General features: G+C 71.7%; 43 protein-coding genes. 36 read left to right on the top strand and 7 right to left on the bottom strand.

Features of this window, described 5'->3' with window-relative positions; all coding sequences use genetic code 11:
* Positions 1–20: 20 nt before the first annotated feature.
* The 3 genes from ABD52_RS14230 to ABD52_RS14240 form a co-directional block, all read right to left on the bottom strand.
* Positions 21–779 carry a VOC family protein gene (locus tag ABD52_RS14230; RefSeq protein ID WP_047892123.1) on the bottom strand — a complete coding sequence of 253 codons (759 nt, stop codon included), beginning with the start codon at positions 777–779 and terminating at the stop codon, positions 21–23.
* A gap of 93 nt (positions 780–872) precedes the next feature.
* The gene (locus tag ABD52_RS14235; RefSeq protein ID WP_013283575.1) at positions 873–1610 is read right to left on the bottom strand and encodes an ABC transporter permease; all 738 of its coding nucleotides are present in this window, start codon (positions 1608–1610) and stop codon (positions 873–875) included.
* 9 nt (positions 1611–1619) lie between these two features.
* Positions 1620–2507 (bottom strand): ABC transporter ATP-binding protein, encoded by an 888-nt coding sequence (locus ABD52_RS14240; protein ID WP_047892124.1) that lies wholly within the window; start codon positions 2505–2507, stop codon positions 1620–1622.
* 149 nt (positions 2508–2656) lie between these two features.
* Here ABD52_RS14240 and ABD52_RS14245 point away from each other — a divergent pair, with 149 nt between their 5' ends.
* Genes ABD52_RS14245 through ABD52_RS14260 form a run of 4 tightly spaced genes read left to right on the top strand, consistent with a single transcriptional unit; the run spans position 2657 to position 4880 of the window.
* Positions 2657–2977: a type VII secretion target gene (locus ABD52_RS14245; protein ID WP_013283577.1), complete on the top strand. Its 321-nt coding sequence runs from the start codon at positions 2657–2659 to the stop codon at positions 2975–2977.
* A gap of 9 nt (positions 2978–2986) precedes the next feature.
* Positions 2987–3913, top strand: coding sequence for a WXG100 family type VII secretion target (locus ABD52_RS14250; protein ID WP_013283578.1), 927 nt, complete (start codon positions 2987–2989; stop codon positions 3911–3913).
* Positions 3914–3922: 9 nt separating this feature from the next.
* On the top strand, positions 3923–4276 hold the full coding sequence (locus tag ABD52_RS14255) for a YbaB/EbfC family nucleoid-associated protein (protein ID WP_013283579.1): 354 nt from the start codon (positions 3923–3925) through the stop codon (positions 4274–4276).
* Positions 4277–4280: 4 nt separating this feature from the next.
* Complete coding sequence (locus ABD52_RS14260; RefSeq protein ID WP_047892125.1) at positions 4281–4880, top strand: hypothetical protein; 600 nt, start codon at positions 4281–4283, stop codon at positions 4878–4880.
* Between the two features lie 81 nt (positions 4881–4961).
* On the opposite strand, the gene ABD52_RS14265 is transcribed toward ABD52_RS14260, so the two are convergent.
* Positions 4962–7007, bottom strand: coding sequence for an AAA family ATPase (locus ABD52_RS14265; RefSeq protein WP_047892126.1), 2046 nt, complete (start codon positions 7005–7007; stop codon positions 4962–4964).
* Positions 7008–7229: 222 nt separating this feature from the next.
* On the opposite strand from ABD52_RS14265, the gene ABD52_RS14270 reads away from it, so the two are divergent.
* The 5 genes from ABD52_RS14270 (at position 7230) to ABD52_RS14290 (ending at position 10841) form a co-directional block, all read left to right on the top strand.
* Complete coding sequence (locus ABD52_RS14270) at positions 7230–7601, top strand: type II toxin-antitoxin system RelE/ParE family toxin (RefSeq protein WP_013473543.1); 372 nt, start codon at positions 7230–7232, stop codon at positions 7599–7601.
* Positions 7598–7918, top strand: a complete 321-nt coding sequence (locus tag ABD52_RS14275) for a helix-turn-helix transcriptional regulator (protein WP_030273570.1) — start codon at positions 7598–7600, stop codon at positions 7916–7918. Before ABD52_RS14270 ends, ABD52_RS14275 begins: the two co-directional genes overlap by 4 nt.
* A 55-nt stretch (positions 7919–7973) precedes the next feature.
* Entirely contained in the window at positions 7974–8555 is a 582-nt protein-coding gene (locus ABD52_RS14280; protein ID WP_013283582.1) for a helix-turn-helix transcriptional regulator, read from the top strand.
* Positions 8556–8596: 41 nt separating this feature from the next.
* Positions 8597–9853, top strand: a complete 1257-nt coding sequence (locus tag ABD52_RS14285; protein ID WP_047892127.1) for an MFS transporter — start codon at positions 8597–8599, stop codon at positions 9851–9853.
* Between the two features lie 136 nt (positions 9854–9989).
* A complete protein-coding gene (locus tag ABD52_RS14290; protein WP_013283584.1) occupies positions 9990–10841 on the top strand; it encodes a menaquinone biosynthetic enzyme MqnA/MqnD family protein in 852 nt (283 codons plus the stop codon).
* Positions 10842–10908: 67 nt separating this feature from the next.
* On the opposite strand, the gene ABD52_RS14295 is transcribed toward ABD52_RS14290, so the two are convergent.
* Positions 10909–11844: a hypothetical protein gene (locus ABD52_RS14295; RefSeq protein ID WP_047892128.1), complete on the bottom strand. Its 936-nt coding sequence runs from the start codon at positions 11842–11844 to the stop codon at positions 10909–10911.
* Positions 11844–12824 carry a hypothetical protein gene (locus ABD52_RS14300; RefSeq protein WP_047892129.1) on the bottom strand — a complete coding sequence of 327 codons (981 nt, stop codon included), beginning with the start codon at positions 12822–12824 and terminating at the stop codon, positions 11844–11846. Before ABD52_RS14300 ends, ABD52_RS14295 begins: the two co-directional genes overlap by 1 nt.
* Positions 12825–13183: 359 nt before the next feature.
* Between ABD52_RS14300 and paaA the strand changes: the two genes are divergently transcribed.
* Genes paaA through paaE form a run of 5 tightly spaced genes read left to right on the top strand, consistent with a single transcriptional unit; the run spans position 13184 to position 16952 of the window.
* Positions 13184–14251: a 1,2-phenylacetyl-CoA epoxidase subunit PaaA gene (paaA, locus tag ABD52_RS14305; protein ID WP_047892130.1), complete on the top strand. Its 1068-nt coding sequence runs from the start codon at positions 13184–13186 to the stop codon at positions 14249–14251.
* 53 nt (positions 14252–14304) lie between these two features.
* Positions 14305–14592, top strand: coding sequence for a 1,2-phenylacetyl-CoA epoxidase subunit PaaB (gene paaB, locus ABD52_RS14310; RefSeq protein ID WP_013283588.1), 288 nt, complete (start codon positions 14305–14307; stop codon positions 14590–14592).
* Complete coding sequence (paaC, locus tag ABD52_RS14315; RefSeq protein ID WP_013283589.1) at positions 14589–15311, top strand: 1,2-phenylacetyl-CoA epoxidase subunit PaaC; 723 nt, start codon at positions 14589–14591, stop codon at positions 15309–15311. Before paaB ends, paaC begins: the two co-directional genes overlap by 4 nt.
* 55 nt (positions 15312–15366) lie before the next feature.
* The gene (paaD, locus tag ABD52_RS14320) at positions 15367–15843 is read left to right on the top strand and encodes a 1,2-phenylacetyl-CoA epoxidase subunit PaaD (protein ID WP_013283590.1); all 477 of its coding nucleotides are present in this window, start codon (positions 15367–15369) and stop codon (positions 15841–15843) included.
* The gene (gene paaE, locus ABD52_RS14325) at positions 15840–16952 is read left to right on the top strand and encodes a 1,2-phenylacetyl-CoA epoxidase subunit PaaE (protein ID WP_047892132.1); all 1113 of its coding nucleotides are present in this window, start codon (positions 15840–15842) and stop codon (positions 16950–16952) included. Before paaD ends, paaE begins: the two co-directional genes overlap by 4 nt.
* A gap of 12 nt (positions 16953–16964) precedes the next feature.
* Here paaE and ABD52_RS14330 read toward each other — a convergent pair whose 3' ends face one another.
* Positions 16965–17615, bottom strand: coding sequence for a hypothetical protein (locus ABD52_RS14330; protein ID WP_235437464.1), 651 nt, complete (start codon positions 17613–17615; stop codon positions 16965–16967).
* A 104-nt stretch (positions 17616–17719) separates the two neighbouring features.
* Between ABD52_RS14330 and ABD52_RS14335 the strand changes: the two genes are divergently transcribed.
* The 22 genes from ABD52_RS14335 (at position 17720) to ABD52_RS14440 (ending at position 41327) form a co-directional block, all read left to right on the top strand.
* Positions 17720–17998 (top strand): type II toxin-antitoxin system Phd/YefM family antitoxin, encoded by a 279-nt coding sequence (locus ABD52_RS14335; RefSeq protein ID WP_013283593.1) that lies wholly within the window; start codon positions 17720–17722, stop codon positions 17996–17998.
* Entirely contained in the window at positions 17995–18405 is a 411-nt protein-coding gene (locus ABD52_RS14340) for a type II toxin-antitoxin system VapC family toxin (RefSeq protein ID WP_030273584.1), read from the top strand. The genes ABD52_RS14335 and ABD52_RS14340 overlap by 4 nt, the downstream gene beginning before the upstream one ends.
* Positions 18406–18478: 73 nt before the next feature.
* Complete coding sequence (mqnC, locus tag ABD52_RS14345) at positions 18479–19669, top strand: cyclic dehypoxanthinyl futalosine synthase (protein ID WP_013283595.1); 1191 nt, start codon at positions 18479–18481, stop codon at positions 19667–19669.
* Positions 19670–20101: 432 nt separating this feature from the next.
* Positions 20102–21361, top strand: coding sequence for a hypothetical protein (locus ABD52_RS14350; RefSeq protein WP_047892133.1), 1260 nt, complete (start codon positions 20102–20104; stop codon positions 21359–21361).
* Between the two features lie 99 nt (positions 21362–21460).
* The gene (locus ABD52_RS14355) at positions 21461–22171 is read left to right on the top strand and encodes a demethylmenaquinone methyltransferase (protein ID WP_013283598.1); all 711 of its coding nucleotides are present in this window, start codon (positions 21461–21463) and stop codon (positions 22169–22171) included.
* Positions 22172–22245: 74 nt separating this feature from the next.
* Complete coding sequence (locus tag ABD52_RS14360) at positions 22246–22464, top strand: hypothetical protein (RefSeq protein ID WP_030273586.1); 219 nt, start codon at positions 22246–22248, stop codon at positions 22462–22464.
* A 134-nt stretch (positions 22465–22598) separates the two neighbouring features.
* On the top strand, positions 22599–23873 hold the full coding sequence (locus ABD52_RS14365) for a geranylgeranyl reductase family protein (RefSeq protein WP_030273587.1): 1275 nt from the start codon (positions 22599–22601) through the stop codon (positions 23871–23873).
* A gap of 134 nt (positions 23874–24007) precedes the next feature.
* Positions 24008–24373 (top strand): NADH-quinone oxidoreductase subunit A, encoded by a 366-nt coding sequence (locus tag ABD52_RS14370; RefSeq protein WP_013283601.1) that lies wholly within the window; start codon positions 24008–24010, stop codon positions 24371–24373.
* A gap of 11 nt (positions 24374–24384) precedes the next feature.
* The gene (locus tag ABD52_RS14375) at positions 24385–25065 is read left to right on the top strand and encodes an NADH-quinone oxidoreductase subunit B family protein (RefSeq protein ID WP_013283602.1); all 681 of its coding nucleotides are present in this window, start codon (positions 24385–24387) and stop codon (positions 25063–25065) included.
* Positions 25062–25793, top strand: coding sequence for an NADH-quinone oxidoreductase subunit C (locus ABD52_RS14380; protein ID WP_013473555.1), 732 nt, complete (start codon positions 25062–25064; stop codon positions 25791–25793). The genes ABD52_RS14375 and ABD52_RS14380 overlap by 4 nt, the downstream gene beginning before the upstream one ends.
* Positions 25790–27115 carry an NADH-quinone oxidoreductase subunit D gene (locus ABD52_RS14385; protein WP_013283604.1) on the top strand — a complete coding sequence of 442 codons (1326 nt, stop codon included), beginning with the start codon at positions 25790–25792 and terminating at the stop codon, positions 27113–27115. Before ABD52_RS14380 ends, ABD52_RS14385 begins: the two co-directional genes overlap by 4 nt.
* A complete protein-coding gene (gene nuoE, locus ABD52_RS14390; protein ID WP_013283605.1) occupies positions 27112–28206 on the top strand; it encodes an NADH-quinone oxidoreductase subunit NuoE in 1095 nt (364 codons plus the stop codon). The genes ABD52_RS14385 and nuoE overlap by 4 nt, the downstream gene beginning before the upstream one ends.
* Positions 28203–29519 (top strand): NADH-quinone oxidoreductase subunit NuoF, encoded by a 1317-nt coding sequence (gene nuoF / locus ABD52_RS14395; RefSeq protein WP_047892134.1) that lies wholly within the window; start codon positions 28203–28205, stop codon positions 29517–29519. The genes nuoE and nuoF overlap by 4 nt, the downstream gene beginning before the upstream one ends.
* The gene (locus ABD52_RS14400; protein WP_047892135.1) at positions 29519–31960 is read left to right on the top strand and encodes an NADH-quinone oxidoreductase subunit G; all 2442 of its coding nucleotides are present in this window, start codon (positions 29519–29521) and stop codon (positions 31958–31960) included. The genes nuoF and ABD52_RS14400 overlap by 1 nt, the downstream gene beginning before the upstream one ends.
* Positions 31957–33312 carry an NADH-quinone oxidoreductase subunit NuoH gene (gene nuoH / locus ABD52_RS14405; RefSeq protein ID WP_013283608.1) on the top strand — a complete coding sequence of 452 codons (1356 nt, stop codon included), beginning with the start codon at positions 31957–31959 and terminating at the stop codon, positions 33310–33312. The genes ABD52_RS14400 and nuoH overlap by 4 nt, the downstream gene beginning before the upstream one ends.
* 1 nt (position 33313) lies before the next feature.
* Positions 33314–33961: an NADH-quinone oxidoreductase subunit NuoI gene (nuoI, locus tag ABD52_RS14410; protein WP_013283609.1), complete on the top strand. Its 648-nt coding sequence runs from the start codon at positions 33314–33316 to the stop codon at positions 33959–33961.
* Complete coding sequence (locus ABD52_RS14415) at positions 33958–34728, top strand: NADH-quinone oxidoreductase subunit J (RefSeq protein ID WP_013283610.1); 771 nt, start codon at positions 33958–33960, stop codon at positions 34726–34728. The genes nuoI and ABD52_RS14415 overlap by 4 nt, the downstream gene beginning before the upstream one ends.
* 55 nt (positions 34729–34783) lie before the next feature.
* Positions 34784–35083 carry an NADH-quinone oxidoreductase subunit NuoK gene (gene nuoK / locus ABD52_RS14420; protein ID WP_013283611.1) on the top strand — a complete coding sequence of 100 codons (300 nt, stop codon included), beginning with the start codon at positions 34784–34786 and terminating at the stop codon, positions 35081–35083.
* Positions 35084–35162: 79 nt separating this feature from the next.
* A complete protein-coding gene (gene nuoL / locus ABD52_RS14425; protein WP_225319621.1) occupies positions 35163–37052 on the top strand; it encodes an NADH-quinone oxidoreductase subunit L in 1890 nt (629 codons plus the stop codon).
* Positions 37053–37116: 64 nt separating this feature from the next.
* Complete coding sequence (locus ABD52_RS14430; protein WP_013473559.1) at positions 37117–38649, top strand: NADH-quinone oxidoreductase subunit M; 1533 nt, start codon at positions 37117–37119, stop codon at positions 38647–38649.
* Positions 38646–40199, top strand: a complete 1554-nt coding sequence (gene nuoN / locus ABD52_RS14435; RefSeq protein WP_013283614.1) for an NADH-quinone oxidoreductase subunit NuoN — start codon at positions 38646–38648, stop codon at positions 40197–40199. The genes ABD52_RS14430 and nuoN overlap by 4 nt, the downstream gene beginning before the upstream one ends.
* A gap of 87 nt (positions 40200–40286) precedes the next feature.
* Positions 40287–41327 (top strand): polyprenyl synthetase family protein, encoded by a 1041-nt coding sequence (locus ABD52_RS14440; protein WP_013473560.1) that lies wholly within the window; start codon positions 40287–40289, stop codon positions 41325–41327.
* Positions 41328–41486 lie beyond the last annotated feature (159 nt).

Consider the following 41486-nt stretch of genomic DNA (forward strand, 5'->3'; position numbering starts at 1 on the left):
GTGCGGGCGCGGGGGTGGGGTCAGCGCAGGGTGGAGACGGAGAACAGGGCGCCGTCGGGGTCGCGCAGGGCGGCGCTGCGTCCGGCCGGGTTGTCGCGCGGCGGGACGAGGATGGTGCCGCCCAGCTCGGCGGCCCGGGCGGCGGTGGCGTCGGCGTCCTCCACCGCGAAGTACACCGCCCAGTACGCGGGCAGGTCCTCCGGCATCGGCTCGGCCCGGGGCAGCATCCCGGCGACGATCCGGGCGCCGCAGCGCCACCCGGTGTACGCGACCGGTCCGGCCGGGCGCTCCTCCGGATGCCAGCCGAAGACCAGCGCGTAGAACTCCTTCGCACCCTCCGGGTCGGGGGTGACCAGATCGTTCCAGCACATCGCGCCCGGCGCGTTGTACAGCTCGGCCCCGCGCATCGCCATCGGCTGCCACACGCTGAACACCGCGCCGGCCGGGTCGGCGAGCACCGCCATGCGGCCCTGCTGCGCGACGTCGAACGGGGATACGACCACCTGCCCGCCGGCCGCCTCCACCCGGGTCGCGACCAGATCGGCGTCGTCGGTCGCCACGTACGTGGACCAGACCGGCACCTGGTCCGGCGTACCGGGTGGCCCGGCCCCGGCGACCGCCTTGCCGTCCTTGCGGAAGACGGTGTAGCCGCCGGCCTCCGGTTCGGGGGAGATCTCTCCGGTCCAGCCGAACAGCTCGGGGTAGAACCGTCGGGCGTCGTCCAGACCGGGCGTGGCCAGGTCCGTCCAGCAGGGCGTGCCGGGCTCGACGCCGTTCACGGTGACCCCTCTCGCCGGGGGCGGCCCGCTCGCCCGCCCTGTCGGCATCGTGGCACCGCCGGGTCGGCCACCGGGCCGGAACCGGACAAAAGGTCAGCTGAAGCGGCGTCCCTCGTCCCGCCGGTACGCCCAGCCGGCGAGCGCGGCGAGCACCAGCACCCAGACCACGAGCATCACCAGCGCCCGGGTGTCCGGCCGGAAGTCGGTGACCGCCGCCCAGATCAGTTCCACGGCGCCCCGGGTCGGCAGGTAGGGCGCGATCGCCTTGATGAAGCCGGGCGCGTCGTCCGGCCCGGAGAGCAGGCCACCGCCGAACGCGAGCGGGAAGAAGATCACCTGCGCCACCACGATCGCGGCCTTGCTCGGCAGCGAGTAGCCGATCGCCAGGCCGAGCAGCGTGAACGGCACCGAGACCACGGCGACCGCGCCCAGGCCGAGCAGGAACTGCACCGCGCTGACCCGGGCGTCGGTGGCGACCGCCGCGATCACCACCACCGGGATCATCGAGACGTAGGTCAGGACCACCCCGGCCAGGATCCGCCCGGCCAGCCGCGGCGCCGGTCCGGTCGGCAGGGTCCGGGTGTACGGGTTCCAGGGCTGGTCGCGGTCCTCGGAGACGCCTACGCCGTACTGGAAGATGTTGGCGGTCATCACCGCGAAGGTCACCATGGCGGCGGTGGCGTAGGTGGCGCCGACCGGGTCGTCGCCGGCGAACGGCACCACGAAGAAGAGCATCGAGGCGGCGGGGAAGAACGCGCTGCCCACCACCGCCACCGGCACCCGGATGATCTCCAACAGGTGGTAGCGGGCGTGGATCAGGGCGAGCGGCACGGCGGTCTCCTAGGCAGGGGTGGGCGCGGGCCGGTCGTCGGCCGTGATGGCGAGGAACGCCTCCTCCAGCGAGGTGGGCCGGACCTCCAGATCGTGGAACGGCACCCCGGAGGTGACCAGGCCGCGGACGAGCTGGTCGGCGTCGGTGGTGAGCAGGTGCACCCGCCCGTCGGCGCGTTCGGTGGTGACCACGCCCGGCAGCGCCGGCAGGTCGTCGGCGACCAGGCTGACCCGGCGTACACCGACGATCCCGCGGATCGCCGCCACCGAGTCGTCGGCGAGCACCCGCCCGTGGCCGATCACCACCACCCGCTGCGCGAGCGCCTCCACCTCCTCCAGGTAGTGGCTGCTCAGCAGCACGGTGCCGCCGTCGGCGTGGAAGCCGCGGATCGCGTCCCAGAGCGCGTGCCGTGCCTCCACGTCGAGGCCGGTGGTCGGCTCGTCGAGCACCACCAGCCGGGGACGGCCGACGAACGCCAGCGCCACGGCGAGCCGGCGACGCTGCCCGCCGGAGAGGCCGCCGGTCTGCCGGCGGACCTGGTCGGCGAGGCCGAACCGGTCGAGCAGCTCGCCTCGCGGCACCGGGTCGGGGAAGTGCGCGGAGACGAAGTCGACCACCTCGCCGACCCGCAGCGTGCCGGGCAGGCCGGTCTCCTGCGGGGTGACCCCGAGCTGCCGCCGGCTCGCCGGGTCGCGCGGGTCGCCGCCGCACAGCTCGACCCGGCCGGCGGTGGGGCGGCGCAGCCCGACCAGCAGGTTGATCAGCGTGCTCTTGCCGGCGCCGTTCGGCCCGAGCAGGCCGACCAGCTCGCCGGCCCGGACGGTCAGGTCGACCCGGTCCAGCGCCAGCACGTCGCCGTAGCGGCGGCTGACCTGTTCGGCCTGGGCCAGGATCATCGGCGATCTCCTCGGGCGGAAGGGCTGTGCCTCCCCTGTCTACCGTGCGCCCGCCAGCCGCGCTGTCCCCTGACCGGGTGCTCGCATCCCCTAGTCTGGTGGCGCCGTCGACGACGGTGGAAGTTCCGACCGGACACTGGGGAGGGTCCGTGACCAGTCCGAGCAGGAATCTCGACGTCCAGCCGGAGGCGCTGAGGTCGTTCGCCGCCGCCTCCCGGGACCGGGCCGGCCGGTTCCGTGAGCTGGAGCGGGCGTTCCGCGACGGCCACGTGGCCCGGCACTCCTTCGGCGTCATGCCCGCGTCGTTCAGCCTCGCCGCCGCGTACGAGCAGCAGTTCGAGGCGTGCCTGGAAGGGCTGGCGGACGGCGCCGAGGTGATGGCCGACATCGCCGAAGGGCTCGACGACACCGCAGAGGCCTACACCGGCACGGACGTGGCGAACACCGACATGTTCAAGCCGGGCGTGTGAGGGGGCGGGATGAGCACCGAGGCGCTGCAGCGCAACAAGACCTACTTCGAGCAGATCGTGTCGGGCACGCCCGACCCGTTCAAGCCGCTGTCGAACGCGGTGCTGTGGCCGTTCGAGCAGCTCCTGGAACTGGTCGCCGGTGAGCCGGACGATCTGATGCGGGCGGCCCAGCTCGCGCTGACAACCGGGGAGGCGGTTCGGCGGATCGCCGGGGACCAGGTCGCCGACCGGGCCCGGCTGCGCGGCGCCTGGGACGGCGACGCGGCGGACAAGTTCCACGCCTCGATGGAGTCGGTCGAGGAGGCGATCGAGGAGCTGGCGAAAGGGCTGGACGGCACCAAGGAGGTGCTGGTCGACGCGGCGAACGCCGCTGTGGACGCCTTCAACCTGCTGGTCGAGCTGATTCTGGAGTTCCTGCTCTGGTTCCTGACCGAGGTCATCATCGCCGCCGTGGCGGCCGTGCTGAGCGCCGGTGTGACACTGGCGGCCACTGTGGTGCGCGTGCTGGCCCGGCTGGCCACCACCGTCGGCCGCATGGTCAAGATCGTGGCCCGGTTCGCGGAGATCCTCACCAAGCTGGTCACCAAGCTGGAGAAGGTCGCCGAGCTTCTCATGCGCTACCGCCGGGTGGTGCTGGAGCTGCGGCAGGCCAAGAAGGCGTACCGGGCGTGGAACAAGTCCGGCTACACCAGGGAGGCGTTCGCGTTCAAGATCAAACGCGCTGCGATCCTCTTCCCCGGCAAGTTCGCCATCAACCAGGCGTCCCCGGTGAACATCCCGGGCATCGGTGGTGCCCTGCTCGACACCGGGATGGGCCTGCACGACGTCTCCGACGGGCGCAAGGACCGCAACTACCTGGTGGACGGCACGTACCGCGAGGATCTCGGCCCGTACACCAACGGCGTGCAGAACGTGTTCGACTCGATCGTGAACTGAGAGGCAGCAATGACGTTCCCGGCCCTGGACCGGATCGAGGCGCTGGCCCGCAACCTGGACGGGTGGCAGCGCGAACTCGGCGCGCGGATGGCCGAGCTGGAGCAGAGCAGCGCCGAGGGGGTGAGCGACTCCGGCCTGGTCACTGTCGTGGCCGCGGCCGACGGCAAGATCCTCTCTACCGACATCAACGCGCGGGCCATGCGCTTCGACTCGTACACGCTCGCCGAGGAGATCACCTCGGCGGCGAACCGGGCGCAGGAGGCCGCCGCCGCCCGCGTACGCGAGATCGTCGGCGAGGTGATGGGCAACGCGCCGGGTGCGGAGCGCCCCGCCGACGACGGCTACGGCCACGACCGATACTGAGCCGATGGACGAGACCAGATACCGCGACCGGATCGGCCTGCTCGTCGAGCCGGGCGAGCGTGTCCTGGCCCACGCCAAGGCCGACGTCGGCCAGGGGCTCGCTCCGGCGCCGCCGCCCGAGCCGGAGTCCACTGCCGAGCCGAGCCGGCGGACGATCGGCTCGGTGCTGCTCAACGTGCTGCTGCCACTGGCCACCTGGGACCGCGGCGACCGCCTGGTCGACGCGATCGGCTGGGGGATCGCCGGACGCGGCGCCCCCGGCACCGCCGCCTCCCGCCTACATCGCGCGCTCCGCCCGCCCCGGCCCGACCTCCAGGTCCGGGAGACGCTGCTCGCGGTCACCGAGCGGCGTTTGCTGGTCTGCCGCACCGGCGGGGTCAAGCTGCTCGCCGGGCGCGAGGCCGAGGAACGCGCTCTGACCGAGACCGCCGTGGCGTGGTCGGCCGCGCGCGGCGAGATCGCCTCCGCGCGGGTGGGCTGGCACCGGCTCAACCCGAAGCGGCTGCGGATCGACTTCACCGACGGCTCCTGGTTGTCGTTCACCGTGCCGATCGCCGAGTCCGGCCGCCCGCTGCGCGAGGTCGCCGCCGCGCTGTCCGCCTGACCGGACCCGCCCCGCCGGGCCTGCGGCGGGCCGTCGAGGACCGCGGTCGGCCGTCCACGTCCGCGCGGCCGGGCCTCCTCGTCAGGCCGTCAGCGGCGCGGGCAGCGGCTCGCGGTGCAGCACGGCCAGGCGGGAGACCGCCCGGGTCAGCACCACGTAGAGGCGGTGCAGCCCACGCGGCTCGGCGGCCACGATCGCCGCCGGCTCGACGACCACCACGTGGTCGTACTCCAGGCCCTTGACCAGCGTCGCCGGGACCACAGTGACGCGCGCCGCGGCCTCGACGTCGTCGGCGGTTGCGGTCTCGACGCCCGCGTCGGCGAGCGCCGCGCGGAGCCGGTCGACCGCGTCGTCGGCGGCGATCACACCGACCGAGCCGTCGTGCGCGAGCGCCGCCCGCACCTCGGCCACCGTCGCGGCCGTCAGGTCCTCGGCGGTACGCACATCGAGCGCGCCGTCGTTGCGCAGCGACCGGGCCGGGGGTACGTCGACGGCGAGCGCCGGCAGCAGCCGGTTCGCGAACGCCACCACGGCGGCGGGCACCCGGAAGCCCACGCTCAGCGGCACCACTGCCGCGTCCGGCTTGCCCAGGTGGGCCAGGGAGTCCCGCCAGTCGGTGGCCGCCCACGGCGCGGTGCCCTGGGCCAGGTCGCCGAGCAGCGTGATCGAGCCGTGCTCGCTGCGCCGGGCGATGGCCCGGCACTGCATCGGGGAGAGGTCCTGCGCCTCGTCGACCACCACGTGCCCGAAGCCGGCGGGCCGTTCTAGCAGCCCGGCCACCTCGTCGATGAGTACCGCGTCGGCGGCGGTCCACCGGGTCGCCTTCGCGGTGCGGCTGATCTTGCCGGAGCGGAACAGCTCCTGCTCCTCGGGCGTGAGCAGGCCGTCCGCAGCGGCGGCGAGCGCGTCGGCGTCGGTGCGCAGCCGGTGCACCAGCCCGTCCGGGGTGAGCGCCGGCCAGACCGCGTCGAGCAGGTCGGTGACCGGCTTGATCCGGCTCATCCGGCGCAGCCAGGCGTCGCTCGGTGACTCCGCCCGGCGCGCCTCCGCCTGGCGTTGCAGCAGCCCCACCACCCGCGCCCGGACCCGCTCCCGGCCGGTGGCGTAGGGCAGCCCTTCCCCGCGGGTCTCGGTGACCAGCCGGTGCAGCGGGTCCAGCCCGATCCGCCACCGGTACGAGCCGTCCGACACCATGATCGGCTCGGTCGGCGTACCGATGTGGGCCTCGACGGCCCGGCGCAGCACCTCGGCCATCCGGACGTCGTGCTTGAGCGCGGCGGCGGCCGGGTCGTCGACCGCGCGGACCGGCACCCGCGCGACCAGGTCCTCCACTGTGGCCTGCTCGACCTCGACCTCACCGAGCGCGGGCAGCACCGCAGCGATGTACGACAGGAACGCCCGGTTCGGCCCGACGATCAGCACACCCGAGCGGCGCAGCCGTTCCCGGTGCAGATAGAGCAGGTACGCGGCGCGGTGCAGCCCGACCGCCGTCTTCCCGGTGCCCGGTGCGCCCTGCACGCAGATCGAGTCGGCCAGGTCAGCCCGGACCAGCTCGTCCTGCTCCGGCTGGATGGTGGCGACGATGTCGCGCATCGGGCCGACGCGGGGACGCTCGATCTCGGCGGTGAGGATGCGGCTGGCGGTGCCGAGTTCCTCGCCCCGGTCCAGGTGCTCGTCCTCGAAGCTGGTCAGCGTCCCGGCGCTGAACCCGAACCGGCGGCGTACGGCGACACCCTGCGGGTCGCGCGCGCTCGCCCGGTAGAAGGACCGGGAGACCGGGGCCCGCCAGTCCAGCACCAGCGGTTCGCCCAGCTCGTCGGTGACGTGCCGCCGCCCGACGTGGTACTCCCGCCCGGCGTGGTCCGGGTCGTCGCCGCCGAAGTCCAGGCGGCCGAAGAACAGCGGGGTGGTCGGGTCGTCGGCCAGCTCCTTGACCCGCCGGGCCATGTGCCGGCCGAGCTGCTCGGCTGTGTACGAGTCTCCGGCCACCTTGTCGCCGGTGGAGAAGAGCGCCTCGGCGCGTTCCCGCATCCGGGTCAGCGCGGCGCGGGAGGCGTCGAGGTGGGCACGCTCGGCGGCCAGTTCGGCGTCGAGGCTCGGTGTGGCGTCAAGGTCGGTTGCGGGCACGATGAACTCCGATGGCTCAACTGAGGCTCGCTCGCGTGTCCGGGGCGGTTGGCCTGCTCCCGGCGCGGGGACGTCCGCTGCGGTGCATGCTCACCGCGGCCGTCAGGCGGTCCTCCACGCTACGGGAGCACCGGCCGGTCACGCCAACGATTTTCGGGATGGCTGGCGTTTCGCTCGACCCGGCCTCCACCTTAATAATATTATTAAGTCCGGAGGTGGGGGATGGAGTGGGAGATCCTGATGACAGGGCAGGTGGAGGAGTTCCTCGATCAGCTCTACGTCCTCGACCGCGACTCCCATCGCCTCGTCAACCAGGCCATCCTGGTGCTGGAACGCAACGGGCCCGCCGAGGGGCGACCTCTCGTCGACAGCATCACCGCCTCGCGTCTGAGCAACCTCAAGGAGCTGCGACCGCCGTCGGCGGGGCGCACCGAGATCAGGATCCTGTTCGTCTTCGATCCATGGCGCTCAGCGGTGCTGCTGGTCGCCGGCGACAAGTCCGGGCAGTGGACACGGTGGTACCGCGAAGCCATACCGGAGGCGGAGCAGCTGTACGACACGTACCTGAAGGAACGGCAGGAGGAGAACCGATGAGCGGCGTCAAGCGCTGGCGTGACACCACCCACCTGGACCGGGCGATCGACACTGCCGGCGGCCCGCGCGCGTTCGAGGCCGAGGTCGGGGAGATGCTCGATCAGGCGCGTGGGTGGCGGCTCGCCGAGCTGCGCAAGCGGCGGGAGATGACGCAGGAGCAGGTGGCGTCGAGGATGGGTGTCTCGGTCGCCCGGGTCTCGCAGATCGAGGCGGGCAACGTCGCGACCCAGGAGGTGCTCGCGCGCTACATCGGTGCGCTCGGCGGCACCCTCAAGTTGATCGCCGACTTCGGCGACGAGCAGCTCAAGGTCGCCTGAATCCGATGGTTCCACCGCTGGATCCCGGCGTCCGCCGACGCGGGATCATTGAGGCATGACCGAGGCGCTTCCCGGCCGGAGCCGGGTGACGATCAGTGATCCGCAGGTGATGCGGGCACTCGCTCACCCGGCCCGCATGGCGATCATGGAACATCTCGGCACGCTGGAGGGCGGTGCGACGGCCACCGAGTGCGCCGAGATCGCCGGCCTCTCGCCGAGCGCCACCAGCTATCACCTGCGCGAGCTGGCGAAGTTCGGGCTGGTCCAGCAGGCACCCGGGCGGGGTGACGCCCGGGAGCGGCTCTGGCAGGCGGTGAATCCGTCGTACCACGTCGAGGTGGGGCCGGACGCCGACCCGGAGGCGCGTGCCGCCGAGGCGGCCCTGGTCGAGGCGCACATGGTCCGCGACGCCCAGCGGGTACGGGACTGGTTGCGCCGCGCGCCGGACGAGTCGCCGGAGTGGTACGCGGCGACCTGGTTCAGCGACAGCATGCTGCTCATGACCGCCGAGGAGCTGACCGAGCTGAACCAGGCGATCCAGGCGCTGATGGAGCCGTACCGGCGGCGGACCCGGACCGATCCGCCGGCCGGGGCCCGGCCGGTGGCGACGCAGTACCGGGCGATGCCCGTCGACTGAGGGGGTTGCGCGCGTCAGTTGTGAAGGATTACTTTCGAAGTATGTCCTTCACAACTGACGAGTCGCGCTGGCCGGACGTCTGGCTCGCGGCCACCGCGCGCGGCATCTCCAGTTGCGGGGACTTCCTCGCCGCCGCCACGCTCACGCTCGCCCTCCAGTCCGCCGGCGCCGGCGGACTCGCCGTCTCCGGGCTGCTGCTCGCCGCGACGTTGCCGCTCGTGGTGCTCGCGCCGCTGACCGGCCGGCTCGCCGACCGGGTGGACAGCCGGCTGCTGCTCGTCGCCGCCGGTCTCGCGCAGGCCGCGGTCTGCCTGGCCCTCGCGTACGCGCGGGATCCGGTGCTGGTGATCGCACTCGTGGCGCTGCTCGCGACCGGGCTCGCGGTCACCCAGCCGGCGATCGCCGCGCTGGTGCCGGTGATGGTCCGGCCCGAGGACCTGCCCCGGGCGGGCGCGCTCAACCAGACCGCCGGGACGCTCGGCGCGCTCGCCGGTCCGGCGCTGGCCGGGCTGCTCGTCGGGCAGTTCGGCACCCGGGTGCCGCTGCTCGTCGACGCGTTCAGCTACCTCGCGCTGGTGGCGGCCGGGCTGCTCATCCGTACCCGCAGGGGAGGGCGCCGGACGCCGGCCGCGGTCGCCGCGGCGGTCGCGCCCGCGTGGCGGCTGCGCCGCGACCCGCTGCTGACGGTGATGGTCGGCAGCGTGGCCGCCGTGATTGGCGCGGTCGGCGCGGTGAACGTGATCGAGGTCTTCTTCATCCGGGAGACGCTCGGCAGCAGCACCACCGTGTACGGCCTGGTCACCGGCTCCTGGACGCTCGGCATCGTGCTCGGCGCGTGGCTGTTCGCCCGGGTCGCCCGCCGGCTCGCCGACGACGGCGCGCTGCTCGGGGCCGGGCTGGTGCTGCTCGGCGGCTGCTGCCTGGCGGTGCTCGTCTCGGCCGCGGTGCCCTCGGCCTGGCTGCTCGTGCCCATCTGGCTGGCGGGCGGCGTGGCAAACGGTGGCAACAACGTCTTCGACCAGTTGCTGCTGGCACGGCGGGTGCCCGAGGCGTCCCGGGGCCGGGCGTTCGCGGTCTTCGGAGCGGCGGCGCAGGGGGCGGCGATGGGCGGCTACCTGGTCGGGGGCCTGCTGCTGGAGGTGGCCGGCCCGCGCGTCCTGATCGCCGGCTGCGGCGTGGCCGGCCTGCTGGTCGTGGTGGCGCTGCTCGGGCCGGTCCGCCGCGCGGTACGCGCCGAGCGCGCCGCCGCCCGTACGGCCACGCCTGCCGCCGTCTCCGTGGCGGCGAAGTCCGTCTGACCGCTGGTGTTAAGAAGGGGCCCTTCCTCTACCGGAGGCGTTAACAAGGGGCCCTTCCTTCCCGCCGGGTGCGGAGTTCACCACTCGATCGGATCCCCCGGCGGCGCGGCGGAAGCCACGGCGATACGGTCGGGTCATGGCCGACCGCATCGCCCGCCCCCGGGTGGGGCACATCCAGTTCCTCAACTGCCTGCCCATCTACTGGGGGCTGATGCGGTCCGGCGCGCTGATCGACGTCGACCTGCACAAGGACTCGCCGGACCGGCTGAGCGCCGACCTGGTGGCCGGTGACCTGGACATCGGCCCGATCACGCTGGTGGAGTTCCTCAAGCACGCCGACGACCTGCTGCTCCTGCCCGACCTGGCGGTCGGCAGCGACGGGCCGGTGCTCTCGGTGAACGTGGTGTCCACCCGCCCGCTGGGCGAGCTGGACGGCGCCCGGGTGGCGCTCGGCTCCACCTCGCGTACCGGGGTGCTGCTGGCCCAGCTGCTGCTCGCCGAGCGGCACGGCGTGCGCCCGGAGTACTTCCGCTGCCCGCCGGACCTGACCCAGATGCTGCTGGAGGCCGACGCCGGAGTGCTCATCGGCGACGTGGCGCTGCGCGCGCTCTACGAGGCGCCGGCCAAGGGTCTCGAGGTGACCGACCTGGGGCAGGCGTGGCACGACTGGACCGGCCTGCCGATGGTGTTCGCCGTCTGGGCGGTACGCCGCGAGTTCGCCGCCGCCCACCCGGGCCTGGTCAAGGAGGTGCACGAGGCGTTCCTGCGCTCGCGCGACCTGTGCCTGGCCGAGCTGGACCAGGTGGCGGAGGCGGCGGCCCGCTGGGAGACGTTCGACGCGGCCACGCTCGCCACGTACTTCCGGGCGCTCGACTTCTCGCTGGGCGAGCGGCAGGTGGCCGGGCTGCGCGAGTTCGCCCGCCGGGCGGCCGCGCACGGGGAGGTGCCGGCGCTGCCGGCCGGCGGCCCGGAGTTCTTCCAGGGCTGACCGCGAGGGCTGACCGCGCGGGCCGCGCGAGGGCCGGCCGCGCGGAGTCAGGCCGGGCGTGCCTGGGTCAGGTCGCCGGGCGCAGCAGCGCCTTGGTGATCCGTTCGCAGGCGTCCATGCCGTACTCCCAGCCGCCTTCGACGCCGAACGGGGTGCGCAGCATCACGCCCATCGTCCAGGTGTCGCCGATGGCCAGGCAGTTGACGTGGTACTCCTCTTCCTTGTCCCGGTCGATCCACCCGTTCTTGATGGCGATCTTCTTCTGCTGGGCCGCCGGGAACGCCTTGCGGATGCCGAAGTCGCCGGGAGCGCGTACCTGGCGCATCTCGTTGAGCAGCCACTTGGTCCACTTCGGCCCGGCCGCCCGGCCGTCGTCGATGCAGAGACCGAGGCGCGCGGTGTCCCGAGGGGACAGCTCGGTGCGGCTCCAGCCGCCGTCGGAGGCGACCTCGCTGTCGGTCAGCCTGCAGATCGAGATCAGCCGCTCGATCGAGTCCGAGCCGCCGACGTTCTCGTAGAACTCCTGCGCCCGGGTGTTGTCGCTGTCCCGGATGATCTTCGTGGCGTCGGCCAGCTTCGCGTCGCTCGGCGTCCGGCCTTCCGCGGCGCTCAGGCGCAGGTAGTCGGCCACCACCCAGGACTTGATCAGGGACGCGGTGGTGCTCGTCTCGCCCATGTTCGCCGAGCCGATGATCTTCCCGGTGCGCTTGTCCAGGACGGACCAGGCGTACCAGCCCTTGATCTTGAGGCTGTCCAGGTTCTTCGCCTGGAACGGCAGCGGGGCGATCGACGGTGAGGGGGCGACACGCGGCGCGTTGCGGTCGACGGACTGCTGCGTGGACCGTTCGCTCGTCGGCTCGGGATGCGAGTTCGCGGTGGCCTCCAGCGGGGAGCCGGGGATCACACGCAGGGAGAGGCCGAGCAGGCCGACGAGGGCCGCAGCCAGGGCGCCGAACGCGAGCGGGCGCCGGTAGCTGCCGGGCCGACGCCGGGCACCGGCCATCAGAGCTTCCCGACCGGCTGTTGCGGCACCTTGAGCGCGGCGCCGGGCTGCGGCGCCACGAGCTGGGTGGCGACGGCGGCGCACACCTTCGCACCGTACGGCAGACCGGAGCTGCCCGGGTACCGCATCATCACGGAGAGACTCCACTTGTCGGTGAACGCCAGGCAGCTGACGTGCCAGTTGCCGTCGTAGGCGAGCTGCGTCCAGCCGTTCTTCATGTGCACCGGGCCCTGCGACTTGATCGTCGCCGGCAGGCCGTCGATGATGCCCCACCGGCCGCCGCCGGACCGCGCGCCCTGCTTGCTGACGCTGCCGGCCACCTTGGTCATCTCGCTGAGCAGCCACTTGGTCCACTTGGGGCCGGCGGCGCGGCCGTCGGCGATGCAGTCGCCGAGGCGGGCCGCGTCCCGGGGGGACATCTCGGTGAAGCTCCACCAGCCCTTGTAGTCGGGCACGCTACCGGGCCTGGTGTCGGTCAGGCCGCAGATCTGGATCGCCCGCGCGATGACCGGGTCGGGCCGGCCGCCCGGCTGGGGCTTGTAGGAACCGCCCGCCGCCCGGTACACCGCGTTCGCGCCGTCGTCGTCGCTGTCCCGGATCGCCAGGATCGCCGCCTTCTTGAGCCCGGCGCTCGGCTGCTTGTCGCCGAGCTGGCGAAGGTAGTCCGCGATGATCCAGGCCTTGAGCATCGACTCGGTGGAGCTGGTCTGGTTCATGTTCTTCGCGCCGGTGACAGTGCCGGTCTCGCGGTCCATCAGGGCCCAGGAGAAGAACTCACCCTTGAAGTTCACCGACACCGGGGCGTCGGCGAGCGTCGGGGGCGCCGGCGCGGTCGGTGCCGGCGCCGGGACCTGCTCGCCGCCGCCGAGGCCGCCCGCGCCGTCTCCGCCGGAGAGCTTCGCGTACGCGGCCGGCACCAGCATGACGCCGCCGATGAGGACCGCCACGATGGCGAGCACCAAGGTCACGCGAGGTCGCATGAGTGGTGAGCTCCAGATGTCTGGCCGGGGGGACCGGCGCTTCCGCATGGGTTCGGCCCGGTCGCCACTAGGCCGGGGGACGGTGGCCTGAACGGTGACGATCATGAAGCCGAACGGTTTGCCGGTCGGAAGTCTACTTCCGGACAGCGCGGATGCCAGGTCTCGACACCCGTGACTTTGCCGGGTGGGCGGGATATTGAGCTGCTTTGCCGCTCTTGGGGGATTTCTGCGATTCACAGTGATCGACATCACAGCTACCAGGGCCGATGGCGGCGTGCGCATGTCCGGTGACGCGAGGTGGCCCTCGAAACCTGTTACACCCTCTGGTGTCATTCGTGGCGAGCTGTAACACTGGCTGCATGTATGGCAACGACTTCGCCCCGCCGGAGGACGCTCCGGGCGGCGGCCTGCTCGGCGAGGTGGAGGCGGCGGAGGCGGCGCTGCGCGAGGCGGCGGCGCGCGCCCGGCGCGGAGGTCCGGCCCCGGACGAGGACGTCGAGGCGTACTTCGCCGACGTCATCAACGCGGACCAGAAGATCGAACCCCGCGACTGGATGCCCGAGGCGTACCGCAGGACGCTGATCCGGCAGATCGCCCAGCACGCCCACTCCGAGATCATCGGTATGCAGCCGGAGGGCAACTGGATCAGCCGGGCGCCCTCGCTCAAGCGCAAGGCGATCCTGCTGGCCAAGGTGCAGGACGAGGCCGGTCACGGCCTCTACCTCTACGCGGCCGCCGAGACGCTCGGGATCAGCCGCGACGAGCTGGTGGATCTGCTGCTCGACGGCCGGCAGAAGTACAGCTCGATCTTCAACTACCCGACCCTGACCTGGGCCGACGTGGGTGCGATCGGCTGGCTCGTGGACGGCGCGGCGATCGTCAACCAGGTGCCGCTGTGCCGCTGCTCCTACGGCCCGTACGCCCGGGCGATGATCCGGGTCTGCAAGGAGGAGTCGTTCCACCAGCGGCAGGGCTACGAGATCCTGCACACGCTGGCGCACGGCACCCCGGCGCAGAAGGCGATGGCCCAGGACGCGGTGGACCGCTGGTGGTACCCGTCACTTGCGATGTTCGGCCCGCCGGACGGCGACTCGACGCACAGCGCCCAGTCCATGGCCTGGAAGATCAAGCGTTTCTCCAACGACGAGCTGCGCCAGCGCTTCGTCGACATGTGCGTCGGCCAGGCGGAGGTGCTCGGCCTCACCCTCCCCGACCCGGACCTGCGCTGGAACGACGAGCGGCAGGCGTACGACTACACCCAGCCCGACTACGACGAGCTGATGCGGGTGATCAAGGGCAACGGGCCGTGCAACCGGGAGCGAATGGCGCACCGGCGCAAGGCGCACGCCGACGGCGCGTGGGTACGGGAGGCCGCCGCGGCGTACGCCGCGAAGCGGACGGCAAGAAAGGAACCGGTGGCGGCATGAGCGAACGCACCGAGCGGAGCGAGGGCCGTGAGGGCATGCCCAGCCAGCACGGCATGAACAGCGCGTCCTCTCCCCTGTGGGAGGTCTTCGTGCGGGCCCGCCGTGGCCTGTCGCACACCCACGTCGGCAGCCTGCACGCCCCCGACGCCGAGCTGGCCCTGCGCAACGCCCGGGATCTCTACACCCGCCGCCAGGAGGGCGTCTCCATCTGGGTGGTGCCGGCGAGCGCGATCACCGCGTCCAGCCCGGACGAGAAGGACGCGTTCTTCGACCCGGCCGCCGACAAGGTCTACCGCCACCCGACGTTCTACGAGGTCCCCGAAGGGGCTGCGCACCTATGAGCCTGTTCGACTTCACGCTGGCCGTCGGCGACGACGCGCTCATCGCTGCGCAGCGCCTCGGTGAGTGGACCTCCCGCGCGCCCGAGATGGAGGAGGACATCGCCCTCGCCAACATCGCCCTGGACCAGCTCGGCGCGGCGCGGCTGCTGCTCACGTACGCGGGCGAGCTGGAGGGCGCGGGCCGCGACGAGGACGACCTGGCCTACCTGCGCGACGACCGCGAGTTCCGCAACTGCCTGCTGGTCGAGCTGCCGAACGGCGACTTCGGTGTGACCATGGCGAAGCTGTTCTTCCTGGCCGCGTACCAGTCGCCGCTCTACACGGCGCTGGCCGGCTGCGCTGACGAGCGGCTGGCCGCGGTCGGGGCGAAGGCGCGCAAGGAGTCGGCGTACCACCTGGACCACGCCTCGCTGTGGGTGAAGCGGCTCGGCGACGGCACCGAGGAGTCGCACCGGCGCATGCAGGACGCGGTCGACCAGGTGTGGCCGTACGTCCACGAGCTGTTCGCCCCGGACCCGGCGGCGCCGGTCGACCCGTCCACCCTTCGGGCCGACTTCGACGCCACCGTGTCCGCCGTGCTGGACGAGGCCACGCTGATCCGGCCGGAGACGGGCTGGGCGCCCGGTGGCGGCCGGGACGGCCTGCACACCGAGCACCTCTCCTACCTGCTCGCCGAGATGCAGGTGCTGCACCGCGCCCACCCCGGAGCGAGCTGGTGAGCGCGAGGAGTGCAGCGGAGCGGAGCCCCGCAGTCGCGAACGGAGGGTGGCGCTGGTGACCGACGCCAGGGCGGCCGCGGCGGCGGTGGTGGACCCGGAGATCCGCGTCATCACCATCGACGAGCTGGGCATCCTGCGCGCGGTCGACGAGGAACCGGACACCGGCCGGGTCGTCGTCACCATCACCCCCACCTACACCGGCTGCCCGGCCATGGACGTGATCCGGGAGGACATCCGCCGGGCGCTGGCCGCCGCCGGGCACCCGGACGCCGAGGTCCGCACCGTCTACCACCCGGCGTGGAGCACCGACTGGATCTCCGAGGCCGGCCGGGCCAAGCTCGCCGCCGCCGGCATCGCCCCGCCCGCGCCGCGCGGCGACGACACGGTGGTGCCGCTGACCCTCGCCGTACGCTGTCCGCGCTGCGGGTCGCCGGAGACCACCCAGATCAGCCGCTTCGGCTCCACCGCGTGCAAGGCGCTGTGGCGCTGCCGCTCCTGTTCCGAACCCTTCGACCACCTGAAGGCGCTGTGACTGTCACCATCACCCGGCCGGTGCGCCGCCGGCCGGTCTTCCATCCGCTGCCCGTCGCCGCCGTGGACCGGCTCACCGACGACTCGGTGTCGATCACGTTCGCGGTACCGGAGGAGCTGCGCGAGACCTTCGCGTTCTCCGCCGGGCAGCACCTCACCGTCCGCCGCCCGGCCGACGGCGACGGCGAGGAGGTGCGGCGGTCGTACTCGATCTGCTCCACCCCCGACGAGCTGGCCCGGCACGGCCGGTTGCGGGTCGGGGTGCGTGAGGTTCCGGGTGGGGCGTTCTCCGCGTACGCCTGCGGCGCGCTGCGCGGCGGCGACACCGTCGAGGTGCTGCCGCCGCTGGGCCACTTCACCTCCGCGTTCACCCCGGACCGGGCCCGCCGGTACGGCGCGGTGGTCGCCGGTTCCGGCATCACCCCGGTCCTCGGGCTGGCCGCGACCGCGCTGGCGACCGAGCCGCGCAGCACGTTCACGCTCGTGTACGGCAACCGCACGGCGAACTCGGTGATGTTCGCCGAGGAGCTGGCCGACCTGAAGGACCGCTACCCGACCCGGCTGCACCTGGTGCACGTGCTGTCCCGGGAGATGGGCGAGTCGGCGCTGCTGTCCGGGCGGATCGACGCCGACCGGCTGACCCGGCTGCTCGACACCGTCGTACCCGGTGACGAGATCGAGGAGTGGTTCCTCTGCGGCCCGTACGGCATGGTGGTGGACGCCAAGGCGGTGCTCGCGGGTCGCGGCGTGCCGGACGCGGCGGTGCACACCGAGCTGTTCCACGTCGCCGCTCCGCCCGAGCCGGTGCGGCGCGAGACCGACCGGCCCGGGACCGGCACCGAGGTGACGATCCTGCTGGACGGGCGCTCGTCCAGTTTCACGATGGGCCGGGACGAGCGGGTGCTCGACGCGGCCCTGCGGGTGCGCGGCGAGTTGCCGTACGCCTGCAAGGGCGGGGTGTGCTCGACCTGCCGGGCCAAGGTGACGTCCGGTGAGGTGACGATGGCGCGCAACTACGCGCTGGAGCCCGACGAGGTGGCAGCCGGTTACGTGCTGACCTGCCAGTCCAGCCCGGTCACCGACGAACTCACTGTCGACTACGACGCCTAGCGGCGCCGCCGGTCAGAACACCACGGGCGGTGCCGTGGCGGCGCGGCCACGGGCCCGGCTGACGTGCCCGCGCCACCCGCCGACCAGCGCGAGCAGGGTCCATCCCGCCGCGCCGAGCACGAGCATGCCCCGCTTACCGGCCGGGTCCACGTCCCGCGCGTCGGCCAGTTCCACCTCGCCCCGCGGGTCGACGAGCACTGTCAGTCGCTGGCCGACCCGATAGCCGGGGGAACTGCCCCGGTAGACCAGTGGCTCGTCGAGCCGGCCGGTGTCGCCCTGGAGGACGAACTCGTGCCGCTTGCCGACGGTCTGCACGTCGGTGATGGTCACCTGCTGGGCGACGCCACGCTCCCGAAGCACCGACTCCGGGGCGAGCTGCACGGTGCCCACCAGCACGAACAGCGCAGGCAGCACCGACAGGAGGGTCAGCCACCAGCCCCGGTGCAGCAGGCGCAGGCCGACCGCGAAGGCGAGGCACCCGACCAGGGCGACGGAGATCGGCACCGCGATCGGCAGTCCCACGGTGAGGTGGGCGACCACCGCGCTGACCGCGATCACGGCGAGGCCGAGGCCGACGAGCACGGCGGTCATGGTGAGGGACCAGAGGGCGGAGCGGGCGCCGGCCACGCGTACGGGGGTGGGCGGCGGCGATACGACTGGCACGCCGAGAGCGTAGGCGGGCGGCGCCAGCGCTCCGCTTCCCGCAGTGGCGTTGCGGGTCGACCGCCGTCCGTGACGCGTAGAACGTTACGTCCTACACTTGCCTCATGGAGCAGATCGCCGTCCGGGAGCTGAATCAGCACACCAGCCGGGTGCTGGCGCGGGTGCGCGCCGGTGAGACGGTCGAGGTGACCGATCGGGGTGAGCCGATCGCCCGCCTCGTCCCGGTGCTGGCCGGTGACGCGCTTCTCGGCCGGTTGGTGGCCGAGGGCCGGGCCACGGCCCCGACCACGACCGGCCCGGTCCCGATGCCGCCGGTGCTCGGGGATCCCACGGTGGACGCGGCGGCCGCGCTGGTCGAGGCGCGCGACGAGGAGCGCTGGTGATCTACCTCGACTCGGCGGCGGTCATCAAGATGCTGCGGCGGGAGGCGGAGACGGCGGATCTGCTCGGCTGGCTGAACGAGCGCGCCGGCACCGCCTTGGTGTCGTCGGCCCTGGTCGAGGTGGAGGTGCCACGGGCGTTGCGTCGCGCCGCTCCACAGGCGCTGGTGGGTGTGCCCTCGGTGCTGGGACGTCTCTACCGGGTCGAGATCGACGCCACGGTCCGGGCGACAGCGGGCGCGTATCCGGAGCCGATGCTGCGCAGCCTGGACGCCGTTCACCTCGCCACCGCCGAGATCCTGGCCCGGCAGGCGGCGGCCGAGTTCGTCGCGTTCGTCACGTACGACAAGCGGCTGCTGGAGGCGGCCAAGGCGATCGGGCTGCCAGTGGCCAGTCCGGGCATGCCCTGACCGGGTGGGTCTCTCGTCACCGGGTGAGGAGTGGCGTTTCCCGCCGTCGGGCCCGCGACGTACGCTCGGGGATGTGACGGCGAACCGGGAGATCGACGACATCCTGCAACGCGGCGCGGACGGCGGGCGGATCACGCCCGAGGAGGCGCTGCTGCTCTACACCGACGCGCCCTTCCACGCGCTGGGCGAGGCGGCCGACGCGGTACGGCGGCGCCGCTACCCGGACAACATCGTCACGTACCTGATCGACCGCAACATCAACTACACGAACGTCTGCGTGACGGCGTGCAAGTTCTGCGCGTTCTACCGGGCACCCAAGCACAAGGAGGGGTGGACCCACCCGACCGAGGAGATCCTGCGCCGCTGCGGCGAGGCGGTCGAGCTGGGCGCCACCCAGGTCATGCTCCAGGGCGGGCACCACCCGGACTACGGCGTCGAGTACTACGAGGAGTTGTTCTCCTCGGTCAAGAAGGCGTACCCGCAGCTCGCCATCCACTCGATCGGCCCGAGCGAGATCCTGCACATGGCGAAGGTCTCCGGCGTGAGCCTGGACGAGGCCATCGCCCGGATCAAGACCGCCGGCCTGGACTCGATCGCCGGCGCCGGCGCCGAGATGCTGCCGGACCGGCCGCGTAAGGCGATCGCGCCGCTGAAGGAGTCCGGCGCGCGCTGGCTGGAGGTCATGGAGCTGGCGCACCGGCAGGGCCTGGAGTCGACGGCCACCATGATGATGGGCACCGGCGAGACGAACGCCGAGCGCATCGAGCACCTGCGGATGATCCGCGACGTGCAGGACCGTACCGGTGGTTTCCGGGCCTTCATCCCGTGGACGTACCAGCCGGAGAACAACCACCTGAAAGGCCGCACCCAGGCGACCACGCTGGAATATCTGCGCCTGGTCGCGGTGGCCCGCCTGTTCTTCGAGACGGTGCCGCACCTCCAGGCGTCCTGGCTGACCACCGGCAAGGACGTCGGGCAGCTCGCGTTGCACATGGGCGTGGACGACCTCGGCTCGATCATGCTGGAGGAGAACGTCATCTCCTCGGCCGGCGCCCGGCACCGGTCCAACCTGCACGAGCTGATCGGCATGATCCGGTCGGCCGACCGGATCCCGGCCCAGCGGGACACGCTCTACAACCGGCTCGCGGTGCACCACACGCCCGCCGACGACCCGAGCGACGACCGCGTCGTCTCGCACTTCTCGTCGATCGCCCTGCCCGGCGGCGGTGCCGGGAAGTCGCTGCCGCTGGTCGAGGTCAACTGACCCGGTCCCGCCGTTCCGCCGTTCGGCCGGTCGGTGTCCGTCGTGCGGCCGGAGCTCCGCCCGTTTCCGGTGAAGCTTCGGCCGGGGGTCTTCACCTGCGTGATCACCGGCGGCTAGCCTGCCCGCGCGACACCACCGATCCGGGCCGCGAGCAGGCAGGTAACAGGTCGGCGGCGACCCGGGTGAGCACGGCCCGGTGAGCCGACGACGCCATTACGCTGGCGGCGTCCGTCGGACCGTCGTCCTCCATCGGCCCATGAGGGCCGTTCACATAACGCACCGCGGCAGGGGCGGGATGGGTGACCATCCCGCCCCTGCTGTCTGCCGGGATCGATGGAATTCCCGCCGTCGGACGGTGGCGTGACGACGCGTCGCTCCGGTACCGTCCGTTCGTTCGGTACGTGATCACGTGTCCCTACCCCCGGGGGAACAATGACCTTCCGCTACCGGTCCACGCTGGCCCGCGCCGGCGTCGTGGCCCTGCTCTCCACCGCCGGTCTCGGCGCCGCCGCCGGCCCGGCACAGGCCGCCGACAAGGCCGACCTCCAGCTCATCCCGCTCAGCTACCAGCTCGCCAAGGGCGTCAGCGAGGCGAAGGCCAAGCCGTTCAAGTTCCAGGTGAACAACACCCTGGGGACCGTCGACGCGAAGGACGTCCGGGTCACCGTCGAGACGAAGGGCCTCAAGAACGCCAAGGTCGGCGTGCTGGTCCCGGCCGGCTGCGACATCCGTGGCACCACCTTCTCCTGCCTGCTCGGTGACCTGCCCGCCGGCACCACTGAGGACTTCGGTCTCCCGCTGTTCTCCACCGGCGGCAAGGGCGCGGCCGGCACGCTCACGGTCTCGATCAGCGCGGCGAACGGCGCCGGAGTGCTGGACACCATCGACCACGACATCACCGTCACCGAGCCGGGCTACGACCTCACGACCTGGGTGCAGGACGTGTACGCCGACGTGCGCGTGGACGGCGACGACGCCGACGAGTCCGGCCTGCGCCCGGTCCGGCCGGGCGGGACCGCGCCGCTGGACTGGGCCGTGTTCAACGACGGCAGCAAGCGCGCCACCGGCATCAAGTACGGGATCGCGCTGCCGGCCGGTGTCACCTTCGCGAAGCTGCCCGACGGCTGCGTCGAGCAGAACCTGGGTGGTTTCCTCAACGCGTACTGCGAGGACCTGGGCGCGGTGCTCAAGCCCGGCCAGTACTACACCGCCGACGTCCGGGTGACTGTCGGCGCGGACGTGACCGAGAAGCTGCTCCGGCCCGGCATCCTCTGGGCCGCGGGCCTGGACGCCGCCTCCGGTGCGCCCGAGGAGGAGCCGCGGGCCGCCAGCTCGGCGCAGCGGCGCGCGTTCGCCGAGACCGACGACGGTGACAACAGCGCGGTGTTCGACGTCTTCGTCGACCAGAGCCCGCAGTCGACCCCGAGCCCGACGCCGACCACCCAGCCGACCTCGACGCCGACCGCCCAGCCGACGCCGACCGGCGACGCGACGGCGGTGCCGACCCCGACCGCCGGTGGTGGCGCGGGTGGCGGTAGCGGCGACGGTGGCCTGCCGGTGACCGGTATGCAGGTCGGCCTGATCGGCGGCGTCGGCGCGGCCGTGCTCGCCGCCGGCGCGGCGCTGATGATGCTGTCCCGCCGCCGCAAGGTGGTCCTTGTCGCTCCGGGCGAGGAGCGCACCGGCGACTGACCGGGGAACCGATACGCGACCAGGGCGGGGTGGGTGACCACCCCGCCCTGTCGCGTACCCGGAGGGAGGCGGGGGCGACGCGGCTGGCAGAGTGGAGGGGTGAGCCGTACCCCGCAGGGCCAGCGCGCCAGCCTGGACAAGCAGCCGCACGAGGTCGCCGCGATGTTCGACGGTGTCGCGGCCCGCTACGACCTGACGAACACCGTCCTGTCGTTCGGCCAGGACCGGTCGTGGCGGCGGGCCACCCGGGCGGCGCTCGGGCTGCGGCCGGGCGAGCGGGTGCTGGACGTGGGTGCCGGCACCGGTGTGTCGACCGAGGAACTGGCCCACTCCGGGGCGTACGCGGTGGGTGCGGACCTGTCGCTGGGCATGCTGCACGCCGGAAAGCGCACCCGTCCGTCGGTGCCGCTGCTGGCCGGGGACGCGCTTCGGCTGCCGTTCGCCGACGCCAGCTTCGACGCGGTGACCATCTCCTTCGCGCTGCGCAACGTCAACGACACCGACGCGGCGCTGGCCGAGCTGGCCCGGGTGACCCGGCCGGGCGGGCGGCTCGTGGTCTGCGAGTTCAGCACTCCGGTGAACCCGGCGTTCCGCACCGTCTACCTGTCGTACCTGATGCGTTCGTTGCCGGCGGTGGCCCGCGCGGTGTCGAGCAACCCGGACGCCTACGTCTACCTGGCGGAGTCGATCCGGGCCTGGCCGGACCAGGCGGCGCTGGCCGCGCGGATCGGCGCGGCCGGCTGGGGCCGGGTGGCGTGGCGCAACCTGACCGGCGGCGTCGTGGCGCTGCACCGGGCAGTCCGAAACTGACCGCCCGGCCAGCGAACGCTGGTCATTTCGTGAATATCCGGTTTTGGTCTACTTTGTCCCGTAGGCTCGCCCCCATGACGGGACCAGACCAGGCCGCCACCGACGACGACGCCGCCGAGCTGATCGCGCAGCTCCGCGAGCTGGCCGGCGCGGATCCCGCCGATGTCCGGCAGGTCGTCGCCGAGGTGCTGGCCGCGCTGGACCGGGCCGCCGGTGGCGCGTTGCGCGACCACCTGCCCGAGGCCATCCGCCTCGACGCCGGGCTCGGACCGGCCGCGCAGGCGCGCCCCTGACCGGTCTCGACGCTCTTACCGGCGCGTTTCCGCGAAGTTAGGCCCCCCTCAGCGCGTACTGGTGTAACGCCGGTCATAGACTCCAACCGGATCGGCTTGTGAAGCATTTCACGAGCATGCGGGAGGAGGCGCGGATGACCGCGGTGGAGAACGACGCCGACGTCATCGTCGTGGGCGCCGGTCCCGGAGGATCGGCCACGGCGTACCACCTGGCGCGGCACGGCGTACGCGTGCTGCTGCTGGAGAAGACGGAGTTTCCCCGGGAGAAGGTCTGCGGTGACGGGCTCACGCCCCGCGCCGTACGGCAGCTGATCCGGATGGGCGTGGACACCTCGCCCGAGGCGGGCTGGCTGCACAACAAGGGCCTGCGGGTGATCGGCGGCGGCATACGCCTGGAACTGGACTGGCCCGACCTGGCCAGCTTCCCCAACTACGGCCTGGTGCGCACCCGGCTCGACTTCGACGACCTGCTCGCCCAGCGTGCGGTCGCCGCCGGGGCGAAGCTGCAGACCAGCGTCAACGTCCTCGGGCCGGTGCTCGGCGCCGACGACCGGGTGATCGGCGTGCAGGCCGAGGTCGGCCCGGACAAGGAACCCGCCACGTTCCACGCGCCGCTCGTGGTCGCCGCCGACGGCGTCTCCGGCCGCTTCCCGCTCGCACTCGGGCTCGCCAAGCGGGAGGACCGCCCGATCGGCGTGGCCGTCCGCCGCTACTACCGCTCGCCCGCCAAGCACGACGACGACTACCTGGAGTCCTGGCTGGAGCTGCGGGCCAAGGGCAGCGACGCACTGCTGCCCGGCTACGGCTGGATCTTCGGCCTCGGCGACGGCCGGGTGAACGTCGGCCTGGGCGTGCTGAACTCCTCCTCGGCGTTCGGCAAGACGAACTACCGCAAGCTGCTCACCGACTGGCTCGCGAACACCCCCGAGGACTGGGGGATGACCGACGAGTCCAACGCGGAGGGTCCGATCCTCGGCGCCGCGCTGCCGATGGGCTTCAACCGCGTGCCGCACTACACCCGCGGCGTGCTGCTCGTCGGTGACTCCGGCGGCATGGTCAACCCGTTCAACGGCGAGGGCATCGCGTACGCGATGGAGTCGGGCGAGATGGCCGCGGAGGTCGTGGTGCAGGCGCTCGCCCGCCCGGCCGGCGCGGAGCGGGAGCGGGCGCTGATGGCGTACCCGCAGGAGCTGAAGGCCCGCTTCGGCGGCTACTACCGCCTCGGCGGCGTCTTCGTGAAGCTCATCGGGCGCCCCGAGATCATGCGGATGGCGACCAAGCACGGCATGCCGCACCCGATGCTCATGCGTTTCGTGCTCAAGCTGCTGGCCAACCTGACCGACCCGCGCGGCGGGGACGCGATGGACCGGGTCATCAACGCGATGACGAAGGTGGCTCCGGCCGTGTAGAAGACGACCGGCCCGAGGCGGAACGTCCACGGGCCGGACAGAGATCGACCCCCGCCGACCGAGGTCGTGAGGGACGTGAATAGTGTGATTTTGGCCAACCACCGAGGTCAGGGAAGGACGAGCAGGGGACAACGATGACGCTCTCTCCTTACGCACCCATCATCGGGCTGTTCGCCCTCGCTGCGGCGTTCGCGCTGTTCTCCGTGGCCGCTGCCCGACTCGCCGGCCCGCGGCGTCTGAACAAGGCCAAGCTCGAGGCGTACGAGTGTGGCATCGAGCCGAGCCCGCAGCCGGTCGGCGGCGGCCGGTTCCCGATCAAGTTCTACCTGACGGCGATGCTCTTCATCGTCTTCGACATCGAGATCATCTTCCTCTACCCCTGGGCGGTCTCCTTCGACGCCCTGCCGATCTTCGGCTTCGTGGAGATGGTCCTGTTCATCGTCGCGGTCTTCGTCGCGTACGCCTATGTCTGGCGTCGCGGCGGCCTGGACTGGGACTGAGGAGGTAGCAGATGGGCATCGAGGAGAAGCTCCCCTCCGGCGTCCTGCTCACCAGCGTCGAGAAGCTGGTCAACTGGACGCGGAAGACCTCGGTCTGGGGCGCCACGTTCGGTCTGGCCTGCTGCGCCATCGAGATGATGGCGGCAGGCGGTCCGCACTACGACATGGGCCGCTGGGGCATGGAGGTCTTCCGCGCCTCGCCCCGCCAGGCGGACCTGATGATCGTGGCCGGCCGGGTGAGCCAGAAGATGGCCCCGGTCCTGCGCCAGATCTACGACCAGATGGCCGAGCCCCGCTGGGTCATCTCGATGGGCGTCTGCGCCAGCAGCGGCGGCATGTTCAACAACTACGCCATCGTGCAGGGCGTCGACCACGTCGTACCGGTCGACATGTACCTCCCCGGCTGCCCGCCCCGGCCGGAGATGCTCATCGACGCGGTGCTCAAGCTGCGCGAGAAGATCATGCACGAGCCGCTGGGCCCGAACGGCCGCAAGATGCTGGAGGCCCGCCAGGCGCGCGGCGACGTGCCGGTGGTGCCGTACGGCTCGATGCCCTCGTCGTACCGCAGCGACAAGGCCCGGCGTGCCGAGTGGACGAAGGCGGTCCGCGAGGGGCGTGAGGAGCAGCTGCGGATCGAGAACTGGATGAAGGCGCAGAACCACCTTCAGGCGTCGCATAGGGGCCCGAAATGAGCAACGACAAGAACAACGACGGCGGGGTGCCGGTACCCACCACCCCGGTCGGTGCCAGCTCCACCGCCCCGGCGGAGTACCCGCCGGCCAGCCCGGCCGGCCGGGGCATGTTCGGCAACCAGGGCACCGGCGACGTCTCCGGCTACGGCGGCCTGGTCCGCCCGCGCAAGCCCATCGAGGAGGCGGCCCGGCCGTACGGGAGCTACTTCGACGAGGTGCGGGACGCGCTGGAGGAGGCGTACCCGGACTTCGGCGACGCGATCGAGAAGGTCGTGGTCGACCGGGGCGAGCTGACCCTGCACGTCCGCCCGGAGCGGATCGCCGAGGTCTGCCAGGTGATGCGCGACGACCTCGCGCTGCGCTTCGAGCTGCTCTCGTCGGTGTCCGGTGTGGACTACCTGGGCGCGCAGGAGCGCCGCCTGCACGTGGTCTACCACCTGACCTCGATGACCTACCGCCGCAGCGTCCGGCTGGAGGTGGCGGTCTCCGTCGAGGAGCCGCACGTCCCGAGCGTCACCGCCGTCTACCCGACCGCCGACTGGCAGGAACGGGAGACGTACGACATGTTCGGCGTCGTCTTCGACGGCCACCCCGCCCTGACCCGGATCCTCATGCCGGACGACTGGGAGGGGCACCCGCAGCGCAAGGACTACCCGCTGGGCGGCGTCCCCGTCGAGTACAAGGGTGCGGAGATCCCCCCGCCGGACCGTAGGAGGTCGTACCAATGACCACGTCGAACTACGCGACCGAGCGCGAGACGACCGAGGGCAAGGTCTTCACCGTCACCGGCGGGGACTGGGACGAGGTCGTCTCCGGCACGGACCCGATCAACGACGAGCGGATCGTCGTCAACATGGGTCCGCAGCACCCGTCCACCCACGGCGTGCTCCGGCTGGTCCTGGAGCTGGAGGGCGAGACGGTCCGCGAGGCCCGCTCGGTCATCGGCTACCTGCACACCGGCATCGAGAAGAACCTGGAGTACCGCAACTGGGTCCAGGGTTCGACGTTCGTGACCCGGATGGACTACCTCTCGCCGCTGTTCAACGAGACGGCGTACGCGCTCGCGGTGGAGAAGCTGCTCGGCATCACCGACGACATCACCGAGCGGGCCACCACCATCCGTGTGCTGATGATGGAGCTCAACCGGGTCTCGTCGCACCTTGTCTGGCTGGCGACCACCGCCATGGAGCTGGGCGCGATCAACATGATGCTGTACGGCTTCCGCGAGCGGGAGTACGTCCTCGACATCTTCGAGACCATCACCGGTCTGCGGATGAACCACGCGTACGTGCGGCCGGGCGGTGTGGCGCAGGACGTGCCGGACGACGCGATCCGCAAGATCCGCGACTTCCTCCAGCTCATGCCGAAGCGGCTCAAGGAGTACGAGAACCTGCTGTCCGGCCAGCCGATCTGGCTGGAGCGTACGCAGCACGTCGCGGTGCTCGACGTGACCGCCTGCATGGCGCTCGGCGTCACCGGCCCGGTGCTGCGGTCCGCGGGCCTCGCCTGGGACCTGCGCAAGACCATGCCGTACTGCGGATACGAGACGTACGAGTTCGACGTGCCGACCCACACCGACGGTGACGTGTGGGGCCGCTACCTGGTCCGGGTGGCGGAGATCCGCGAGTCGCTGAAGCTGATCGAGCAGGCGCTGGACCGTCTGAAGCCCGGCCCGGTGATGGTGTCCGACAAGAAGATCGCCTGGCCGGCGCAGCTCGCCATCGGCGTGGACGGCATGGGCAACTCGCTGGAGCACGTCGCCAAGATCATGGGTCAGTCGATGGAGTCGCTGATCCACCACTTCAAGCTCGTCACCGAGGGCTTCCGGGTTCCGCCGGGCCAGGTGTACGTCGGCATCGAGTCGCCCCGTGGCGAGCTGGGCGTGCACGCGGTGTCCGACGGCGGCACCCGGCCCTACCGGGTGCACTACCGGGAGCCGAGCTTCGTCAACCTCCAGGCCCTCCCGGCGATGGCCGAGGGCGGCCTGATCGCCGACGTGATCGCCGGCGGCGCCTCGCTGGACCCCGTGATGGGTGGTTGTGACCGATGAGCTTTTCCGAAACGACTCGCACCCGGGCGCGGGAGATCATCGCCCGGTACCCGGCGGACCGGTCCCGCTCGGCGCTGCTGCCGCTGCTGCACCTGGTCCAGTCCGAGGAGGGCTACGTCTCCCCGGCCGGTGTCGAGTTCTGCGCCGAGGTGCTCGGGCTCAACAAGGCCCAGGTCGGCGCCGTCGCCACCTTCTACACCATGTACAAGCGCAAGCCCACCGGTGACTACCTGGTGAGCGTCTGCACCAACACCATGTGCGACGTGCTCGGCGGGCAGAAGGTCTACGACACCCTGGCCGAGCACCTCGGCGTCGGGCACGAGGAGACCACCGCCGACGGGAAGATCACCCTGGAGCACGCCGAGTGCCTGGCGGCGTGCGACTACGGCCCGGTGATGACAGTCAACTACGACTTCTTCGACAACGTGGAGCCGCAGGCCGCGCTCGACGTGGTCGAGGAGCTGCGCGCCGGCGGCCGGCCGATGCCGACCCGTGGCGCGCGGCTGTGCACGCTCAAGGAGATGGCGGTCCAGCTCGCCGGTTTCGCCGACGAGCGCGACGGCGCGGTGGCCGACGGCGGGCCGGGCGAGCCGAGCCTGCGCGGCCTGCGCCTGGCCGAGCAGCACGGCGTCTCGGTACCGGGCTTCGACCCGAAGACCCCGATCCGCAGCAAGGCCGAGGCCGACCGGGCCGCCGCCGAGGCGAAGGCGAAGGCCGAGGCCGCCAAGCCGGCCCCCGCGCCCGAGCCGGCCGAGCCGGAGGCGGCCACCGGCAGCACCGCGCCGGACGTGAAGGCGCCGGACGACAAGTCGCCGCAGGTGCGTACCGCCGAGACCCGGCAGCCGGACGCGAGCACCCCGGTGCCGGACGCGCCCGGCACCAAGGTCCCGGTGGACGGCCCGGCCCCGGCACCGCGCGACGCGCGGGCGGCGGAGGCGGCCGGCGTGGCGGCGAACCCGCCGGCCGGCGACGGCAAGCCCGCCGGCGACGCGGCCGGCGCGCAGGAGCGCAACCTCAAGGAAGCGGAATCCGGTACGGGCGCGGACGGCGCCGACCCGGCGGACGCGAGCGGAACGGGGGTCCGGAAGTGACCACTCCTCGGCCGGAGACGCTGGCCAAGCTCACGCCGGTGCTCACCAAGCGCTGGCTCTCGCCGGACGCGTGGCGGCTCGGCACCTACGAGAAGCTGGACGGCTACGCCGCCCTGCGCAAGGCGCTCAAGGCGCACCCGGACGACCTGATCCAGCTGATCAAGGACTCCGGACTGCGCGGGCGAGGCGGCGCGGGCTTCCCGACCGGTCTCAAGTGGGGGTTCATCCCGCAGGGCGACGGCAAGCCGCACTACCTGGTGGTGAACGCCGACGAGGGCGAGCCGGGCACCTGCAAGGACCTGCCGCTGATGACCCACGACCCGCACTCGCTCGTCGAGGGCGTCATCATCGCCTCGTACGCGATCCGGGCCAACCGGGCGTACATCTACATCCGCGGTGAGGCGGTGCACGCCGCCCGGCGGCTGCGCAGCGCCGTCGACGAGGCGTACGCCAAGGGTTATCTCGGCCGGAACGTCCTCGGCTCGGGCTTCGACCTGGACCTGGTGGTGCACTCCGGCGCCGGGGCGTACATCTGCGGTGAGGAGACCGCGCTGCTGGACTCGCTGGAGGGCTTCCGCGGCCAGCCCCGGCTGCGCCCGCCGTTCCCGGCGACCCACGGCCTGTACGCCAGCCCGACCGTGGTCAACAACGTCGGCACCATCGCCAGCGTGCCGTACATCGTGCTCGGTGGCGCGGACTGGTGGAAGACGATGGGCACGGAGAAGTCGTCCGGCCCGATGATCTACTCGCTGTCCGGCCGGATCGCCGACCCGGGCCAGTACGAGTGCTCGATGGGCATCACGCTGCGCGAGCTGATCGAGCTGGCCGGCGGCATGAAGCCCGGGCACAACCTGAAGTTCTGGACCCCGGGTGGCTCGTCGACGCCGCTGCTGACCGCCGAGCACCTGGACGTGCCGCTGGACTTCGAGGGGGTGGCGGCGGCCGGCTCGATCCTGGGCACCACCGCCACGCAGATCTTCTCCGACCAGGACTGCCCGGTGTACGCGACCTACCGGTGGCTGGAGTTCTACCACCACGAGTCGTGCGGCAAGTGCACCCCGTGCCGGGAGGGCAACTACTGGATGGTCCGGGTCTACCGGCGCATCCTGGCCGGCCAGGGCACCCACGAGGACCTGGACACCCTGCTCGACACCTGCGACAACATCCTCGGCCGCTCGTTCTGCGGTCTCGGTGACGGCGCGACCAGCTCGGTGACCTCGTCGCTGAAGTACTTCAAGCAGGACTACCTCGACTACATCGAGGGACGTACCGCTCCGAAGCTCTCCGACAAGTCTCTGGTTGGAGCTCACTGATGACCGACGTAGCCAAGCAGACCGAGACCGTCACGCTGACCATCGACGGCGTCGAGGTCACCGCGCCCAAGGGCGCGCTGCTGATCCGCGTCGCCGAGCAGCTCGGCACCGAGATCCCGCGCTTCTGCGACCACCCGCTGCTGGCCCCGGCCGGCGCCTGCCGGCAGTGCCTGGTGGAGGTGGAGGGCCAGCGCAAGCCGGTCGCCTCCTGCACCCAGACCGTCGCCGACGGCATGGTGGTGCGGACGCAGCTCACCTCCCCGGTCGCCAAGAAGGCCCAGGAGGGTGTGATGGAGCTGCTGCTCCTCAACCACCCCCTGGACTGCCCGATGTGCGACAAGGGCGGCGAGTGCCCGCTGCAGAACCAGGCGATGTCCACCGGCCGGACGGACTCGCGGTTCCACGAGCACAAGCGGGAGTACCCGAAGCCGCTGCCGATCAGCACCCAGGTGCTGCTCGACCGCGAGCGCTGCGTGCTCTGCCAGCGGTGCACCCGGTTCTCCGAGGAGATCGCCGGCGACAAGTTCATCGACCTGATGGGACGCTCCTCGCACGAGGAGATCAACATCTACCGGGACGACGCGTACGGCGAGGAGGGCGACGAGGGGGACGTCCCGTTCAACTCGTACTTCTCCGGCAACACCGTGCAGATCTGCCCGGTGGGCGCGCTGACCGGCACCCAGTACCGGTTCCGGGCCCGCCCGTTCGACCTGGTCTCCACGCCCAGCGTCTGCGAGCACTGCTCGGCCGGCTGCGCGCAGCGCACCGACTGGCGGCGCGGCAAGGTGCTGCGCCGGCTGGCCGGCGACGACCCGGCGGTGAACGAGGAGTGGAACTGCGACAAGGGCCGCTGGGGCTTCCAGTACACCCGCGCGTTCGACCGGATCAGCACGCCGATGGTGCGCGACGAGAAGACCGGTGAGCTGCGCGAGGCGTCCTGGAGCGAGGCGCTGACCCGGGCCGCCGAGGGGCTGCGCGCGGCCCGCGACGGCGCGACCGGCACGGCGGTGCTGACCGGCGGCCGGCTGACGGTCGAGGACGCCTACGCGTACGCGAAGTTCGCCCGGATCGCGCTGCACACGAACGACATCGACTTCCGGTCCCGCCCGGTCTCCCGCGAGGAGGCCGACTTCCTGGCCAGCAGCGTCGCCGGGGTCACCGACGTGACCTACACGGACGTGGAGAACGCGCCCGCCGTGGTGCTCGTCGGCCTGGAGCCGGAGGAGGAGTGCCCGATCCTCTTCCTGCGGCTGCGCAAGGCGTACCTGAAGAAGAAGCTCACCGTGTACGCGCTCGCGCCGTTCGCCACGCGCGGCCTGGAGAAGCTCGGGGCCAAGCTGGCCCGGGTGGTGCCCGGCGAGGAGGCCGGCGTGCTGGCCGAGCACGCCACGGTGGCCGAGGCGCTGGGTCAGCCCGGCGCGATCCTGATCGTCGGCGAGCGCCTGGCCGAGGTGCCGGGCGGCCTGTCGGCGGCGGCGGACGTCGCCCGGCGTACCGGTGCCCGGCTGGTCTGGGTGCCGCGGCGCGCGGGTGACCGCGGTGCTGTCGACGCGGGCTGCCTGCCCAACCTGCTCCCCGGCGGCCGGGTCGTCACCGAGCCGGCCGCGCGCGCGGAGCTGGGCGAGGCGTGGGACATCCCGGCCGGGGTGATCCCCAGCCAGGCCGGCCGCGACACCGACGGCATCCTCACCGCCGCCGCGAACGGACAGATCGGCGCCCTGGTGGTGGCCGGCGTCGACCCGGCCGACCTGGCCGACCCGCGCCTGGCCGAGTCCGCACTGGACGCGGTGCCGTTCCTGGTCAGCCTGGAACTGCGGATGAGCGCGGTGTCCCGCCGCGCCGACGTGGTCCTGCCGGTCGCGCCGGTGGTCGAGAAGGCCGGCAGCTTCCTGGACTGGGAGGGCCGGCTGCGCACGTTCGAGAAGGTGCTGGACACCGGCGCGATGACCGACGCCCGCATCCTCGACGCGATCGCCGCGCAGCTCGACGTGCGGCTCGGCACCGGTGACGTGCCGAGCATCCGGCGCGAGCTGGGCGCGCTGCCGCGCACCCGGGGCGAGCGGCCGTCGGCGCCCTCGGTCGAGCCGGCCGCCGTGCGGCAGCCCGGACCGGGCGAGGCGGTCCTCGCCACCTGGCACCAGCTGATCGACCTGGGCAGCCTCACCGACGGCGACGAGCACCTCGCCGGCACCGCCCGCCCGCCGGTGGTCCGGCTCGGCAAGGGCACCGCCGAGGCGCTGGGTGTGGCCGACGGCGACCCGGTCACGGTGGGCACCGACCGCGGCGCGATCACGCTGCCGGCGGCGATCACCGAGATGCCCGACGGCGTCGTCTGGCTGCCGACCAACTCACCCGGCTCCACCGTGCGGCGCGGCCTCGGCGCGACGTCCGGCGACGTGGTGAGCGTCTCCGCAGTCGGGAACGAAAGGTGGGTGCAGTGAACCCCGTCATCCTCGCGGCGCAGGACCCGACGCTTGCCGACTTCGGCAAGGACCCGTGGTGGCTGGTCCTCGGCAAGATCCTGTTCGCGTTCGTCGTCGCCGTGGCGGCCACGCTGCTCGGCGTCTGGTTCGAGCGCCGGGTCGTGGGCCGCATGGCGGTGCGGCCCGGCCCCAACCAGGCCGGTCCGTTCGGTCTGCTCCAGACGCTCGCCGACGGCGTGAAGCTGGCCTTCAAGGAGGACATCCTCCCGCGCAAGGCCGACAAGGTCGTCTACTTCTTCGCCCCGGTGATCTCGGTGGTCTGCGCGGTCACCGCGCTGTCGGTGATCCCGTTCGGGCCGATGGTGAGCATCTTCGGGCACCGGACGCCGCTGCAGGTCACCGACGTGTCGGTGGCGGTGCTGGTGGTGCTGGCCTTCTCCTCGCTCGCCGTGTACGGCATCGTGCTCGGCGGCTGGGCCAGCGGCTCCACCTACCCGCTGCTCGGCGGCCTCCGCTCGGCGGCCCAGCTGGTCTCGTACGAGGTCACCATGGGCCTGAGCGTGGTCGCGGTGTTCATGACCGCGGGCACCATGTCGACGAGCGGGATCGTCGCCGCGCAGGGTGACGGCACCCGGCTGAGCATCGGCGGCTTCGACCTCGCCGCGCCCGGCTGGTACGCGATCCTGCTGCTGCCCAGCTTCATCATGTTCTTCATCGCCATCGTCGGTGAGACGAACCGGGCGCCGTTCGACCTGCCCGAGGCGGAGTCGGAGCTGGTGGCCGGTTTCCAGACCGAGTACAGCTCGCTGAAGTTCGCGCTGTTCATGCTCAGCGAGTACGTCGCGATGGTGACCATGTCGGCGTTCACCGTGACGCTGTTCCTCGGCGGCTGGCACGCGCCGTGGCCGATCACGATCTGGTCGGGCGCCAACGAGGGCTGGTGGCCGATGCTGTGGTTCTTCGGCAAGGTCATCATGCTGGTGTTCGTCTTCGTCTGGCTGCGCGGCACGCTGCCCCGGCTCCGGTACGACCAGTTCATGCGGTTCGGCTGGAAGGTGCTGCTGCCGCTGAACCTGGTCTGGATCATGGTGCTTGCCGGGCTGCGCTCGATCGAGGACTGGCAGACCCGGGACCGGCTGCTCGTCACCGCCGTCGGCGCGGGCGTGCTGCTGCTGGCCACGCTCTTCTGGCCGTCGCGGAAGAAGGAGCCGAAGCCGTCGCTCCAGGAGCAGGCGGACACCCGGCCGTACGGCAGCTTCCCGCTGCCGCCGATGGATCTTCAGGTTCCGCCGAGCCCGCGTACGAAGCGCGTGCTCGCCGAGCGGGAGCCGGCCAACGTGGTCGCCGGCCCGGACTCCAGGGAGGTGTGACGTGGGCGCGATCACCGGAACGTTCAAGGGCTTCGGTGTCACCTTCTCGCACATGTTCAAGAAGGTCGTCACCACCGACTACCCGTTCAAGCCGCCGGTCTCGGCGCCGCGCTACCACGGGCGGCACATCCTCAACCGGCACCCGGACGGGCTGGAGAAGTGCATCGGCTGCGAGCTGTGCGCCTGGGCCTGCCCGGCCGACGCGATCTACGTGGAGGGTGGCGACAACACCGAGGAGCAGCGCTTCTCTCCTGGTGAGCGGTACGCCAGCACCTACCAGATCAACTACGCCCGGTGCATCTTCTGCGGGCTCTGCATCGAGGCCTGCCCGACCCGTTCGCTCACCATGAGCAACGAGTACGAGCTGGCCCGGGACAACCGGCAGGACCTGATCTTCACCAAGGAGCAGCTGCTCGCGCCGCTGCTCGAAGGCATGGAGCAGCCGCCGCACCCGATGCGGCTGGGCGACAGCGAGAAGGACTACTACGTCGGCGCGCTCACCAACCCGGGCACCTCGGCCGGCGCCGAGCGCTCGCCGATGGGCCCCGGCCGGTACCAGGTGGAGGAGCACCCCGGCGTGACCTTCCCCGGCGCCGAGCAGGCCGAGCAGCGGTCCGCCGCCGCGGCGGGCAAGGGAGGCAAGGCATGACCTCGGCTACGGTGCTCGCCGCCGCCGGCCAGGTGTCCGGGGGTGAGGAGGTCACCTTCTGGATCCTCGCGCCGCTGGCCCTGCTCGGGGCGATCGGCATGGTGTGGGCCCGCAACGCGGTCCACTCCGCGCTCTGGCTGGTGCTGACCATGCTCTGCCTGGGCGTGTTCTACGTGCTCCAGGCCGGGCCGTTCATCGGCATGGTGCAGATCATCGTCTACACCGGCGCGATCATGATGCTGTTCCTGTTCGTGCTGATGCTCGTCGGCCGGGACGCGTCCGACTCGCTCATCGAGACGCTGCGCGGCCAGCGGGTCGCCGCAGTGGTCCTCGGGCTCGGCTTCGCCGGCCTGGTGGGCACCGGCCTCTACCGCGCGCTCGACGGCGTCCAGCCGGTCGGGCTCGACGAGGCGAACGGCGAGGGCAACGTCCAGGGCATCGCCCGGCTGCTGTTCACCAAGTACGTCTTCGCCTTCGAGCTGACCTCGGCGCTGCTGATCACCGCCGCCGTCGGCGCGATGGTGCTGGCGCACGTGGAGCGGCGCAAGGCGGACCGGATGGACCAGATCGCCACCATGAAGGCGCGGTTCCGCCCCGGCAACTACCCCGGACCGAAGCCCGGCCCGGGCGTCTACGCCACGTCCTCCTCGGTGGCCACCCCGGCCCGTCTGCCCGACGGCCGGCTGACCGACCGCAGCATCCCGGAGATCATGCCGGTGCGCGAGTTGACGGCCGAGGAGACCGCACCGAAGGGGACTGATCGGTGAGCGCGAGGAGTGCAGCGAAGCGGAGCCCCGCAGTCGCGAACGAAAGGCTGGCACGGTGACCCCGGACTACTACCTCATCCTCGCGGCGGTGCTGTTCACCATCGGCGCCGTGGGCGTGCTGGTCCGGCGCAACGCGATCGTGCTGTTCATGTGCATCGAGCTGATGCTCAACGCGGCCAACCTGACCCTGGTCACGTTCAGCCGGATCAACGGCGACCTGAACGGCCAGATCATGGCGTTCTTCGTGATGGTGGTGGCGGCGGCCGAGGTCGTGGTCGGGCTCGCGATCATCATGGCGATCTTCCGGACCCGGCGCTCGGCCAGCGTCGACGACGCCAACCTGCTGAAGTACTGAGGGGCTCGTGGTGGAACAGATTCTGACGATCGCCCAGTCTGAGCCAGCCGAAGCCGTCACCTTCGCCACGGCGGACGGGATGCTGGGCAGTGTCTGGCTGCTGGTGGCGATCCCGCTGGTCAGCGCGGCGATCCTGCTGCTGCTCGGCAAGCGGGCCGACCGCTGGGGCCACTGGCTGGGCGTGGGCGCCATCGGCGCCGCCTTCGTGCTCGGGCTCACCTACTTCTTCCAGTTGCGCGGGCTGGAGAACAAGCAGGTCGAGCTGAGCCTCTGGGACTTCATGGCGGTCGGCAACCTGAAGGTGGACTTCGGTCTGCTCTTCGACCCGCTGGCCGCGGTCTTCGTCCTGCTGATCACCGGGGTGGGCTTCCTGATCCACCTCTACGCCGTGGAGTACATGGCGCACGACGCGGGCCGGCGGCTGTTCTTCGCGTACTTCAACCTGTTCGTCGCCGCCATGCTCCTGCTGGTGCTCGGCAACAACTACGTGATGCTCTACTTCGGCTGGGAGGGCGTCGGCCTGGCGTCGTACCTGCTGATCTCCTTCTGGTACGGCCGGCCCAGCGCGGCCACCGCCGGCAAGAAGGCGTTCCTGATGAACCGGGTCGGCGACGCCGGCCTGGCCATCGGCATCTTCATCATGTTCGCCGTGCTCGGCACCACCCAGTACGACGAGGTGTTCAACGGGGTCGGCTCGATGACCTCGACCACCGTGCTGGTGCTCGGCCTGCTGCTGCTGCTCGGCGCGGCCGGCAAGTCCGGTCAGTTCCCGCTCCAGGCGTGGTTGCCGGACGCGATGGAGGGCCCGACCCCGGTGTCCGCGCTCATCCACGCGGCCACCATGGTCACCGCGGGCGTCTACCTGATCGCGCGCTCCAACGCGATCTTCTCGGCCAACGAGACGCTCCAGCTCGTGGTGGTCAGCGTCGGCGCGCTCACGCTGCTGATGGGCTGCATCATCGGCGCGGCCAAGGACGACATCAAGCGCGTGCTGGCCTGGTCGACCGTGAGCCAGATCGGCTACATGTTCCTCGGCGTCGGTCTCGGCGGCGGCGCGTACGCGCTCGCCATCGTGCACCTGCTGGCGCACGGCTTCTTCAAGGCCAACATGTTCCTCGGCGCCGGCTCGGTCATGCACGGCATGAACGACCAGGTGGACATCCGCCGCTTCGGCGGGCTGTCCAAGTACATGAAGGTCACCTGGCTGACGTTCATGATGGGCTGGCTCGCCATCATCGGCATGTTCCCGTTCTCCGGCTACTTCTCCAAGGAGCCGATCATCGTGGCCGCGTTCGAGCGGGAGGGCTGGACGGCCTGGCTGTTCGGCATGGCCGCGCTGCTCGGCGCCGGGCTCACCGCGTTCTACATGACGCGGCTGTTCGTGCTCACGTTCCACGGCCCGAAGCGCTGGACCGAGGACATCGAGCACCCGCACGAGTCGCCGAAGCTGATGACCGTCCCGCTGATCCTGCTGGCGGTCGGCTCGGTCGGCGCGGGCTTCCTGCTCGCCACCTCCGTGCCGGACTGGCTCACCGCCACCAACGGGCTCGCCGCCGAGAGCGGGGAGCACGCGCCGGTGCTGGCGCACTGGCTGCTCACCGCGCTGTCGCTGCTGCTCACCGTGCTGGGCGCCGGGCTGGCCTGGTTCCTGTTCCGCTCCGGCACGGCCACCGAGCCGCAGCCGGCCGGCGTGGTGGTCACCGCCGCCCGCCGGAACCTCTACACGGACGCCTTCAACGAGGCGGTCTTCGAGAAGCCGGGCATCTTCCTCACCCGGGCGCTGGTGTTCCTCGACAACCGGGGCGTCGACGGGCTGGTCAACGGCCTGGCCGCCGCCGTGGGCGGGGGCTCGGGCCGGCTCCGGCGGCTCCAGACCGGCTTCGTGCGGTCGTACGCGACCTCGATCCTGACCGGCGCGCTGCTCGTGGTGGCGGCGTTCCTGGCGGTGCAGGCGGGGTGGCTGGCGTGATCGACCTCAACGCGGCCGCCCCCGCCGGCGGGCCACGCAGTCACGACGGAGGTAAGGCCGAATAATGTCCAACTTCCCGTTCCTCTCGGTGCTGACCGTGGCGCCGCTGGTCGGCGCCCTGGTGGTGGCACTGCTGCCCCGCAGCCGTCCGGACCTGGCCAAGCTGGTGGCGTTCGGCTGGTCGCTGCTGGTGCTGGTGCTCTCGGTGGTGATGTGGTTCGCCTTCTCCGCCGGCGGTGACCGGTTCCAGTTCCGCGAGTCGTACCCGTGGATCCCGAACTGGGGCGTGAACTTCACCTTCGAGGTGGACGGCATCGCGCTGGTCATGCTGATGCTGATCGCGATCCTGGTGCCGCTGGTGATCCTGGCGTCCTGGCACGACGCCGAGGCGTCGAAGCGCTCGGTGCCCGCGTACTTCGCGCTGCTGCTCGTCCTCGAATGCACGATGATCGGCGTCTTCGCCGCCGCCGACGTCTTCCTGTTCTACGTGTTCTTCGAGGTCATGCTGGTGCCGATGTACTTCCTGATCGGCAGCTACGGCGGCCACCAGCGGCAGTACGCGGCGGTGAAGTTCTTCCTCTACTCGCTGGTCGGCGGTCTGTTCATGCTGGCCGCGGTGATCGGCCTCTGGGTGGTCGGCGGGAAGACCTTCGACTGGCAGGCGCTGAGCCAGGCGGAGTTCGCCACCGACACGGCCCGCTGGCTGTTCCTGGGCTTCTTCGTCGCCTTCGCGATCAAGGCGCCGTTCTTCCCGTTCCACACCTGGCTGCCGGACGCCGGTGGCGCGGCACCGGCCGGCGCCGCCGCGCTGCTTGTCGGCGTGCTGGACAAGGTCGGCACGTTCGGCATCCTGCGCTACTGCCTCCCGCTGTTCCCGGAGGCGTCGCGCTGGTTCGCACCGTGGGCCCTGGCACTCGGTGTCATCGGCATCATCTACGCCGCGCTGCTGGCGGTCGGTCAGAACGATCTGAAGCGCCTGGTGTCGTACACCTCGATCGCGCACTTCGGGTTCATCGGCGTCGGCATCTTCGCGTTCACCACCCAGGCCGGCACCGGCGCGGTGCTCTACATGCTCAACCACGGCCTGGCCACCGGCCTGCTGTTCCTCGTGGTCGGCATGCTGATCGCCCGGCGCGGCTCGGCGCTGATCAGCGACTTCGGCGGCGCGGGCAAGCTGGTGCCGGTGCTGGCCGGTGTGCTCTTCTTCGCCGGTCTCGCCTCACTGGCGCTGCCGGGTACCGCGCCGTTCGTCTCCGAGTTCCTGGTGCTGATCGGCACGTTCACCGTCAACAAGCCGGTCGCGGTGATCGCCACGCTCGGCATCATCCTGGCGGCGGCGTACGTGCTGTGGATGGTGCAGCGCACCACGCAGGGCACGCTGAACCCGGCGCTGACCGAGGTCGAGGGCATGCGCCGTGACCTCACCCTGCGCGAGAAGGTGGTCGTCGCGCCGCTGATCGCGCTGATCGTGCTGCTCGGCTTCTATCCGAAGCCGGTCACCGACGTCATCAACCCCGCCGTCCAGGCGACCATGCAGGACGTCGGCAAGTCCGACCCCGCCCCTGAGGTCGGCAGCGTCCAGGAGGCCGCGAAGTGAGTGAACTGAGGCTGCCGTCGATCGACTACGCGGCGCTCGCTCCCATCCTGATCATGCTGGGTGCGGCGCTGCTCGGGGTCCTGGTCGAGGCGTTCGTGCCGCGTCGTCTGCGCAACGCGGTGCAACTCGGGCTCGCCCTGGTGGCGATGCTCGCCGCGATCGTCATGGTGATTCTCAACGCCGACGACCGGCTGATCACCATCGGCGGCGCCATCGCGATCGACGGCCCGACGCTGTTCCTCCAGGGCGCGATCCTGGTGCTCGCGGTGATGGCGCTGCTGCTCGTCGGTGAGCGCACCGTGGAGCGGGGCGGCGCCTTCGTGGCGCACGCCGCTGTCACCGCCGAGTCGGCGGAGGACCGGCGGCAGGCCGAGGGCGTCGGTGGCGCCACCGAGGTCTACCCGCTGATGTCGTTCGCGATCGGCGGCATGCTGATCTTCGTGGCGGCGAACGACCTGCTGACCATGTTCGTCGCGCTGGAGGTCTTCTCGCTCCCGCTCTACCTGCTCTGCGCGCTGGCCCGCCGTCGGCGTCTGCTGAGCCAGGAGGCGGCGCTGAAGTACTTCATGCTCGGCGCGTACGCCTCGGCGTTCTTCCTGTTCGGTGTGGCCCTCATCTACGGCTTCACCTCCGGCATCCCGGGCCGTACGGCCGGCGTCGACTTCGCCACCGTGCACGCCGCGGTCACCGACTCCCCGTCCAGCCCGGTGCTGCTGTTCGCCGGTATGGCGCTGCTCGCCATCGGCCTGCTGTTCAAGGCCGCCGCCGCGCCGTTCCACGTCTGGACGCCGGACGTCTACCAGGGCGCGCCGACACCGGTCACCGGCTTCATGGCGGCCTGCACCAAGGTCGCCGCGTTCGGGGCGCTGCTGCGCGTCTTCCACGTCGCGTTCGCCGGGGCCTCCTGGGACTTCACCCCGGTGCTCGGCGCGATCGCGGTGCTGACCATGCTGGTCGGCGCTGTGCTGGCGGTCACCCAGACCGACATCAAGCGCCTGCTGGCGTACTCGTCGATCGCGAACGCCGGTTACCTGCTCGTCGGTGTGCTGGCACCGAGCCGTGAAGGGCTCTCCGGCACCATGTTCTACCTGGCCGCGTACGGCTTCTCGGTGCTCGCCGCGTTCGCCGTGGTGACGCTGGTGCGCGACGCCGACGGGGAGGCCACCCACCTGTCCCGCTGGGCCGGGCTGGGCCGCCGCTCGCCGTTCTTCGCGGCGATCTTCACGTTCATCCTGCTGGCCTTCGCCGGTATCCCGCTGACCAGCGGCTTCACCAGCAAGTTCGCGGTCTTCGGCCCGGCCCTGGAGGCGAACCAGGCGTGGCTGGTGATCGCCGGCGTGCTGACCAGCATGGTGCTGGCGTTCCCGTACCTGCGGGTCGTCGTCATGATGTGGCTGTCCGAGCCGGGCGAGTCCACCCCGACGGTGACCGTGCCCGGTGCGCTCACCTCGGCCGCCCTGGTCATCGGCGTGCTCGCCACGCTGGTCCTCGGCGTGGTGCCCGGCCCGCTGCTCGACCTGACGACCGGTGCCGCCGAATTCGTCAGATGACAGAGGTGATCCCACCGGGGGCCGGTACGCCGTGGCGTGCCGGCCCCCGGCGTATCCCCGTCGACGAGCAGGTCGAACGGGTGTGGCATGGTTGAGGACGTGGCGAACCCGGCTGGCGAGCGTTCAGGTCAGTTCGGCGCGCTCGGCCTGCATCTCGCCGACCCGCGCGTCGAAGCCTCAGTGCTGGGCGTGCTCGACCGGGTCGAGACGAGCCTGCGGGCGAGCGTGGCGAGCGCCGATCCGCTGGTGACCGAGGCGTCCCGGCACCTGGTCGAGGCCGGCGGCAAGCGGTTCCGTCCGCTGCTGGTGGCGCTGGGCGCCCAGTTCGGCGACCCGGATACCGACCAGGTCGTCCCCGCCGCCGTGGTGATGGAGCTCACCCACCTGGCGACGCTGTACCACGACGACGTGATGGACGAGGCTGCCGTGCGGCGTGGCGCCCCGAGCGCCAACTCCCGCTGGACCAACTCGGTCGCCATCCTGGTCGGCGACTACCTCTTCGCCCGGGCCGCGGACATCGCCGCCGATCTGGGCCCCGAGGCGGTACGCCTCCAGGCGCGCACGTTCGCCCGGCTGGTGCACGGCCAGATCGCCGAGACGGTCGGCCCGCGCGACACCGACCCGGTCGCGCACTACCTGCACGTGATCGCCGAGAAGACCGGTTCACTCATCGCCACCTCGGCCCGCTTCGGCGGCATGTTCGGCGGCGCGGCTCCCGAGCACGTCGAGGCCCTGGCCGAGTACGGCGAGATCATCGGCGTCGCGTTCCAGCTCTCCGACGACCTGCTGGACATCGCCAGCGAGTCGGTCCAGTCCGGCAAGACGCCCGGCACCGACCTGCGCGAGGGCGTACCCACCCTGCCGGTGCTCTACGCGATGGCCTCCGACGACGCGGACGCGGCGAGCGTACGGCTGCGCGAGATCCTGGCCACCGGCCCGCTGGTGGACGACGCGCTGCACGCCGAGGCGCTGGGCCTGCTGCGGGAGTCGCCGGCGCTCAAGCGCGCCCGGGAGACGGTGCGTAGCTACGCCGAGGACGCACGCGCCCGGCTGGCTCCGCTGCCCGAGGGGCCGGCGCGTCGCGCGCTGGAGTCCCTCTGCGACTACATCGCCGACCGCACCAGCTGACCTCCCGGCCGCCCTCACCCCCTCGGGCTGTCGCCGCCCGTCCGGGCTCTCGTCGATCATGAAGTTGACGGCCGCCCGTACGGCGTGTCGCGCCGCTAACTTCATGATCGACGCGACGGGGCTCGGGGGCGACGCGGACGGTCAGGGGAGGGTGAGGGT

This window comes from Micromonospora sp. RV43 (assembly GCF_001029515.1).
Taxonomy (GTDB): domain Bacteria; phylum Actinomycetota; class Actinomycetes; order Mycobacteriales; family Micromonosporaceae; genus Micromonospora; species Micromonospora aurantiaca.

Bases quoted from the DNA above. Each gene is read 5' to 3' on its own strand.
- ABD52_RS14415 (WP_013283610.1), top strand. From the start codon at position 33,958: ATGACCTCGGCTACGGTGCTCGCCGCCGCCGGCCAGGTGTCCGGGGGT.
- ABD52_RS14300 (WP_047892129.1), bottom strand. From the start codon at position 12,824: ATGCGACCTCGCGTGACCTTGGTGCTCGCCATCGTGGCGGTCCTCATC.
- ABD52_RS14335 (WP_013283593.1), top strand. From the start codon at position 17,720: ATGGAGCAGATCGCCGTCCGGGAGCTGAATCAGCACACCAGCCGGGTG.
- ABD52_RS14440 (WP_013473560.1), top strand. From the start codon at position 40,287: ATGGTTGAGGACGTGGCGAACCCGGCTGGCGAGCGTTCAGGTCAGTTC.
- ABD52_RS14255 (WP_013283579.1), top strand. From the start codon at position 3,923: ATGACGTTCCCGGCCCTGGACCGGATCGAGGCGCTGGCCCGCAACCTG.
- ABD52_RS14295 (WP_047892128.1), bottom strand. From the start codon at position 11,844: ATGGCCGGTGCCCGGCGTCGGCCCGGCAGCTACCGGCGCCCGCTCGCG.
- ABD52_RS14370 (WP_013283601.1), top strand. From the start codon at position 24,008: ATGACGCTCTCTCCTTACGCACCCATCATCGGGCTGTTCGCCCTCGCT.
- ABD52_RS14350 (WP_047892133.1), top strand. From the start codon at position 20,102: ATGACCTTCCGCTACCGGTCCACGCTGGCCCGCGCCGGCGTCGTGGCC.
- ABD52_RS14270 (WP_013473543.1), top strand. From the start codon at position 7,230: ATGGAGTGGGAGATCCTGATGACAGGGCAGGTGGAGGAGTTCCTCGAT.
- paaC (WP_013283589.1), top strand. From the start codon at position 14,589: ATGAGCCTGTTCGACTTCACGCTGGCCGTCGGCGACGACGCGCTCATC.
- ABD52_RS14290 (WP_013283584.1), top strand. From the start codon at position 9,990: ATGGCCGACCGCATCGCCCGCCCCCGGGTGGGGCACATCCAGTTCCTC.
- ABD52_RS14365 (WP_030273587.1), top strand. From the start codon at position 22,599: ATGACCGCGGTGGAGAACGACGCCGACGTCATCGTCGTGGGCGCCGGT.
- nuoL (WP_225319621.1), top strand. From the start codon at position 35,163: ATGCTGGGCAGTGTCTGGCTGCTGGTGGCGATCCCGCTGGTCAGCGCG.
- ABD52_RS14260 (WP_047892125.1), top strand. From the start codon at position 4,281: ATGGACGAGACCAGATACCGCGACCGGATCGGCCTGCTCGTCGAGCCG.
- ABD52_RS14250 (WP_013283578.1), top strand. From the start codon at position 2,987: ATGAGCACCGAGGCGCTGCAGCGCAACAAGACCTACTTCGAGCAGATC.
- ABD52_RS14275 (WP_030273570.1), top strand. From the start codon at position 7,598: ATGAGCGGCGTCAAGCGCTGGCGTGACACCACCCACCTGGACCGGGCG.
- nuoE (WP_013283605.1), top strand. From the start codon at position 27,112: ATGAGCTTTTCCGAAACGACTCGCACCCGGGCGCGGGAGATCATCGCC.
- paaB (WP_013283588.1), top strand. From the start codon at position 14,305: ATGAACAGCGCGTCCTCTCCCCTGTGGGAGGTCTTCGTGCGGGCCCGC.
- ABD52_RS14380 (WP_013473555.1), top strand. From the start codon at position 25,062: ATGAGCAACGACAAGAACAACGACGGCGGGGTGCCGGTACCCACCACC.
- ABD52_RS14430 (WP_013473559.1), top strand. From the start codon at position 37,117: ATGTCCAACTTCCCGTTCCTCTCGGTGCTGACCGTGGCGCCGCTGGTC.
- ABD52_RS14400 (WP_047892135.1), top strand. From the start codon at position 29,519: ATGACCGACGTAGCCAAGCAGACCGAGACCGTCACGCTGACCATCGAC.
- ABD52_RS14385 (WP_013283604.1), top strand. From the start codon at position 25,790: ATGACCACGTCGAACTACGCGACCGAGCGCGAGACGACCGAGGGCAAG.
- ABD52_RS14375 (WP_013283602.1), top strand. From the start codon at position 24,385: ATGGGCATCGAGGAGAAGCTCCCCTCCGGCGTCCTGCTCACCAGCGTC.
- paaA (WP_047892130.1), top strand. From the start codon at position 13,184: ATGTATGGCAACGACTTCGCCCCGCCGGAGGACGCTCCGGGCGGCGGC.
- ABD52_RS14285 (WP_047892127.1), top strand. From the start codon at position 8,597: ATGTCCTTCACAACTGACGAGTCGCGCTGGCCGGACGTCTGGCTCGCG.
- ABD52_RS14360 (WP_030273586.1), top strand. From the start codon at position 22,246: ATGACGGGACCAGACCAGGCCGCCACCGACGACGACGCCGCCGAGCTG.
- ABD52_RS14240 (WP_047892124.1), bottom strand. From the start codon at position 2,507: ATGATCCTGGCCCAGGCCGAACAGGTCAGCCGCCGCTACGGCGACGTG.
- ABD52_RS14280 (WP_013283582.1), top strand. From the start codon at position 7,974: ATGACCGAGGCGCTTCCCGGCCGGAGCCGGGTGACGATCAGTGATCCG.